Origin of the sequence: Pedobacter sp. PLR, assembly GCF_026239675.1 — a bacterium.
In the GTDB taxonomy this organism is placed as follows: Bacteria; Bacteroidota; Bacteroidia; order Sphingobacteriales; family Sphingobacteriaceae; genus Pedobacter.
The window spans coordinates 1-57,671 of record NZ_JAPIVQ010000011.1; the positions used below are offsets into that span (position 1 = coordinate 1).

A 57,671-nucleotide genomic window follows, 5' to 3' on the forward strand; every position below is an offset into this window, starting at 1 on the left:
CAAGGATTGAAAGGTGATACTGGTCCAATCGGCCCAACCGGTTTGACAGGAGCTGCTGGAACTAATGGTATTCAAGGTATTCAAGGATTGAAAGGTGATACTGGTCCAATCGGCCCAACCGGTTTGACAGGAGCTATAGGTGAAACAGGAGCTGCGGGTATACAGGGCCCTACTGGACCAAAAGGTGCCGATGGTATTGGTGGTGTAACTATAGGAAGTCCCTATATCACTGTTTCCGGGGCGGGTACTGCTGCTAGCAACTATGTCGTCACTGCAAACACGGTACACGATTTAGTCAACAATGGTACAAATACATTAACTTCTACAGTCAATGGTGTTGCAAAACCGGCTGCGATAGTAAACACTGTGGCAAACAATCTTACCGGTACTAGTTTAATTACTACAGTTAATGGGGTTCCTTCAACAGCGATTGAATTAGCAAGTTTAAAAATCGAGCCATGGCAAGTTCAGGGTGGTACAACCCCGGCTACTACTAATATTCAAAATATTTACCAAAATGGAAGTGTTGGAATTGGGCTTGCGAGCGGAGGTACCATACCAACGTTTGTTGTTGGTGGTACAACGATCAATCCAAAACTTCATGTCGAAGGTGACGTGGCAACAACGGGGAAATTCTGGACTACCAATAGTGTTTATGCAGATTATGTATTTGAGAAATACTACGATGGTACTTCAAAAATTGATGCTGATTACAAATTCAGGCCGCTATCAGAAGTGGAAGCATTTATCAAAGCGAACAAACATTTGCCTGGAGTAACAGCAATCAGTGGTACCAATAAAACCAGGAATGGTTACACTTTCGATATGACAGCATTGACTATCCAATCTTTAGAAAAACTCGAAGAACTATTCTTACATGTGATTGAACAGGAAAAGAAAATCGAGTTGAAAAACAAAGAAGTAGAAGCATTAAAACAAGATGCCAAATCAATGAAAGCCCGATTGGAAAAATTAGAGCAATTAATATTAAAGGATCATAAATAATCAGGATGCTTAGTGGTGATCATCCGCCGCTAAGCATAATTATCAATGAAAATAATCATGAAAAAGATAACTATACTTTTGGTTTTGCTCTTCAATGTTTTTGTTTTAAAGGCTCAAACAGGAGTAAATATAAAAACACCGGCTGGCTCCTCTATTCTGGAGGTAAATAGTACCAGTAAGGGAGTATTGTTTCCAAGACTGGATATCGGGAATTTAAATAATAAAGCACCGGTAACGGCGACGCCTATGGCGGATGGCTTATGGGCATATAATAGTGGGGCCAGCAATATAAACAGTCAAACCTTACATTACTGGGATATTGCAGCGAACAGTGGTAATGGTGCCTGGATCAGACACCTGTATTTTAAGGAAACACCTAAAGTTGCAACAATTGGTTTGAATAGAAATCTGGCATTTTTGAATAATAAAGTTGCTAATGACGAAGAGGCTATTGGACAGAAAACTACTAATGCTTATCAAATAGTGAACTCTGGTTATATGCCTGGTCTAAGCATTCGGTTGGGTGCTCTTAGTAGATATATAATTGCAGTTGGGCCTGGGGTCTATACCCTTGAAGCGTCCTATTTACTAAATGCTCCGCCTCCTGATCCTGGTAACGGTACAGTGATACAAAACGGATATTATAATATGGGGTATTTGAGTGACATCTGGATCAGGCCATATGATCCAAATACAAATATTTATGGTACCAATTATTTTGGTGGCCGTGTAGAGGGGGCTGTTATATCCAAGGTAGATGTAGATCACCGCATGCGTTTCCTGCACACTTTTGCTGTAACCGGTTCTAATGGGTTTGAAATCGATTTATTTTTAGGTAGAAGAGATGGAGCCACTTTTTACGACCTAGTTAATATAATTGCCAGTGGTACCATCATTAAGTTAACCAAATTGAATTAAGTCATGAAGAAATATATTATTGGGGTTTTTCTGCTGGTCTATAATGGCTATGTATATGCACAAGGTGCTGCAGGTGTAGGTAAGCTGACTGTAAATACTTCAGCAGTTTTGGATTTGTCCAATAGCACTAAAAAAGCTTTTTTGCCGGCACGTGTGCTTTTAACAGATTTGTTTAGCAACGTTACCCCTATAAGCACTCCTGCAGAAGGGCTGATTGTTTACAACACGAGTACAGTTCAACCAAAGGGATTTTATATCTGGAATAAAGGGAGCTGGAGTTTGATGGCTGCTAAAGAAAATTCGGTGACCAATGCCGTTATTCAAAATACAGCAATAGCAAGTGGTATTAATTTGCCTGTTTCCGGGACTTTTGTTCCGATTACAGGAGGAGCCCAGCTCTTTAGTAATATCCCGGCTTTTACCAGTTCCGGAGGAAATTTCACTTTGCCTCCAGGTAATTATACAGTTCAGGTAGCTTTAAATATTCAGGCACTATCAGAGGTTGCAGCGAACGGGATTGGCGCTACAGTTCGGACTAATATTCATTATTATGCTGCTAAACTGAGCAACGGGGCAAGTTCCTACGGTCAGGTGATGACCGATAATCAAACCTCTAACTCCAGCAGTACAACCAACAGCAAACAGCATGTAGCAAATTTCTCCTTCAGTTTTCAAATTACCTCATCCGCAACGATGAGCTTTAATCTGGCGCGTGTTACCGGAGGAACTTATGAAGGAAATATCGACATCTTAAATTCATTTATTCACATTCAGCGCTCGATGTTATGATCAACTATAAAAAATATTTATACCTGGTTTTCCTGTTTTTTTCCAGCCTCAGTTGGGGACAAACAGGTATCAATACCAGAACCCCGAATGCTTCTGCCGCATTGGATGTTACTGCAACAGATAGAGGCGTATTATTACCACAATATACCTTAGGCATTTTAACCGATGCTGTGAATCCAATAATAGCTCCGCTGGAGGGATCTTTAATTTACAACATAGGAGGAGTTAATCCTAAAGGATATTATTACTGGACAGGGCAACGATGGGAGAGGTTGATCGTGAACGGAGAAACAGATCAGATTCTAAACATCAGACTTGCAGGTTTTACACCTACCGGGAATGCCGTTACTTTGATTCCCGGAGGGGTAACCACCGCTAATATCGTAGGTTTTCCAGCTGCATATACCACCGTTGTAAATACGATTGTAGGAGTCAATTATAGCAATGGCGCGTCCATTAATTTGCCCATAGGAACTTACCGTGTGGATATCACTTTCGATTGTATGTCCCCTGCTGGTACAAATAATACGAATTTTGAATCTGCAGGTGATAATCAGCTTTTTGTGGTAAATGCAGGGATAGTAAATTCAGCAAATACATTGATTTCTGATCTAAAAGTATCGTCTACTATATCACAATATGGTGGGGTGAAAAGTGTGCAGGGATATAAGTTTTCTTATATCATAAAATTGGGAACTGCTCAGGATGTTAAAGTGATGTTGAACCATAATAATGGAGCCTCAGATTCGAGCTTAACAAGAGATAACCAGGCCGGCTTGATTGTTACTTTTTACAAATTTTTCGAATAATAACTTACGCCGGGAAAGACCATACAGGCTAATTAAAATACAATGAAAATACAACTACGAAATATAGTTTTACCGGCAGTCTTACTCACTGTGTTTGCGATGAAATCGTATGCGCAAACAGGAGCAGGGAGCATGACTGTGGATAATTCGACGGTAACGATTGCGGAAGGAACAACCGAAATGCGCTTTTCTGAAGGCAGCTATTTCGGCCCTACTGCCGACTGGACCATCGACGGGACTTTGGAGATTTATAGTAAAAACATATGGATTGCACCAGGCGCGACTTTCAAAGGGAAGGGGAGAGTCGTTGTCTACAACCCTGGTAGCAATCCATTTTATCCGGAAATGAAAGCTGCGGCAACCAAAATAGATGGTAATAACGGGGAATTTATTAACCTCCTGATCGAACATCGTAACAACGACAATATCATCTTAGCCGATGTAGATGATCCGGGTTATCAAACCAATAATCCACAAGGCCCCCTGGCTGCGGAATTGAATATTGGAAAAGAAATTGATCTGGCTGTAAACAATGCAGATGTGATCTTAAATGGTTACAATCTGGCCTTTAATACCAGCGGTAAAATCACCAATTATAGCGCAGACCGCATGGTGGTAACCGGCAACAGCATCGCGGGGCATATGGTCAAAGAATACGGAAGCCCTTTCGCTTTTGTGTTTCCGGTAGGGATTGCCGAACGCGATTATGCACCGGCAACATTAGCGCCTTTATCGGCAGGTATTGTATCGGTTAGCGTGCAGGATTATGGGGGCTCATCCGCTTTTACCAAGGGGATTAAATCCGAATTGGGAATGGATAGAAGCTGGCAGATCTATAGCAATAAGCCTTTAAAAGCCGATATGACCTTGCAGCACAACCAAAATACCAACGGGCAGCAATTTAAAGATGCCAGTGCCTCAATCTCGCAATATGTAAATGGTAGTAAATGGGACTTTCTAAAAACAAGCAATCCTGCTACCGGAATTCATACGAGTATAGGTCTGAATGTGCTTTCTGATATGACCGTAAACGGGGGCTGGTTTACCAAATACGCAGGCTCAGGACCAGAGCTTTTAATTCCGAATTTATTTACGCCAAATGGCGATGGAACCAATGATACATTCGAAATCAGGGGGATAGAACAGTTTGCAATAAATGATATCGTGATTGTAAACCGCTGGGGAAATGAAGTATTTAAACAAACAAATTATAGAAATACCTGGAATGGACCAGGCTTAAATGAAGGTACTTACTATTACGTATTGCGTGTAAAAGATGGTGTAGGTTCAGAATGGCGGGTATTTAAAGGTTACATCACGCTGATCAGGGCATTCGATCAATAGCGCTTAACGAAAGGAATAGAAAATGAAATATATAAAAATAGGTATTGCCGCATTACTGATGCTGTGTGTGCAAAAGATTAACGCACAGCAGGATGCGCAGTTTAGTCAGTACATGTTCAATGGTATTTATATCAACCCTGCTTATGCAGGATATAAGGAACAGTTAAACCTGCATAGTTTTTACCGGACGCAGTGGACCGGGATTACCGGAGGTCCAAAGAGTATGTCGCTGGCTGTAGATGCAATTGCCAATGATGGTAATGTAGGGCTCGCTTTGCAGGTGGCCAGTGATCGTTTAGGCGCACAAAGTAACCTGACCGCTTATGGGAATTATGCGTATCGCTTAAGGTTAAATGAAGACGGCTCTGCCCGACTTTCCCTTGGAATTGGCGTAGGTATGGTTCAGTTAGGAATTGATGGTTCTAAATTAAACCCAAATGATCCGGAAATGTATCAACCCGCAGGAATGCAAAGCAAGATTATTCCAGATGCAAGAACAGGTGTTTTTTATTCGGATAACAAATTTTATGTGGGCATATCTGCTGATAACCTGATCGCACAGGCAATTAAGGTTGAAAGTGATGGTTTTATTGCACAACCGAAACCACATTATTACTTAACAGCCGGGGTTTTGATTCCTTTGTCAGAAGGGATTCAGCTTAAACCTTCCTTCTTGTTAAAAGATGATCGGGCAGGCCCTACCAGCTTAGATGTGAATGCTTTTGTGTTGTTAAATGACATCATCTGGCTGGGTGGTTCTTATCGCACAGGTGTGAAGGTATATGACAAGTCGCACCTTCAAAAGGATTTAAGTAACCGGAATTCGGTGATTGCCGCCATGGAAATATTCCCGATTAAAAACCTGAGAATTGGCTATGGATACGATTTTTCTGTCGGCGCATTGAAAGGTTATAGTGGCGGAACTCATGAAATATCCGTTGGCTATTATATCAATAAGAAAAATACCAGAATGCTGACACCACGCTATTTTTAATCCCGCAGGTTAGCATTGAAACTTAAAATATACGCGGGTCATTCCGCTTGTCATTCCAATAGAAAATGAAAAGAACGCTGTTATTATGTCTGTTTACGCTACTCTTATACCTACCTGCCAAAGCGCAGTATGTAATGAAAGAAGCAGATGCCCAATATGATTTGTTTAATTACATCAAAGCCATTGATCTGTATGAGCAAGCTTATGCAAAGAAAAATACGTTGCATGCTGCCCAACGTTTAGCAGAAAGTTATACGTTAACACGCAATTATCCCCAGGCAGAAAGCTGGTATGCAATAGTTGCCGATATACCGGGGAGCCCGGTAGCAAATACTTTAAACTATGCCAAAGCATTGGTCAGCAATAGTAAATATGGCGAGGCGAAAGTGCAGTTTAAACGATACATCGAACAACAAAAAGAGATACCGGAGCTAAAGCAAAAAGGGGGCGTAGCGCAAAAAGAGGATGCAAAACAAAAGGAGTTTTCTTTAGCACAGCAATATCGGTGGTTAAATTCCTGTGATTCGGCCATAAAATGGATGCAGCAACCAAGGCCCGTACTATTGCAAAATGCAGCGGAACTGAATAGTCCGCAATCCGATTGGGGAGCTGTACGATCAAAAGAAGGGATTACTTTTACTTCCGACAGGGGATTAGCCTTTACTGAAAATACTAAGAAATCCAGCAAGCCATTCCTTAAATTTGATGCAGGTAAAACACCCGATAAGCAAACTTATGGTTGGACAGGCAACCGGTATCTGCGTTTATATGGATCTCAGAAATTAGATAATAAAGACAGTTTAGTGCTTTTTCCATTGGATGCAGGCACCGATTATCATGTTGGGGCCGCTAGCTTTAGCAGCGATGGAAATGATATGTACTTTACATTAACACGGATCAGCAAAGACCTGAAGTTTAGTAAAGGGCGTTTAGCAACGGTGAATGTAGAAATATACAGCAGTGGAAAAGCTGCGGATGGCAAATGGGGAAAACCTGTTCCCTTTAAATATAATAATGTGAATGCTTATTCAGTAGGAGATCCATTTATCAGTAAGGATGGTCGTACCCTATATTTTGTTTCTAATATGCCCGGTGGTAAAGGTGGGACAGATCTTTATAGCATCACTAAAAATGTTGTTGGTGAATGGCAGAATGCAGAAAATATAGCCTCCTTAAATACGGAAGGAAATGAGAGAAGCCCTTCAATTGATGAATCCGGCGACTTTTATTTTAGTACCGATGGCCTTACCGGTATGGGAGGTCTTGATATCTTTAAATCAATATATCAAGATAATACTTTTTCTAAACCGATCAATCAGGGTTATCCGGTTAATTCTCCGCAGGATGATTTTGCCTTCAATATGTATACGGCAACTGCCGGATATTTGTCTTCCAATCGCGTTGATGGTTTAGGAAGCGATGATGTTTACCGGATTACCCAACAAATTATATTGGCCTTGAAGCTGGAAGGTAAAGTGTTTAATAAAAAGACAGGTTTACCATTAACTTCCGCATCTGTCACCCTAAAAGCACAGAATGGTAATGCACTGAAAGTGATTACAGATGAAACCGGTTATTATTCCTTTAAAATTGACAAAGATATCGCTTACTATGTAAAGGCCGAAAAAACAGGTTTCAGAAGTGCGGATACGAGTTTTGTGACGCAGGTTTCTCTGGTTAAAGATTTTTATCTGATACCCATCGAAATCAATAAACCCATCCGTCTGGAGAATATCTATTACAATTTTGATAAGTCTAATATCAGGCCGGATGCCGCAATTGAGTTAGATAAATTAGTTAAAATTTTAAAGGATAATCCAACAATCTGGATCGAATTATCCTCTCATACGGATAGCAGAGGCAATGATGGTTATAACATGGCACTATCGCAACGACGTGCAGAATCTGCGGTTAGCTATATCATTTCAAAGGGTGTTGATAAAAACAGAATTACGGCCAAAGGATATGGGGAGAGTCAGTTACTCAACCGTTGTACAAATGGGGTGAATTGTTCTGTGGAAGAGCATCAGCTCAACAGAAGAACAGAGTTTAAGATTGTGAAACAATAAGGTATTATACCGAATGTTTATTTTATTGGTCATGTTTCGGGGATGGGTACTGTGAGAGGTGGGACTATCCCCACTCATGATCTTTTTTTGTAGTATTTATTTTTAAAATAGAATTTTATTTTTTTATATCCATTTAAATATGAGGTTAATGGGCCTTTTTAAAAGGATGTGTTACTTTAAATGTTCTTGTTTAACCTTAACGATTGAAATGTCACCAGGTAGCTGAATAATATGGCATGATATTCGATATAGGAGTAATAAATAGCGCTCTCATGGAATCTGTTGTCCTTAACCTTCAGTTTTCAAGCTAATTACCCCTTTTCGTATGACGCTTGAAGATGACTTTAAAGAACTTGAACCGCAGGCAATACGCCTTGCCGATGTGTCAGATTACTCCAATCTGTTTAATCGGTATTATGCAGGTTTATGCGGTTTCGCGGAAAAGATTATCGGGGATAATTATGCAGAAGACATTGTAGGTGATGTATTCCTAAAGCTTTGGGAAGGAAAATACGTGTTTTGCTCCGAACTTCATTTAAAAGCATTTCTTTATAGAGCGGTGAAAAATGGCTGTCTCAATTTAATTAAAATGACCGGTAGGGCAGAAGATCGCCACCTCTTTTATCAGGAGGAAATCGGAGGAGAGGAGAATACTTTTCTTTTAGCGGTAACGCAGGCAGAAGTGGTCAGAGAGCTCCACCTCGCGATTAATGATTTACCTCCGCAAGCAGGTAGAATTATTAAGCTGACCTACCTTGATGGTTTAAGTAATCAGGAAGCTGCTGATCACCTTGGATTATCGATTCAAACCGTGAAAAATCAAAAGTTAAGAGGTTTGGGGATTTTAAAGAAAAGGTTACCGGGGAAAACGCTGTCTCTGCTGCTCTTACTACCTTATTTCGCATGTTATAATTGATGAATGTAGTTTTTTTGCGAGTCAGAAGCTTGCTTATTCGTTGAGAATGAGGTTAAAATATTGAAAGAATAAACATTAGTTTTGAAGGGTAACGGTGAAGATTAACAAATAGAATTTACGCTTTAAATTATAGAACGTTAAACAGGTTATAATGAAGAAGGATCGACTTTTTGAAAGTTTAAATATAGCTGAATTAATGGTTCGGAAGAAAGCCAGTCGACTGACTGCTGAGGAAGAACAAGCATTAAGAGATTGGGCAGGCCTATCAGAAGAAAATACTGAATTATATTCAGAAATAACTCAAGGCAAGGAACTGGGAAAAGAGATCGATATTTTAAATAAATACAATGCAGCGGAAGCCTTCGCCAAATTTCAAAGTAAAGTTGCGGAACAGCAAGAGGGACAGCAACCTCATGATCTGCCAGAAAATCAGGAGCTAAAGCAAACTCAAAATAGACCAGGACTTCAAAATTCTAACCGCTTTTTAATAGGTATTGCCGCCTCTTTGTTCGTGTTTGTCATCGCTGGATTAGGTTATTATTTCTATGAGAAGAATAGTCCTGCGGAACTTACTGCGACTACTACTGCTTCAGATCAAATCCTACCAATTGGGAACGAGGCCGTGCTCACCCTTGCAAATGGAAAGGAGATTAAGCTATCTAATGCGAAAAATGGAGAACTGGCGGTCGAAGGCGATGTGAAAGTGCATAAAACCAAAGATGGTGAGCTGGCATACACGGTCTCAGCAAATAATAATACACTGGCATCAAATAAAATTGAAACACCAAAAGGAGGGATCTATCAGGTGAGTTTGCCAGACGGCACAAAAGTATGGCTTAACGCAGCCTCTTCTTTGAAATATCCGGTTAGTTTTAATGGCCTTAATCAGCGGCGCGTGGAATTGACCGGGGAAGCTTATTTTGAAATCTCCAAACAACAAAAACCATTCATAGTCAGTATGAAAGGGGAGGAGACAGAAGTCCTGGGGACTCATTTTAATATCAATTGTTATCCGGATGAAGCGGTAATCAGAACCACATTAATGGAGGGGAGTCTAAAGGTATCCATCCCGGGAACGCAATACTCAAAGGTGTTAAAGCCCGGTTATGAAACAGTTGTCGGGAAGTCCATCAAAGGAATTGATCTGGAAAAGGCAGATCTGGAAGCAGCCCTTGCCTGGAAAAACGGGGCCTTTATTTTTGTAGATCAAGATCTTGAAACGATCATGAGAACAATTGGTAGGTGGTATAATGTAGAGGTGGAGTTCGCCGATCCGGAAAAAAGAAAGGTAACCTTTGGCGGTTCTATGTCCAGATATAGCGAGCTTAAAAAGGTGTTAAAAAAGCTGGAACTTACCGGACTGGCAAAGTTTAAACTGGAAGGCCGTAAATTGATTGTACAATAAACACCTGACCATAGGTTAAGGAATCTTAATCTTAGTGTAATCTTTACGCTAAAACCCGCCATTTTTGCAGACCTGTTGCGTATTTGCAATAATAATCGTATGTTTGCCCGGCAAATAGTAACTCCTAAATTATTTGCTATGCAACTAGATCCCAATAAATTTATATCTGAAGGTTTAACGTACGATGACGTATTGTTAGTTCCTGCATATTCTGAAGTTCTGCCACGTGACGTGGATACCGGAAGTTTTTTAACTAAAAAAATACGTTTAAATGTGCCTGTAGTTTCTGCAGCAATGGATACCGTAACTGAATCTGGTTTGGCAATTGCCATCGCACAGGCAGGTGGTATCGGTATGCTACATAAAAACATGAGCATTGAACGTCAGGCAGAAGAAGTCAGAAAAGTAAAACGTTCAGAAAGTGGAATGATCCAGGATCCGGTTACTTTAAATGCAGATGCGAAAGTAGCTGAAGCATTCCAGATCATGAAGGACTTCAAAATAGGTGGAATTCCTGTAATTGATGCTGAAAATAAACTGGTTGGTATCATTACCAACAGAGATCTTCGTTTCCAGAAAGACATGCAACGTAAAGTATCGGAAGTTATGACCAGAGAAAATCTGATCACTGCTCCTGAAGGTACAACGCTTTTACAAGCAGAAGAAATCCTGCAAGACTATAAAATTGAAAAGTTACCGGTAATTAATGCTGAAGGGCACCTTGCAGGTTTAATCACTTTCAAAGACATTCAAAAATATAAAAACTACCCTAAAGCCTGTAAAGATGAACGCGGAAGATTACGCGTTGGTGCAGCTGTAGGTGTAGCAGCAGATAATATCGACCGTGTAGCTGCATTAGTTGCTGCTGGTGTAGATGTGGTTACTGTGGATACTGCTCATGGTCACTCTAAAGGTGTTATCGATATGGTGAAAGCCATTAAAGCACGTTTCCCTGACTTACAGGTAATCGCTGGAAATATCGCTACTGCGGACGCCGCAAGAGCATTGGCTGAAGCTGGTGCTGATGCAGTTAAAGTTGGTATCGGTCCGGGTTCAATCTGTACAACCAGAATCATCGCTGGTGTTGGTGTACCTCAATTGTACGCAGTTTTCGAATGTGCACAGGCATTAATCGGTACAGGGATCCCTGTTATCGCTGATGGTGGTATCAAACAAACTGGTGATATCGTGAAAGCGATCGCAGCAGGAGCCAGCTGTATCATGGCAGGTTCATTGTTCGCGGGAGTTGAAGAGTCTCCAGGTGAAACGATCATCTATGAAGGACGTAAATTTAAATCTTACCGTGGTATGGGTTCTGTAGAAGCTATGCAACAAGGATCTAAGGACCGTTATTTCCAGGATGAAGAAGATGTAGTAACGAAGTTAGTTCCGGAAGGAATTGTTGGCCGCGTTCCTTACAAAGGTACTTTAGCAGAAGTAATCTATCAGTATGTTGGTGGATTGAGAGCTGGAATGCACTACTGTGGAGCAGCAACCATCGATGATTTACAAAAAGCTAAATTTGTACGCATCACCGCTGCAGGTATGAGAGAAAGTCATCCACATGATGTTTCCATCACTAAAGAATCGCCAAACTATTCAAGCAGAAGCTAATTCTTTAATCCTATAGCAAAAGGGGTATCCATGATTTGGATACCCCTTTTGTGTTTTAAAAAGACAGGTTTTAAGGGTATTCTTTATAAGAATTCATCAGGACTAATTTCCCAGGTCCATGGTTTCTTAAAGCTCTGGAAGGTGCGTAAGGTACTGATCGGGAAATCCTGTGTAACCGTTTTATTGACCACCCGGCTTTGATGGCCAAGTCCGGTAGTCACCATGCGCTTCTGGTTCAGGAAATCATATTGCTTGTCGGTCAGCTCCCCGGTACTTTCATTGTAATAATAGTTGCCCGCTTTTTCTAAGGTCCAGGTTTTCTGCTGGTACCCGAATGTGTATTTCAATTTCCAACGCCATTCTCCGCCTCCCTGGAAAGATAAAGAAAGCTGGTTTTTTTCAATACCCATCGGACGTAAAGGGTCGCCCAGAGCGCCACCTTCCTGCGATCTTAAAATGAAGTTGTTATTTTGTGCAGCCAGCTGGTAACCATTTTTGTGCTTAAAGTAAATGGCCAGTATCCTTGGCTTTTGAATTTCAGTGATGAGCTCCGTGGTATTGTCGCCATAGGCTCTGCTTTCGCGGATTTCCTGATGGTATTCCAGGATAACAGCGATGTCTTTCGCGCGGTCCTGATTCAGGTCTCCGGATACAGAATCCAGTATTTTCCATTTATCAGGAATCATTTCCGATAAAGATTTACCCTGATTGGGTAGGCTCGGAAACTTGAAATTCTGCGCGTAAACCACAGTCTGACAGCTCAGAAGGAGTAAAATAATTTTTAGCTTCATACGTTTAGAATAACGACCATACCCTGGAAAAAGTGTGTTCATTGATTTGAACACCGGAATTTCTTGTAATATTGCAGCCTCATGGATAAAAAGATTAGCCTGTTCAATTGGAGTGGCGGGAAAGATAGCTGCCTCGCATTACACCATATTTTAGCAGAAGAGACTTACGACGTACGCTATTTACTGACCACTGTAAACGAAGCTTTTAACAGGGTGAGTATGCATGGGGTACGGGAAGCTTTACTGATCGCACAGGCAGAAAGTATCGGTATTCCCTTGTATCAGGTTCGTTTGTCGGAATCTCCAACTATGGAAGCGTATGAGGAAAGCATGCTGCGCCATATGGAAGCGTTCCGTTCCAAAGGAATTGAGTATTCTATTTTCGGAGATATTTTTCTGGAGGATCTAAGGGTGTACCGTGAAAAGAAGCTTGCTGAAGTAGGCTTTAAGGGCGTGTTTCCTTTATGGAAACGGGATACGAAGGAGCTGATTAATGAGTTCATCTCTCTGGGGTACCGGACAATTGTCGTTTGTGCTCAGGAAGGTCTGGAAGATTTTTGCGGTAGGGTAATTGATGAGCATTTCATTGCCGATTTGCCCCCGGGAATTGACCCTTGCGGAGAGAATGGCGAGTTCCATACTTTTGTGTTTGATGGCCCGGTTTTCAGCAGCCCGATACAGTTTAGCCTCGGGGAAAAAGTATACAAGGAGTTTCCAAAACCGAATGGGGAAGAAGGAGAAGCTTCAGGGTATTGGTACATTGATTTGCTTCCTTAAAGAACGCGCACTCTTTAAGCTATTCCCCGTCCTGATGATATGGTTTTATAATACAATCAGCTTTAAAGAATCTGCTTTAACCCTGTTTTTCAACCACAATCTTAACCGGTCCTGATCAGCGATAGGAATTGGCTTGTAAAAAGAGGCAACCACCATCGTAAGCGTATCAGACTTGTTGGTGTCTAAACGGTTAAACACCGTATTGCTGATACTGTAATCCTTTAAATCCGGGTACAGCACACGAAGTTCCGGCTTTAAATCCGGTAGCAAGAGCTGTAAGGGATCATTGGCAGTGGCTTCATTACTGGTTTTAAACACATCTTCCAGAATACTGGCTTTGATTTGAGAAAGATCAACTTCGTTTTTCGCATTTAATCCTTGCCTGATGATCAATTTTGTCCCTTTTAACTGGTAATTCGGAAGCTTCTGGTTTAAAGAATCCAGCTGTTGTGGCGATAGTTCGGCACCCAGCAGCAATAAATCTATTTCACTACCTTTTCTGTTGTATTTCAGGTTTTTGGAAATCACCTGGGTATTTGTATAATTCAATTGCTGACTGATGAATTTATTGGCGTTATTTTCAAAAATACTTTTGCCGACAATCTGATAAGTAAGGTATATACTTGGTGCAATTGTAATCATGACAACGATCCATATGTAACGACTTACTTTCTGCTCATCCTCTTTGTTTTCAAAGGTTTTCTTTTTGAATTTCAGGTAACGAACGATCAGAAAGGTAGACACACAAATGAAGACACTATTGATGAAATACAGGTAAATCGCACCCATAAAATAGTAGAGGTTTCCGGTCGCAATCCCAAAACCTGCGGTACATAATGGTGGCATTAAAGCGGTTGCGATGGCCACCCCCGGAATAACATTGCTCTTTTCTTTTCTTGTCGCTGCAACTATACCTGCTAAACCGCCTAAACAGGCAATGAAAACATCCCAGATAGAAGGGGAAGTTCTGGCCAGTAATTCCGAAGAGGCCTCATGAAGCGGGGTAAATGTGAAGTATAGCGTAGAAGCAATGATGCTGATGATGGTGGCCAGTGTTAAGTTTCTAAGGCCCTTTTTAACAAGGTCAAAGTCGTTGGTGCCAATCCCAAGTCCGATGCCTACAATAGGACCCATTAAGGGTGAGATCAGCATGGCACCGATAATCACCGCAGTAGAATTTACATTTAATCCGATACAGGCAACAAAAATCGCGAAGATTAAAGTCCATAAGTTGGCGCCTTTAAAGGCTACATTCTTCTTTATTGAAGTGATGGTTTCTTCCTGCGGGGCACTATCTTCCTGTAGGTTAAACCGGTAATTGAAAAATTTGCTGAGTACGCGGTAGAGATCGTTCATGGCCATGATTTTCAAACTCATCACAATTATTGATCCTAAAAACCAGGATTTATTCTTTAGTATTTTGTTTTATAGAATGCATAAAGAAAATGCGGCTGACTGATAAAAATAAATAGGGTTTTCTAACCATCCAATAGGTTAAAATATATAGATTCGGTTAGGAGGTTGTTCTCTCCTCATTTCCATTCAAATTATCCAATTACCCTAATCTATTTCAATTATGAAAAGAATATTCTTCTTTATGATGGCTTTGTTGTGCTGTTTTTTTTCAGCAATGCCGATGCACATTTCCTCACTATGGAAGAAATGCCTTGGGAAAGAAGGCTGCCGGCAAGTCCGGCATGGCCATTTTTCAAAATATTCGGGTAAAGATGTCCAGCTTAAAGGGAAGCTCAGTAAGCATCAGATCTTTTTCATGGACAAAGGGGGGGATTGAAAATGCAACTGGATCAGGCGCAATCGGAACGGCAGTTGATATTGATGCAGTCTTTTTTGAAAGACTATTCGTCTGGGGAAGTACTGGATGTTTTGTATCAGTTGTATAGAGGGTGGGCATACCAGGTATCCATGAAAACGGATCGGCAGGAACGACTCCGGATATTGAACTGTTATTCCGATCTGAGGGATTTGATGGAAGAAATAGGAAAATAATTGGCAGAAATTTATTGCAGTAAGTGGAACAAATGAATGCTTTATACCAAAGCCCGAAACGGACTTTTGTTTCAATCGAAAATAGATTTAACTTGCCCAAATGAATATAGAATTCAACAAAAATGAAGATTTGAATAAGCAGTCGGTTTACGAGTTGAAGACGAAGCTTAAAAAGATATATGAAGGAGGGGGAGCAAAGAATGCAGCAAAACAAAAAGATAAAGGAAAGCTTTTGGCGCGTGAGCGCATCGCTTATTTAATTGATAAGGAAAGCGAATTTCTTGAAGTAGGGGCATTTGCTGCGGATGGGATGTACGCCGAACAGGGTGGATGCCCTTCAGCAGGTGTGGTTACCGGCATTGGTTACGTTTCCGGCAGACAATGCATGATCATCGCCAATGATGCAACAGTGAAAGCTGGTGCCTGGTTTCCTATGACTGCCAAAAAGAACTTAAGGGCGCAGGAAATCGCCATGGAGAACCGTTTACCGGTCATCTATCTGGTAGACAGTGCAGGGGTATTCCTGCCAATGCAGGATGAGATATTTCCGGATAAAGAGCATTTTGGACGTATGTTCAGGAACAATGCGATCATGTCTGCAGATGGGATCGTACAGATTTCTGCGATTATGGGTTCATGCGTTGCCGGTGGTGCTTACCTGCCGATTATGAGCGATGAAGCCATGATAGTAGACGGAACAGGCTCGGTATTCCTTGCTGGTTCTTACCTGGTGAAATCAGCCATCGGAGAAGAAATTGATAATGAAACTCTTGGAGGAGCAACCACCCATTGTGAAATCTCCGGTGTAACCGATTATAAACATCCAAACGACCAGGCTTGTCTGGATAGTATCCGCAATATTATAAGCATGTTGGGTGCCCCGGAATCCGCAGGGTTTGACCGCATTAAACCGGAAATGCCAAAGCTGGATCCACAGGATATTTATGGAATCCTGCCGGAAAGCAGGGAGAAGCCTTATGATATGCTGGAAGTGATCCATCGCCTGGTGGATGGCTCCGCTTTTGAAGAGTACAAACAACTATACGGACAGAGCATCATTTGCGGATTAGGCCGGGTTGATGGCTGGGCAGTTGGTATTGTCGCCAACCAGCGTAAAGTAGTTAAGTCTAAAAAAGGAGAAATGCAGTTTGGCGGCGTGATTTATTCGGATAGTGCAGATAAGGCTGCGCGCTTCATTATGAATTGTAACCAGAAGAAAATTCCATTGGTATTCTTACAGGATGTGACCGGATTTATGGTTGGCAGCAGGTCTGAACAAGGAGGGATCATAAAAGACGGTGCAAAAATGGTGATGGCAGTAGCCAACTCTGTGGTACCTAAATTCACAATTGTGTTGGGCAACTCTTATGGCGCTGGAAACTATGCCATGTGTGGCAAATCTTATGACCCCCGACTGATTTATGCCTGGCCAAGTGCTAAAATAGCAGTTATGGGAGGCTCGCAGGCAGCAAAAGTATTGTTACAAATTCAGGAAGCCTCTTTAAAAGCGAAAGGTGAAACGATCACCCCTGAAAAAGAAGCAGAGCTACTGAAAGAAATTACAGACCGGTATAACAGTCAGACCACTCCATATTATGCAGCTTCAAGGCTTTGGGTGGATGGTGTGATCGATCCTTTAGAGACCCGCAAGGTGATTTCTATGGGGATAGAAGCCGCAAATCAATCGCCAATTAAAAAAGCTTTCAATGTAGGGATCATTCAAACCTAGTTTTCATACCGCTTATTCAGGTATTTTTTTATAATCGGGAGCTCATAATGCGGCTTTCCGGAAGGATGGTACTTGTTATGCGTTGTAGAAAAGTGTAATTTTGTAGTATAACAGAAAAAATAATATGTCACAAGAAATAGAACACGTTCAATGTTTAATTATAGGGTCAGGCCCGGCAGGATATACGGCAGCAATTTATGCCGCTCGCGCAGATCTGAAACCAGTTATGTACACCGGTATGGAACCTGGTGGACAATTGACACAAACCACTGATGTGGATAATTTTCCAGGTTATCCTGGTGGAGTAATGGGACCGGAAATGATGGAAGATTTCCGCAAGCAAGCAGAACGCTTCGGAACAGATATCCGTTTTGGTTACGTAAGTTCAGTGGATTTTTCTTCAATGCCTCATAAAGTAGTAGTAGATGATATTAAAACCATTACTGCAGATACGGTAATTATCTCAACAGGAGCAACCGCAAAATGGTTAGGCTTACCTTCTGAGCAAAAATATAATGGCTTTGGCGTTTCTGCCTGTGCAGTATGTGACGGTTTCTTCTTCAAAGGACTGGATGTTGCCATCGTTGGTGCTGGTGATACTGCTGCCGAAGAAGCAACCTACTTAGCTAAGCTTTGTAAAAAAGTATACATGCTGGTTAGAAGAGACGAATTCAGAGCTTCAAAAGCAATGGTACACAGGGTATTAAATACCCCTAATATTGAAGTGGTTTACCATACTGAAACTCAGGAAATTTTGGGTAACGGTAAAAATGTAACTGCTGTAAGAGTATTAAACAACCAGACTAATGTGGAATCTGAGATTCCTGTAGACGGTTTCTTCGTGGCTATCGGTCACAAACCTAATACAGACATCTTTAAAGGTCAGTTAGATATGGATGAAACCGGATATCTTAAAACCATTCCAGGATCAACAAAAACAAATGTAGAAGGTGTTTTTGCTGCTGGTGATGTACAGGATCATTACTACCGTCAGGCGGTAACTGCCGCAGGTTCAGGATGTATGGCTGCTTTAGATGCAGAACGTTACCTGGCTGCGAAAGAAGATGAAGTAAAAGTTATGTCTTAAACGATCATAAAACACTTTAAAAAGGCGGAATTCGAAAGAATTCCGCCTTTTTAAGTATCAAAGGTTTTTTTTATCTTGTGCGTTCAATTTAATACCAATTGGAAGGAAATCAATAATTCCTTCCGGTTTAACCAAACTAAAAAACACACAAAAACAAATGAAGAAATTATTTACAATGGTTCTGTTGGCATTTATTGCAATAGAAGCTTCTGCACAGCAGGATCAGAACATGGGCATTATTCCCGCTCCCGTATCTGTAAAGAAGTCTAATGGTAACTTTAAATTAGATAAAACGGTAGTTTTAATCTCCAATGAACCAAAAAACTCCAGAATGGCCGACTTGTTCAATGCCTTTGTGGTTACTAAAGCAGGATTTGCATTAAGACCCGCAAAAGCTGCAGCAGCAAATGGAAGAGCCATCATCCTGACTTCTGAAGGTGCAGATAAATTGCCTGCCGAAGGTTATAAAATCAATATTACCGCTAAAAATATCACTATCGTTGGTACAGATGCCGGTTTGTTTTATGGATTGAAATCAATGATGCAGTTAATGCCTGAAAAAGCAAATGACCAGGTATTGATCTCTAACGCTGAAATCAGCGATTATCCACGTTTCAAATATAGAGGAATGCACCTTGATGTGTCTCGTCACATGTATCCGGTATCGTTGGTTAAGAAATATATCGACGTAATGTCTGACTATAAAATGAACAATTTCCACTGGCATTTAACCGATGATCAGGGTTGGAGAATTGAGATCAAAAAATACCCTAGATTAACCGAAGTAGGTGGTAAAAGAAATGGAACCATTATCGGTCATCACCCTGGTGTAGCCACCGACAATAAAGAGTACAAGGGTTATTACACGCAAAACGAAGTAAAAGACGTGATCGCTTATGCTGCGGCAAGGTACATCAACGTGATTCCTGAAATTGAACTTCCTGGTCATGCATCAGCAGCAATCGCCGCTTATCCTGAGTTGAGCTGCTTCCCTGAAAGAGATACTTTTATAGATCCAAAGACCCCATGGTCTGGTAGCAGAAAAGGAAAACAAGTACAACAAACATTTGGTGTATTTGATGATGTGTTTGTACCTAACGACAATACTTTCAAATTCCTTGAAAACGTATTAGACGAGGTAATCGCTTTATTCCCTTCTAAATATATCCACGTTGGTGGTGATGAATGTCCGAAAGAATACTGGAAAGAAAGTGCCTTCTGTCAGAAAATGATTAAAGACCTGAACTTAAAAGATGAGCATGGATTGCAAAGTTATTTCATCCAGAGAATTGAGAAACATGTAAATTCAAAAGGTCGTAAGATCATTGGATGGGATGAAATCTTAGAAGGTGGATTGGCACCAAATGCAACTGTAATGTCCTGGAGAGGTACTGAAGGTGGTATTGCTGCAGCGCAACAAAGCCATGATGTGATCATGACACCTAACGGTGGTGGTTTATATTTCGACCATAAACAATCAAACTCTAAAGATGAGCCTACAAATATTGGTGGTTTATCTAACTACACTTCGGTTTATAACTATGACCCGATGCCATCAGTACTGACTCCTGCTCAGCAGAAATATGTGATCGGTGTACAGGCAAACTTATGGACTGAATATGTTCAGACTCCTGCGAAAGTAGAATACATGATCATGCCTAGAATTTTCTCTTTGGCGGAAATCGCATGGTCACAACCAGAACGTAAAGACCTGAAAAACTTCTCTGAAGAACGTCTTCCGTTACATTTGGCCAGATTAGATAAAACAGGAACAAACTACTGGGTACCTACACCGCTAGGCTTAAATGACAAGGTGATGAACGGAGAAACAATCAACATCGACATCAAGGAGCCAATGCCGGGAGCTAAGATCTATTATACTTTAGACCTGACGCGTCCCTCAACTGCGGCTGACTTATATACTAAGGGCATGACAGTGATCGTTCCTAAAGGAGAGAAACGCATCTTGAAAACAATCGTTATCACTCCATCCGGAAAACAAAGTGTAGTTACCGAAACCGTTCTGAACAATGGTGCTGCGGATGTAAAAGTGAAATAGGTTGCAAAACGAAACACACTGCAAAAACAAATATAAAAATGAAACCAGGTAAATATTTCTTAAAGCTACCCCTGTTATTTGCAGGGCTGCTTTTATTGGCTGCTTGCGGAGATAATGCTTCCGAAAAGATGGCTTCTCCATCAACCACAACTGATCCCTCAGATGCTAAAAAGGGTCAGTTTCCCTTTTACAAGGACATTGCTATACGCCCCGGTGTTAACTTTGAAGTTGTAAGTTGGGGTAAAGGAGTAGACAGTGTTGGCGGATACCTGATCCTATTGTCAGATACGCTGAGAAACAATTATAAATCTTTTTCTAATGAACGTAAGGGAGTCATTACGGATGCCTGGAATATGGACCTCGATAATGATGGGAACCCGGAGATTTATATTGAGTTACTAAGCAAGAAAAATGTGCTGGACCTGAATGTATATGAGTATGCAGGTGGAGAGTTTAGAAAAATCAGTTTCCCGCCGCTGAGCGCTTCTATCAAGAAGAATTATGCCGGAGGGGATAAATTCATCATTAAAAACGGGGATCTGTTCCGCTCTGTTCCTGTGCTGGATGATAAGGACACAACCAATAAAGCAGGTAAAGTAAAAATGTTGCAATACCGCCTAAATGGAAATAGCTTTTCAACCATTGAATTAAAAGAATAATTATACCGGTGAATCCGGTAACGATAACAGCTCAAAAAACGGCCGTATACTTTCAACAGGATACGGCCGTTTTGCGTTGTAAATGGGCGCGGTTAAACCAGTCTTTTATCTTTTGCCACCTGTATTGCTTCTGCCTTAGAATTGACATTCAGCTTCGTGTAGATATTTTTGGTATGTGTCTTTACCGTTTCTACCTCAATGAAAAGTTCCTTGGCAATTTGTCCGCGGTCTTTACCTATGGTGATCAGCTCCAGTATTTGTGTTTCTCTTTTGGTTAAGGGACTATCGGGATTCTTTTGAAGGGAAAGGATGACCGTCTTGGCTACGTCAGGGCTCATCGGGCCACCACCATTCAGCACGTCTTTGATCGCTTCAATTAATTTAGCGGTAGGTGTGTTTTTGGTGAAATATCCGGAAGCACCGTTTGCCAACGCATCAAGGATTGTTTTTTCTGTTTCATAAACAGTCAACATGATAATATAAACCTGTGGCAATAGCTTCTTCAATTGCGGAAGCGCATCAATGCCATTAGTACCCGGAAGCTGTATATCGAGAATGATCACATCAGGCTGATCCTTGCTGATCTTATGTTTTGCAGCATCAAAAGAAGGGTAGGTTGCGACTACCTGATAAGGAGAAGTATGGTTAATTAAATAAGCATAACCTTCTCTGATCGTCTGATCATCTTCGATGATCACAATTCTTGATTCTGGCTGACTATACATTTTTTAGACGCATTAAAGTGGAAAGACTAACTGCTAGCTTAATTTCCGTGCCGGAAGCGTTTGAAATGATATTTAGTTTTGCATTGATTCTTTTTGCTCTCACGTTCATATTGTTTATCCCATGACCATCCATGGATCCTATGGGATCAAGCCCTTGACCATCATCCTTTACGGAGATTTTCAAGGTTTCCCCATCTACTCTTGCTGAAAACACAACCATCCCCGGTTTTGCGTGTTTCAGCGCATTGTGAATCGCCTCCTTAAAGATCATCAGCAGGTTTCTGCTCACATCTAATGATAGTTTTCCATCGTATCCAGCCAGGTCAATATGGGATTGGAAATCGATACTGGTGTTGTTGAACATTTCCTTTCCAAATTCCTGGATATGCCCCAATAGCTCAGTTAACTTATCATTTTTCGGATTTAACGACCACAATATGTCTTTAGTACCCCTATATAATTCATTTACATTGTCGTTGATTTTCGAGATAATGCCTCTCTTTTCCGTATCATCCGGATCAATCATACTGCTCAATACTTCTGATAAGACGGAGATTCGGGTGAGTTTGTTACCGAGATCATCATGAAAATCTTCAGCCGTCTGTTTTCTTACCTTAAACTGCTCTTCCAGTTTGATCGTTAACCTTAATTTTCGCTTGCGCTCATTTAAGTTCAGAATGATGTAGACTGCCAACAGAATCAACAATACAATGAATACAAAGATAAGCAATCGGAATACACCTGTCTGGTAATATGGAGGAGTGATTTCAAAAGAAAAAGAAGCGGTTTCTACAGACGAGACCCCTGCTTTCGTAATGGCTTTTACCTGAAACGTATACTTTCCGGGAGGGATAGAAAAGAAGTTTGTGGAGGTATTTCCGGTACTTTCACTGTACTTATTGTCCAGCCCTATTAGGCGGTACTGGTAAGACAGGCCGTCAGGATTGGCTAAAAATATGCCGGTATAACTAATGTTCAGGTTGTTCTGGTGGAAGGGAAGGGTAACCATATTTCCCAGCTCATTCGCCTTGAAAATAGTCCGTTGTTTGTTTTGACGGCCTTGATTTTGCGCAAAAGCGGTCACTGAATTGATGTATACATAAGGCGGGACAGTTGGCGGTAACCAATGATTTCGGTTGTAAACAATAGCTCCTTTAGTGGTGCCTACCCAAATGTCATCATTATGCTGTAGAATGGCGTTTTGGTTACACTCTACCAATAAATTGGGCTCATTATTGTTTTGTATAACCTTGAAATCCTTCGCATTGATTTTGTTGATGCCTTTACCGGTTCCCACCCATATTACGCCTTGCTGGTCTAAGAGTAGGCTATAGATGTGGTCTGAAGCCAAACCCTGTTCCGTACTTAAGGTTTTTATTTTTCCGGTTTTTCGATCCCAGATCAGAATTCCATTGTCGGAAGTGCCAAAAAGCAAGGAATTCGGACCTGATTTTGCCATGCAGAGTATTGAAGAGCCACTGAGCTGCGGAAGGTTCAAAGGTCTGGTTTGATTTGGCGAATTGATGGCATAAACGCCGTCCTGGGTACCTACAAGGATCTCTCCTTCATTGGTTTCTAATAAAGCGCTGCCAAATTGCTTACTTACCGGTTCCAGTTGCTTTGTTTTTTTGTTCAGCAGGAAACACCCGGCATTGGTGGATACCCAAATCCGGCCTTTCGTATCTTCTAAAATAGCATTGTAGGCAATAGAATGACGATCCAAAGCCATAGGGACGATACTTTTGCCGTTGTAACACCAAAGTCCGCCGTAAACGGTGCCAATCCAGATGTTCTTCTGACGGTCGTTGTAAAGGAAGTTGATGTTCCTGGTGTCTTCCAGTTTAGAAGGGATAGGGATTTCCTTAATTTTCCCTGCCTGATATTTAAATAAACCACCATAAGTGCCGATCCATATTTCGTCATTCCCGGGGCCATCAGCAAGGCTCATTACCGTTTTACTGTTTAGACCCTGAGATTCGTCAAACAGGACATAATCACGGTCTACGTATCTAAAAAGTCCGGTTCCATCAGTAGCTAACCAGATATTGTTCTCTACATCTTTAAAAATGGCATTGACCATATTGTTGGTGAAACCATTCTTTCCGTTAAAATGAATCAGGCTGCTGCTGGTCAGGTAATAGGCCCCACTGCTGTAACCGATCCATATATTGTTTTTGGCATCCTGCTCTATGGCCGTAAATTTTCCGGATACATATTGGCGGATGTTATTTTTATCCAAAGCATAAAGACCATCGCTTGCAATCAGCCATAACTTGTCTTTTTGACGGGCGTCTGTAAAGAAGTCCGTAATCACCAGGTCTTTTAATACTTCGTTTTGTGGATGTGCGACCCAACTCCCTTTCCTGAGGTAAAAAACGCCCTTTTTGAGAATGGCTACTGCAATTTCCCCTTTGGCATCAACCTTTAAAGCAGTCACGTTTTCCTGCGGATCATTACTGATCGTTAGAAAAGTGATTTGTTTTTCATCGGTTTTGAAAAGCCGGGAAGAGGAGAGGCCATACACGGTTCCGGTAGCACTGGTGACAAGTTTGCTCACCCATTCTTTGGTTTGCGCATAATTATCGAACTGAAAACCGTTGAATTTTGAAACACCCCTTGCCGTACCCAGCCATAACTGGTCATTTTTCCCCAGACTGAGTGCAAGGACGAAATTGTTGTTCAGGCCGTTCGTTTTGGTATAGCTGTAAAACTGTTTCCCGTTAAAGGCATTGAGGCCGCCGAGGGTGCTGATCCATAAACGGCGTTTGCTGTCCTGAGTAATCGCGGTTACCTGCGATTGCGTTAAGCCATTTTCAATGTCATACTGGCGGAAGTTATAACGCTGGGCAAAACCAGATACACTGTATAAAAACAGCGAGAGGACAAGGGGGGAAATCGTTTTGTAATACACTTTTGGCGGGAATTCATGGTTTAAACCATTGTAAATATATTTATCCTGACAGACTAAAAAAATACCCCCTAAAGGGTGATTTTTTGCAATGCCATAAATATACCCCTTAAGGGGGGAATAGATGCTGATTTGCTAAGCTTAATTTTGTTAAATAAATTATTATAAAACTAACCCGCTGGTCGCTATGATGGCTGATAAGTTAAATTACCAGGTGCTGTTTGTAAAAGACACGGTTTTGCCGGCTGTTTTTTTTATAGAGGAATTGGGTCTTGAAATGGAAGAAGATCTGTTGGTTGGCGGGAAAATGTGTCCGGTATTGAGAATGTTTAATGGCCATCGTTTAATGTTGGTTAAACATGAAGAGAAAGACCCTGAGGTGATTGTAATTTATACACAAGATTGTCTGAGAGATTTTTGCAATCTCAAAAGGCAGGGTTTCCAGATGGTGTCCGCACCGGTTTACGGGAAAAAGGGATTGACATGTGAGTTTTATGACCCCTGGGGAAACCTCACCTTGTTACTGGAAGAAAGAGATTATAAAGATGCTTAATTAAAAAGGAAATGACGTTTCAGAGAACATTGGTCGATAAGAATGAAGTGATAATGGAGTCTGCCTATGAGTCTGTTCATCAGGCTACAACCGGGAAATATGCGATTCAAATGATCTTTAACGGTTCTGCGGCTTATACCATTGCCAATCGGGAACTAAACCTATATTCCGGAAATTTCATCTTTTTAAATCAGGATACTTCGTACTCCCGAAAAATTGATTCTCCTGTGAAAGTTGATTCCATGTCTGTGCTCTTCGATCCTGATTTTGTCCTGGATTTTGAGTACGCCAGAAGTGCTAAAGCGGAGCTGCTGCTAGATGAACCTCAATCTTACGAAAGAAAAATACCACTTTTTGTAGAAGCCATTTATCCCCTGGAAGGAGATATGAAGTTTAACCTGCTGCACCTGAAAAATCACCTTGATCAGGGTAGTAATGATAATTTATTGCTCAACACCTACCTTGAACACTGTCTGCTGAATTATTATGCGCTTTACGATGCAGAGGTAACCCACAGAGAAGCTTCCCTGAAGTTCTTAAGCCATACCACGAAATCGGAAATACTGAGAAGACTGAGTGTCGCGAGAGATTACATCATCAGCAACTACAATAAAAATATTTGCTTAGAGGAGATCGCCAGAATTGCCTGTCTTTCGGTAAACCATTTTCTACGAACTTTTAAGCAAGCCTACCACCAGTCGCCACATCAATTCCTGACCAGCATCAGGCTACGTCAGGCCAAATACTTTCTGCGGAATACGGATTATCCGGTCAACGAAATCGTAGATATTGTGGGATTTGAATGCCCGAGTTCCTTTATCCGTCTTTTTAGAAATTCCTTCCAGGTAACCCCTGGTCAATACCGCTGATTTTTTTCTGGTTACCTGATTGAAAAGTGTTTTTAGCATATTGACAGTCAGTTATTTGAGCGAATTTTAAATAAAAAAGAAGCTCATGAAAAAGAACTTGTTTGCGTGCTTGCTGATGCTGTGTATCAGTGGCACTCTTGGTTATAGTCGTCCGCTAAATAATGAGGAGCGCTTGCTCAGAAAAACAGTAAATAGTAAACCCCTCACCGTCGTAAATGCTTTTATTGAAGCAAGCGTGCATACCGATGCTAAGTTGTTAAACCTGGTGTTGAACGAAAATGCAAAAGTATGTGTTTGTCTCGGACAAAAAATAGGTAAACATTCTAAAGGACAGCTGGTTTCGTATTATAAAAAATTAGGAAAATCAGACCTCAACTGTGAATCAGATTATGAGATTATTTCCAGTAGTAATACGCTGGCTGTTGTACGGGTAGATCTTAAGTTCCCTTTATTTGTGCAAAGGAATTACATTACCATTGAACAGGGAGCAGAAGGTCTTTGGGAGATCACTCAGGTGAGTAGATTTAATGAAAATATTTAACTTGGTGATTTTCGCTTATCAGGTCTTTTGAAGACCACTTATATTTGTCAATAGGAAAATCCACGTATAAGTTCGGATGAATTAAATTTGGGTTAGTTAATACAAAGGAAAAGTCATCTCCAGTTTGAAGATGGCTTTTTTTGTACCCGGATTTTCCGGAACTATTATAAAACAAAAATGGAGCTATGCGAATAGCTCCATTTTTGTTTTATAATGAACAGGCAGTCTGTTATTGTTCTTTAAACTGGGATCCCAGTCGCTCGAATTTCTCAATCAATAACGATATTCTTTCCCTGTCTTTTCTGATCACTGCTTTTCTGACCAAAGTCGAGCAAAAGATCATCCACAAAGGGGTGAAGACTACGATGAGCACCTGAGCCCAGAGATCCATATAAGATAGCACCTCGATAAAGTAAAGCGCAGAACCGATACTTAATGCAGCGGTATAGATCCAGTACATTTTATGGTGGAGATTGAACCTGCTGATTTGATATTCTTTCAGGCTCGTCAAAAACTCATTTGGATGGGTCGTGAAATCATTTTTTGAAATCAGACGGTGACCTTTATATAACATGAATATAGAGGCTCCGATGGCAATGAGCACTACTGAAATACCGGCATAGGTAGTCCATGATTGAAAATGAAAAAATAAAAGGCTCGCCACTGCAAGGAAAGACAGGCCCAGACCTGCGATATTTAATATCGATCTGTTGCGCATGGAGTTCACTTCCTTTTTTGCCTGTGCCAGCATTTCATCTGCAGAGAGCTTAACGGCTACCGTATGGGATTGCCAAAGCGATTGTATGTGATCAAATTCTTGCATGCTGATTGTATAATTCGGTAAGTTTTAATTTTATGCGGTGGATTTTTACCCTCAGGTTCCCTTCGCTGATTCCTGAGATGTCCGCGATCTCATGGTAGGGCAATTCATCCAGCACCATGGTAATGATCAGACGGTCATTTTCTTCGAGTTGAGAGATCGATTTATAGAGCAAAGCGACCTGTTCGTTCTTTTCTGAGAGTTCTTCCGGTCGCGTTTCTATAATGTTTTCTGTGAGTTCGTCTTTTGCCTGACGCTTTTCGGACCTTAAATAAGTAAGGCAAGTGTTTACAGCAATTCTGTAAATCCAGGTGGAGATCAACGACTTGTTCCTGAACTTGTCCAGGTTCTGCCAAACCTTTAGAAAAGTCTCCTGAAGCAGGTCATTTGCAGCGTCTTGATCGCCCGTATAACCGTAACAAAGGTGGAATATTTTCTTAGAATTGGTGTCGAAGATTTGTTTAAATAACAGGTCTTTCTCTTTCAATATGCGGCTTTTTATTATTTGGTTAGATGAAAATATAGCTTTTTGTTACAAGTCAATTGTATAAAGTTAGTTGCTTTGGTAATAATATTTAGAGAATAAAGTAATTGTTGTAGTTTTACAAACTGTATAAATACTTTAAAAGTTAGTATGTCAAAAAATAATAAGTTAACATTTTTCATTTTTCTGGCCCTGATACTGGGTGTTGGATTAGGATATTATTTAAATGTCTCTTCATTTAAAGACTACAATGAAAACATTACAAAAACAGAGAGTCAGCTTAAAAATGTTGAAGTGCAGTTACTCAGTGTTAAAGACACTACTGTTGTGCAATATGCAGCACTGAATGCTCAGAAAGTAGTGGCTTTAAAAGCAAGAGCAGAGGCGGAAAAAGTGAGAGAGAAAGCATTAGAACCGCTAACTTTATTAAGTGATATCTTTTTGAGATTAATCAAAATGATCGTTGCCCCCCTTGTTTTTAGTACCCTGGTGGTCGGTGTAGCTAAAGTTGGCGACATCAAGGCGGTAGGCCGTATTGGTGGGAAAACCATGTTGTGGTTCATGAGTGCATCTTTATTGTCGCTGATTCTCGGAATGATCATGGTCAATATTTTTGAGCCTGGATTAGCCATGAATTTACCATTGCCCCCGGCAAATGCGGATACGGGGATTCATAAAGTAGCCCTGTCGATGAAAGACTTTATCTCGCATATCGTTCCAAAAAGTATGACAGAGGCGATGGCAACCAATGAAATCCTTCAAATTGTAGTGTTCTCCCTTTTCTTTGGAGTAGCAACTGCTGCAATCGGAGAGAAAGGCCAGATCATCATTAAGTTTTTTGATGCTGTAGCACACGTCATCCTTAAAGTAACCGGGTATGTCATGAATTTTGCACCTTTTGCTGTATTCGGTGCCATGGCTGCGATTGTGGCCAAGCAGGGTTTAAGTGTATTGTCTACCTATGCCATATTTATCGGTGAGTTCTATGGCAGTATGTTCCTCCTTTGGATAGTGTTGATTCTGATTGGATGGACCATTCTTAAAGGCCGGGTATTTAACCTGATGAACAGAATGAAAGAACCGGTATTACTTGCATTTAGTACTGCAAGTAGTGAGGCTGCTTATCCTAAAACGATGCTTCAACTGGAGCGTTTTGGTTGTAAAGATAAAATCGTAAGTTTTGTATTGCCACTGGGTTATTCCTTTAATCTGGATGGATCAATGCTATACATGACCTTTGCTTCACTGTTTATTGCACAATCTTATGGCATTCATTTGTCTTTTGAGCAACAAATTACCATGTTGTTGATCCTGATGTTGACCAGTAAAGGGATTGCGGGCGTGCCTAGAGCATCTTTAGTCGTGATCGCAGGAACAATTGCCACTTTTAACATTCCTGAAGCAGGACTAGCCTTATTGATTGGTATCGATCCATTGTTAGACATGGGTAGATCTGCAACCAACGTTGTTGGTAACAGCATCGCTACCGCAGTAGTCAGCAAATGGGAAGGGGAGCTTACCGGGCCCACCGACTAATTTTTAAACACATAAATAATTACAATAAATATAACATGAGTACAAACGCGAAGAAAATCTTCCTATTATTCACCATTGTCGTTCCCTTCCTGGCCTATTGTGTCATCTATTACACGCCAATGTTTCGCAATGCGCCTTTTAAATCTACAGAATTCGAATCTATTGAATACAAATGGGGCGTAGGAAATAATCTGGAGAATACTTATAATTCTGCAACAGGGGATTATCAGTATGTGGATGGGAGAGACTCAGTGATCAAAACAAATGTAAAGCTGCGTCATAATGATATGCTTTATTTACACAGCAAAGCTGCGGAGATTGGTTTTTGGAATTTCCCGGACGTGATTGCCAATCAGGGAACCAATCTGGATGCTAACAAGGCATTGCGTTATGAGATTACGTTCAATTACAAGAAGAAATCCAAGAAAGTGATTTTCCTGACGGATTACAATGAGATCCCTAAATTAAAGGGACTTGCAGAGCAAATGAAAACCCTTGTGTCACAGAGCATCAATGATGCTGAAGAAAGGTATGGAAAGAAAAAGTAAATCTGTTATGGATTTAAAAATATTAATTCTATATTTGCACCTCGATAAAAAAAATAAACAGTTTAAAACAATAATTATTTAACAATGTACGCAATAGTAAATATAGCAGGACAGCAATTCAAAGTTGCAAAAGACCAGCACCTTTTTGTACACCGTTTGCAAGGAGATGAAGGCGCTAGTATTGAATTTGACAATGTATTGTTGGTTGAAGAAGATGGTAAAATTCTTGTAGGAGCTCCTACATTGAAAGGTGCTACTGTTTCAGCTAAGATCGTGTCTCATTTAAAAGGTGATAAAGTAATCGTTTTCAAAAAGAAACGTAGAAAAGGTTACAAGAAGAAAAATGGTCATCGCCAGTACTTCACTAAAATCCAGATTTCTGGTATCAGTTTATAATTATTTGTTAAACAAAACGAGTTACCAGCATATCAGGTAGTTCATAAAATATAAAACATGGCACACAAAAAAGGAGCCGGTAGTTCGAGAAACGGACGTGAATCGCATAGTAAACGCCTTGGTATCAAAATCTTTGGTGGACAAGTGGCAATCTCTGGAAACATCATCGTACGCCAACGTGGTACAAAACATCATCCTGATAAAGGAGTAGGTATCGGTAAAGACCATACATTATTCGCTTTAGTTGATGGTACAGTAATCTTCAAAAAGAAACAAGACAACAAATCTTACGTTTCTATCCTTCCTTTCCCGGTAGTAATTACTGAAGAAGAAGTAGAAGCACCAGTTGCTAAAGCTAAAAAAGTAGCTACTCCTGAAACGGAAGAAGCTGCTCCAGCTAAAAAAGCACCTGCTAAGAAAGCTGCTGCTAAAGCAGAATAATTAAATAATATTTAAAAAGGGCCATGACGTAATGTTATGGCCCTTTTTCTGTTGCCGGTTATTTTAAAGCCTTTTCCTTTAACAGACCCAGTTCCTCCGCTAATTTATCAACGGTTGCACTGAACTGCTTTAAAGTGCTTTCCAGCTCCCGGATAATCTGATTTGCATTACTGAAACTTTCCTCGCTTTGTTCCTCCTCGATGCCATGAATCAACCAGTGGTAGGTCTTGCCATAATATCTGGCGAGTTTATGAAGCGTATGAAAGGAAGGATATTGATTTCCAAGTTCTATTTGAGAATAATTACTTCTTGATAATTGGAGTACCTCCGCAATCAATGACTGTGAAAGACCATTTTTAGCCCTCAAATCCTTAATCCTTTCCCCAATATCTTTCTTTGATAGAATTTCTTGCATAACTAATATATATTTCGTTGATTTGCGTTGATTACAAATGAGTTAATTGTTTGATAAATAAGGCAATTATGACTCCATAAATAGATCCTGGTATTAGTTTATCATAAACAGGATTAAATTATGTTAATTATAAGGCTAATGGGTATTGACTATTGTAAGGTCGCTTATACTCATTGTTGCTTTAAAAGACTTGAAATATGCCAATTAGAAGGATTTGCGAAGCCGCAGACTGCTCGTTTTTTACGATAGATAAAAATTACCAGTTGGTGTCTTTTAAAGTGGAGACACAAAATGACCTGGATAGCTTTCTGATTAAATCTCCCTCAATTGGGGACTTAGCTGTGGAAATCATTGCACAGAAATACAGGAAAAATTTTCAAAGTTTACTCATCAGGTGTTTCGCCGGACATAGTTTTACCATCGCACAACGGTTCGGGATTGAAAATACCAACGACCTGTTTCTCCAGATCATCTTTACCCCCTTGTTTAAAGCAGGGGTAGCAGATCAGGTCTTGTGTACGCTGGTAAACGACAGCGATCATTCCGGCTCTTTAAGAATGCTCGGAGAGTATTCACACCTGACATCACATGAATTGAGAGCTCCCATCACCAATATCCTGAGCCTGTCTACCCTGACCAATTACCAGCAGCTGGAAACTTTTGAGGTCGCCAAGATCAATCAGTTGTTAAACGATATTAACCTGCAGGCCCTGAAATTGGATGGGATCATTAAGATGCTCAACTCCATGATGCACAAGCCCGAAAATGAAGATCTTTTTGCGGATTTGAATGAAAAGACCGATACCAATCATATTGTGCTGGTAGATGATGATGTGATCACCAACAGATTGCACCAGATGCTGATCAGGAAACACCATACGGAGAAAAAAATAGCCTTGTTCAATGATGCACAAATTGCTTTAGGATATATTAAAGAGCATAAGCCGGACCTGATTCTACTCGATTTACACATGCCGGAGATTGATGGCTGGAAATTCCTGGAAATGATGGAAGAACATCAGATCTTTGTAGATGTCATTATTGTTTCTTCTTCCATAGATCCAAGAGAAAAACTGAGAGCCAAATCTTTTATGTGTGTCAAGGATTTCTTTGTGAAACCACTCACCGCAGAAAAAGTAAAGCAGCTATTAGAAGATTAATGTTTCCCCTTATAGCTGCTTTTTGTATTTTAACCTGATTTTAAGCGTCTTAGTGCTCTCTATTCATCAGTTGATTAGATAGTAGCAGTAATTCTTCTTTTCTTTCCTCAGGGACCGCTAATGCGCTCAATGCCTCAAAGGCTTTATCAGAATAGTTTCTCATTTCCAGACTCGCCAGACCTCTGATGTCGTACTTATTGTACAAAATCGTCATGTTGGAGATTTTGTCCTGGAAATCTGTGTTGGTGCTTTGTTGTTCCATTTCCAGCAGATCCGCAGGTTCAGCCAATTCTTTTAATTTCAGCAGGAGTAAGGTTTTCTTATTGGCGATAATATCACCACCTACCTGTTTTCCGAATTTCTCCGGATCTCCGTAAACGTCTAGGATATCATCCTGTAACTGGAATGCAATCCCGATGTTCTCTCCAAACTCATACAGTTGTGCAGCTTCCTCATGACTTGCTCCTGCGACCTGAGCACCTAATTTCATCGCTCCGCCTAACAAAACAGCTGTTTTTAAACGGATCATATTGATGTATTCAGAGATACCTACCAGGTCACGTTCTTCAAATTCCATGTCTAACTGCTGACCTTCACATACGCCTTGTGCAGTGGTATTAAAGGTGTCCAATGCGTCTTTAAGCACACTGCTGTCTAACATAGAGAGGTGTTTGTTGGATTCTACCATCATCACATCGCCACTAAGAATGGCATTGTTAACTCCCCACTTTTCATGAACGCTTTGCTGGCCTCTACGCAATGGCGCATTGTCCATGATATCGTCATGTATTAAAGTGAAATTATGGAAAGTCTCTATCGCTAATGCAGCAGGGATCGCTTTTTCAATACTGGCGCCAAATAAGTCGGCGGCCATTAATACTAGTGCCGGTCTGATTCTTTTACCACCAAGGCCCATGATGTAACGTATGGGTTCATAAAGTCTTGCAGGTGTTGCAGGGTATTCGATCTTATAAATAGCATTGTCTATAATTTCTTGTAATTGGGTAGGAGTATACATGTTTTTTGCAAAGGAATTTACCGAAGTATCTGTTTTATATTATTGGATTAAAGAAAAATCTATTTGTCTTTTCGAGAGGTCTACTTTTTTCACTTTTACCTGTACCTCATCGCCCAGCTGATAAGTTTTCTTTTTACGCTGACCTACGATGCAGTAGTTTTTCTCGTCAAGTACGTAGAAGTCGTCCGTTAAGTCTCTCAGGCGAATCATGCCTTCACACTTATTGGCAATGATCTCAATGTACATGCCCCATTCTGTGACGCCGGAGATGATACCAGTATAAGTGCTTCCGATATTATCTTCCAGGTATTCAGCTTGTTTGTACTTGATCGAAGCACGTTCTGCATCAGCAGCACGTTTTTCCATCGCTGAAGAGTGAGAAGCAGCAATTTCATACTCTTCCTCATTTGCAGATTTCTCATCGTTCAGATAAGCTGCCAGGAGGCGGTGCACCATCACATCAGGGTAACGTCTGATCGGAGAGGTGAAGTGGGTATAGTGATCAAATGCCAGACCGTAATGGCTGGTTTTCTTAGTCGTGTATACTGCTTTCGCCATAGAACGGATCGCCAGCTGCGTCAATACATTCTGCTCTTTTTTACCTTCCACATCTTCCATCAGGTAGTTTAGTGATTTCGCAATCTCTTTATCTGATTTCGTATTGATCTTGTAACCGAAACGCGCTGCAAAAAGTGCGAAAGTACTTAAGGTTTCAAGATTTGGAGAATCATGGGAACGGTAAATGAAAGTATATTTCTGCTTGCCTTTTCCTTTTTTAGCGATAAATTCTGCTACTTTTCTATTGGCAAGTAACATGTAATCTTCAATTAGTTTGTGGGCATCTTTACGCTCTTTTACATATACACCAACGGGCTTACCGTTCTCATCCAGCTGGAATTTAACTTCAGTGCTCTCAAAACTGATGGCACCTTCTTTAAATTTCTTCTCTCTGAGGATATAGGCAAGTTCATTTAGTTTCAGAATCTCTTCTGCATGGTCGCCTTCTTTGGTTTCAATCACTTCCTGCGCTTCTTCATAGCTAAAGCGTCTGTTGGAGTGGATCACCGTGCGGCCAAACCATTGGGTAATGATATTTGCTTTTTCATCCAGTTCGAAAACAGCTGCAAAACACAGTTTGTCTTCATTTGGACGTAAAGAACATACGCCGTTACTCAAACGCTCCGGAAGCATCGGGATCACCCTGTCTACCAGGTAAACCGAGGTTGCTCTGCCATACGCTTCTTTATCAAGTGCGGAATTAGGCCTTACATAATGCGATACATCGGCAATGTGAACGCCGATTTCGTAATGTCCATTCTCTAGTTTTTTGAAAGAAATGGCATCATCAAAATCTTTTGCATCTGCAGGGTCAATCGTGAAAGTAACCGTATCTCTGAAATCTCTGCGACCTTCGATCTCTGCTGCTGATACCTGCTCAGGAATGGAATCCGCCTCTTTTTCTACTTCCGGTGGGAAGCTCAGCGGGAAACCATACTGCGCAAGAATCGCATTCATTTCCGTATTGTTCTCTCCTTGCTCTCCAAGGATATTGCTGATTTTACCAATCGGGTTTTTAGCTCCTTCCGGCCAATCTGTGATGGTTACCTGTACTTTCTGTCCGTTTTTAGCGCCGTTAAGGTCGCTTAATGGCACGAAAATATCATGTAGCATTTTCTTGTCGTCCACGTTTACAAAAGCGAAACGGTCGGAGATCTTAATGACACCGATGAAGTCAGTTTTTAAACGTTGAATAATTTCAACCACTTCTCCTTCGTTCTTACGGCCGCTTTTCTTGGCGTAGATGTAAACTTTTACTTTGTCACCATGAAGGGCGTTGTGAAGTTTACGGGAGGATACGAATACATCTTTTTCAAACTCATCGTCAGGGACGATGAATGCATTCCCATCGGCAGTCATGTCGACTTTTCCAATGATAAAGGTTTTCAGGTCTTTTAGTCTGAACTTGCCACGTTCAGGTTCAGCGAAAACGCCTTTTTTAGCCTGTTGTTTCAATATATCGAGGATAGTTTCCTTAGCATCGGAATCTGTAATGTTTAATTTTGCAGAGACCTGTTTGTAATTCAGGGCCTCTTTGTTGCTTTTCTCCAGAACGTCGCTAATTAATTGTATTAAAACGAGTTCTAAGTGAGATGATTTATTTTTTGCCATAGTATAGATATGAATCATTCGAAGGTAACAATTTGAAGTGGAAAAGCTGCCAAATGCGCAGTTAAATGTCTTTAATCAGGCAATAGAACGGTGTAAATGAGGTTAAATCTGTGATAATGGATGGCCGATTTTTGTATCTTTGAACAAATAAGGTTTTATTAAAGAACATAGGTTTTGATAACTATAGAAGATAAAGAGAGAGAAACAGGTAAAGAATTGATCATGATTCTGATCAAGGCACTGATTTGCGCAGCCCTGATTTATTTTGCGATCAAAGTGCCTCAGCTCTATACGGAATATCCTTTTCTAGGGAAATTAAGTAAAGGCTGTATTCTGTTTTTAGGCCCGAGTTTGCTTGTTTCTATCCTGAGACTGGTCGTGATTTATTGGTATATCAAGAAACACCGACTGAAAAAGACCATTAAGGATAACTTTATTCTGGGGATCAACAGGGTGGTTTCCATCTTTAATACCGTGTTTTTTGCATTGGCATTGACCGCATTGTTCAATGTGGATCCCCGGGAACTGGTGTTTAGTGTTTCGATTGTGGCGGCTGCACTGGCGGTAACATTCAAAGATTATATTACGAGTATGATTAATGGATTGATCATCATGTTTTCAGACCGCTTATCATTAGGTGACCACATTAAGTTAGGGGAGCATGAGGGGAAAATTCTGGACATTACACTAACCAACATGATCCTTCAAAATGAAGACAGTGATATGGTGATCATCCCGAATTCAGTGGCTTTTGGTTCGGTCATCGTGAACCAGTCGAAGCAAAACACCAAGAAATTAAGTATAGAATTTGACCTTTCATTGCGGTATAGTTATACCCCTGATTTTCTGGAAGAATACCTGACGAAAGCGATAGAAAATGATTCGGATAATGTCGTAGAACGCGGTTTGTCGATAAAAACTATTGCCATCAATAAAGATGTGGCCATTTTCAAAGTGATGGTGCTTTTGAAACATTATGATAAGGTGAAGGAACGCGCGGTAAGAAGGTTGCTGAATACCGCTTTAATCAAGTTGGCCAGTGGTTCTGTAGAACCGGAAATTCATTAAACTACAAAATAGTATTGTTGGAGACAGTTTTTTAGTGGACTCATTTTTTAATTCAATGGTTTAATGGATCCGGAAATCATTAATGAATATTCGGTGAGCCGGGTATCGCTGCAATTAGTCTTTTAGTATACTCAGCTTTAGGGTGGAAGTAAATCTCTTCCGGAAAACCCAGTTCTTCTATTTTTCCTTTGTTCATCACAATGATGCGATCGGAGATGTGTTTCACCACAGAAAGATCATGCGAAATAAAGATGTAAGTCAATCCGAAATCCTGTTGCAGCTGCCTCAACAAATTAAGCACCTGCGCCTGGACGGAAACATCTAATGCCGACACGGATTCATCGCAAATGATGAATTTCGGCTGTAAGGCCAATGCTCTTGCAATTACAATCCGTTGTCTTTGTCCACCGGAAAACTCATGCGGATACTTGTTGAATGTTGCCGGATTTAAGTCTACCCGCTCCAGTAATTCCAATACATGAGCTTTTCTTTTAGTATCATTTTCGAACAGGCCGTGGACCTGTAGTGGTTCCATTAGGGCATTGCCAATGGTAAGTTTTGGGTTTAAAGAGGAATAAGGATCCTGAAAGATAATCTGTATCTCTCTTCTCATTTTCCGTAGCTCAGATTTATGGATTTTAGTGATTTCTTTTCCTTCGAAAATAAGGTTGCCCGATGTCGGGTTGATCAGCCTTAAAATACTCCTGCCTAAGGTAGTTTTACCGCAACCAGATTCTCCAACGAGGCCCAGTGTTTCTCCCGGGAATACATCAAAACTAACCTGATCTACTGCTTTTACATAATCAGTGGTTTTTCCGAAAAGGCCTTTTTTAATGGGAAACCAGGTGCAAAGGTCTTTGACTTGCAGGATGGGTTGCTGCGCATATAATTGAGCTCTCCTGTCGCTAATTTCCTGCGGCTGGTAATTATTGCTTTTTAGCAGGTGGGCTACGGCCAGATCGGGATCTCCCGCCAGGAAATCGGCAACTACAGGGAGTTTTTTCAACAGGAATTGAGGGTTTGGCCGGCAAGCCAGTAAACCTTTGGTATATGGATGTCCCGGCGATTCAAAAACCTTTTTGGTGGATCCCTGTTCTACGATCTTTCCTTTGTACATGACGGCGATCTGGTCGGCGATCTCTGCAATGACACCTAAATCATGGGAGATAAAGATCATTGCCATATCCCGTTCTTTTTTAATCCGCATTAACAGCTGAAGGATTGTCTTTTGAACGGTCACGTCTAATGCAGTGGTAGGTTCATCAGCAATTAAAAGCTCCGGATTACAACTCAGGGCCATCGCAATCATGACGCGCTGTTTTTGTCCGCCGGACAACTGATGCGGGTAACTTTCAAATATTTGCTCCGGACGGGGTAATTGCACTTCCTCAAATAAGGCAATGGTTTTTTCTTTAGCGCTTGCTTTATCGCTATGCTGATGGAGCATTATAGCCTCCTGTACCTGATAGCCACAAGTGAATACCGGATTTAAGGAGGTCATCGGTTCCTGAAAAATCATGGCAATTTTGTTACCTCTATATTTACGGATTTCCTCCGGAGAGAGGTTTAACAGGTCTACTCTGTCAAATTCTATGTCGCCCTTAACTTTTGTATTTACCGGATCATGAAGCCTCATAATAGAAAAAGAGGTGACCGATTTTCCGGATCCGGATTCTCCGACAATGCCCAGAACTTTCCCTTTATCTACACGGAAACTGATGTCACTCACCGCAGTAAGCCAGGATTTATCTGCTTTATTCAGAAATTGTATGTTGAGGTTGGTAACGTTTAGCATCTGACAACCAAGATAGTGTTTTGATCTTTAAATTTTTGATTCAAGATCGGCAATTTTATGGCCTGAATTCCGTCTTATTGTGTTATTTTTGCAGTATGGAAAGAGAAATTCTGGATACCAAGCGTAAAGCCTTGAAGATTAACTTAAACCCTAAGATTTACGGAACCTTCGCAGAAATTGGTGCGGGGCAGGAAGTGGCCCGTAACTTTTTTACTGCGGGTGCTGCCTCTGGAACAGTTGCTAAAACCATGTCGGCTTACGATATGACTTTCAGCGATGCGATTTATGGAGTAGAAGAATCAGGGAGATATGTTAGTCAATCCAGACTGTTAAAGATGTTGAGTCATGAATTTGGTCTGCTAAATGAAAGATTGAACGGTGAGAAATATGACGACCGTACTTTCTTTGCTTTTGCAGATACTGTTACGACTTTAAATTACAACAAATCAAATGATCCCCATGGCTGGATTGGAATTCGTTTTCAATCGGAACCAGGAGGAGAACCAAATGAGATCTTTTTCCATGTGAGATTGCTGGATACTGATGCTGCACTACAACAGAATGTATTGGGGATTATTGGTGTGAATCTGGTTTATGCAGCTTTCTACTATAATAATGATCCGAAAACCATGATCGAATCTTTAGCAGATAACCTGACTGTAGGTTCTGTAGAGATCGACCTGATTTCGGTGAGCGGTCCTGCTTTTGGAAAGATCAACAATATTCTTTTGAATCTTTATCTGATTGTAAAAGACTTTTCTGATGCGGCGATTTTTGATTCCCTGGGAAACCCTTGTCTGCCGAAAGACTTGCTTTATAAAAAGGATATCATGATTCTACGCACCAAATACGCGCAGAAATCCAATCCTAACTTTAGTATGTTGAACAAGGCCGTAGACCAGTTTGTCCGCTCAGAAAGCGTTAGCAAAGAGAATCTAAGTGTATTGATCGAGGTACTTTTATCTAATGTATTGAGTGCCGGTGACGATGAACCGGAAAGTTTTGACCTGGAAGCTGTTGCAAAACGTGCGGAAGATATGTGTAAAACGGGTAACCTTGTGATGGTATCTAACTTTGCCAGACACAATAAACTGGCGAAATACCTGGACCGTTGCAAACCAAAAAGTGTTGGGATTTCTACGAATATCAACAACTTGAAATTCGTGTTTAATTCCAGTAATTTCGGCGAGAATTATTCCAGCCAGTTGCTGAGTTATGTGAGTGATATGTTTAGCAAAAATGTACGCTTGTTTGCTTATCCTTTCCTGGATAAAAAGACGAATACGGTAATTACAAGCGCAAATATGCCGGTAACACCGGATGCAAAGCCATTGTTCGACTTTCTGATTCTAAACGGCTACATCGCCGATATTAAGGATTACAGCGAAGGAGATGTGAAAACGGTTTAAGTAATAAACCTTCTTTTGATTTTAAAGGGTTGTTCTTAAAAGAATGACAGCTATATCATAAGCCCGGTCTTTGAATTTATTCTTCGACGGGCTTTTTGTCTTTTATTGGACTTTACAGGTCTTTTCAATTGGCTGAGGTGCTTATTTATAAATAAGCATCTTTAATGACAACGGCCATTAAGCGGTCCGGATGGTCGATCTGTTTGAATCCAAATTGCGCATATAAGTTATGTGCATCCATTGTAGCCAGCATATATCTTCTCAATCCTTGTAAGTCCTGATGAAAAAGCATTAATGACATGAGTTTTTTTGCCAGGCCTTGTCCGCGGTAGATTTCTTCTACATATACATCCGCCAGGTAGGCAAATGTGGCTTTATCTGTAATCCATCTTGCAAAACCGATTTGCTTTCCTTCGATATAAATGCCGAAACACAGGGAGTTGGCGATCGACTTTTTTACGGTTTCCAGCGGGATATTCTGCGCCCAGTAGGACTGAGTACTTAAGTAATGATGAATGGCAATCGGATCTATTTTCTGAGGATCATCAGAAAAAACAAATCCACTATCAGTAATTTCCATCGGCTTTTGTTTTTAAAGTACCTGTTTGAAAAAAATCAAGAGAGCAATCATTTGATCACATCATTAAAAGATGTGATCAAATGAATATCAGCACCTATATGATGCAGGATTGTTAAATTCTGCAATTGAAAATAAGGTTGCAGAGGAATAAGGAATATTGCTCCTTAGTTGATCGTTGTAACTGGATTAGTTACGCATATTAATGAACTGTAATGGCTGACCGAAGTCTTCGCCTCTACAAAGTGAAATGACGCCCTGCAGGTCATCAATGCTTTTACTCTGTACTCGAACCTGGTCATCCATCATCGAAGCCTGAACTTTTAATCCACTGGCCTTTATTTTTGCAACAATTTTTTTAGCGGCTTCTTTGTCAATACCTTCCTTGATAGAAATCTCTTTTCTGATCATATTTCCGGAAGCATATTGTTCTTTTCCAAAGTCTAAACTCTTAGGATCAAGACCTTGTTTAACCATTCTGGAGATAATAGCATCCTCAATGGCTTTTAAACGCATATCATCTTCTGTTACGATCGTGATTTGGTTGGTTTTCTTGTCATGATCAATCGTACTCTTAGAGGCATTGAAATCATAACGGTTTAGGATTTCTTTTTTGGCATTGTTCATCGCGTTATCAAAAGTTTGCGCGTCAACTTTACTTACAATATCGAAAGTGGGCATGATTATAGCTTTAGAATAAAAAAAATATTAGATTTAAGTGAAATTTAACCCATTATGGGTGCTCATCACAAATATAAACATTAAACGAGGAATATGAACTGAGCAGTGTCCTATTTATCTGATCAACCTAAAAACTTATAAATAAACGAATATGAAAGGCAAAAAATCAAGAGTAGAAAAGAAAGTTGCTAAAAGTGCAGCAAAAAAACAATTGGAGAAAAGTCTAAGTGCGAAGTTTTTCGAAGTGGTAAAACATTTGGGACATGATGCAGAGAAAATCGGTGATGATATTGCAAAAGCAAGTAAAGTCGTAGCAAGAAAACTTTCTACGAAATTCCTTGAAGTGAAAGAAGCCGTAAATTCAAAATTGGAAGAAGCTGCAAAAGCGAATAAACCACTGAAAAAGAAAGCGGAGAAAAAGGCCAAAGTTTTGAAAAAAGAGGTCGAAAAAGAAGTAAAGAAAGCAAAAAAAGTAGTTAAGAAAGCAGTAGCAAAAGCTAAACCTGTTGTTCAAAGCGTAAAAGTTGCCGCGATTGCAACAGAAGAAAAAGCAGCAGATGCCTTGGCTAAGCCTTTAAAGAAAGCAACAGAAAAAGCTAAATCAGCAGCTAAAACAGCGGCAGAAAAAGTGGCTGTATTAAAGAAAGAAGTGGCTGAGGTAGTGAATGGAGCTGCTAAACCAACCGCTAAATCTAGTGGAGCGAAAACAGCGGCTAAAGCTAAGCCGGCTGCAACTAAAGCTACAACGGCTAAATCGGTTGTTGCTAAACCTGTTGCCGCTAAAACAACAGCTGCAAAACCGACAGCAACTAAACCTACAGTAGCAAAAGCTTCTGGTGTTAAAGCGAGTGTGGGCAGACCGGCTAAAAAAGCAACGGCTCCTGTGACAGCGGAAAAGGCAGCGGATTCAGGAAATACAAGTACTGAGGTGGAAACGGTTGTAGAAAAAACAACGGATTCAACGCCTGTATAGGGAATCCTAAAAAGCAAAATAGCGGGACGTTAAGTTTTAATTCTTGGAGGAGGTGATAATTAACACTGAATTAACAATAGAATTTGCAGTTTTGAGCATCCCTGTTTCTTACAGGGATTTTTTTATTTATACATGACAAGAAAAAAGGCACCATTCCTAAATAGAGAGATTAGCTGGTTGTATTTTAACGAGCGGGTGTTGCAGGAAGCGGCAGATGAAACAGTGCCCTTGATAGAAAGGATTAAATTCCTTTCTATCTTTTCTTCTAACCTGGAAGAGTTTTATAGGGTAAGGGTTGCCACCATGAGCCGTTTGGCCAATCTAAATGAAAAAGCGAAGGCCTTATTAGGATTCAATCCTAAAAAGATCTTAAATGAAATAAAGAATATCGTGGTGAAGCAGGAGCGGAAATTCGAGCTGCTGTTTCAGGCCACACTAATCAATGAACTGGCACAAAACAGGATTTTTATCCTCAATGAAACACAGTTAAATGTGGCCAGGGGAGAGTTTGTGAGGAATCATTTTAGAGATAAAATCCTTTCTAACCTGGTACCCATCATGATCGATCTGGAAAAACCATTCCCGGAATTAAAAGACAGGTTTCTTTATTTCTTTGTACGCCTTTCTAAGGCTTCTTCGAAAACCAGCGCAAGGTATGCACTCATCGAATTGCCAGCTAATCTACCCCGGTTTCTGGTATTACCGGAAACTAATGGGTTAAAGTTTATCATTTTGGCAGAGGATATTATTAAATATTGTCTGGATGATATCTTTTATGTGTTTAATTATGATGTAATTGATGCGTTTTCTATACAGCTGACTCGGGATGCAGAATTAGATATCGATAAAAGAGTTAGTGATAAGTTTATTGAAGAATTAAAGAGTAGTCTGGATAAGCGGAAAAGAGGCAAGCCCATGCGACTTTTATACGATACCGAAATGCCTTTCGAGATGTTAACGGTATTGTTGAATAAAATGAAAATTGAAGCAGAAAGCTTGATCCCCGGAAATCGATACCACCGCTTCGGTGATTTTATTGCTTTCCCGAATGTGGGTGGAAAAGAGCTTGAATATGCGCCAAATGTTCCTTTGAAAGTAGCCGGTTTACATCGTACAGAAAGCATTTTCAATAAACTGGCAGAAAAAGATTACCTCGTAAACCTGCCTTACCAATCTTATGATTACATCATTTTATTCCTGAGAGAGGCGGCAATTGATCCGAAGGTAACAGAGATTAATATTACCCTGTATCGCCTTGCAGAAAACTCAAAAGTGGTTAATGCGCTGATTAATGCCGCTAAAAACGGTAAAAAGGTGAATTGCCTGGTAGAGCTGAAAGCGAGATTCGATGAAAAGGCAAATATTTTCTGGAGTACCAGATTAAAAGAAGAAGGGGTGAATGTAAATTATGGTCTGACAGATTATAAAGTGCACTCGAAAATCTGCCTTGTCAAAAGAATGGAAAAAGGAAAGGCAGTATATTACGCCAATCTGGCCACAGGTAATTTCAATGAAAAGACGGCCGGAATCTATTGTGACCATAGCATCTTTACCGCAAAAAGAGAGATTACACAGGATCTTGTGAAACTGTTTGCGGGACTAAATAAGAAAATTGTAGTCAGTGGATTTAAACATCTGATCGTTTCGCCACTGGAAACACGTACCAAATTTTATCAATTGATTGATCGTGAAATTAAGATCGCAAACTCAGGGAAACCTGCTTATATGATCCTTAAAGTAAATAGTCTGGCGGATGAAGGCATCGTAGAAAAATTATATGAGGCCAGTAATGCAGGGGTGAAAATCAAGATGATTGTTAGAGGGATTTGTACCCTGGTACCCGGTATAGAAGGTTTCAGTGAAAATATTACCGTCATCAGTATCATTGATAAATTTTTGGAACATGCCCGGGTTTTCATTTTTGGGAACAATGGTAAAGAAGAAATGTACCTTTCCTCTGCAGATTTAATGAGCAGGAATTTCGAGCATCGTGTAGAGGTCGGCTTTCCGGTGTTGGACAAAGAGGTGAAACAAGAAATTCGTGATATTATAGAGTTCCAGCTTCAGGATAATGTCAAAGCGCGTGATATCACCAAAATGAACAACAACAAATACCATAAAAATAGAATCAATACTAAGGTTAGAGCGCAGGTTCAAACCTATAATTACTTAAAAAATAAACACCAATAAAGCCAATGCTTAGATATGCTGCTATAGATATAGGGTCCAATGCCGTGAGGTTGTTAATTGCCGACATCACGAAAACTGATGAAGGGTTTGGCTTTAAGAAAAATACATTAATCAGGGTTCCTTTACGTTTAGGGGATGACGCTTTTCTGGATCACCGCATTTCTAACAGAAAAACGGAAGATTTGCTGAAAACCATGACCGCTTTTAAAAACCTGATGGACGTTTATCACGTCACTAAATACCTGGCTTGTGCCACCTCAGCAATGCGTGAGGCAGAAAATGGGAGAGATATTATCAAACAGGTAAAGGAAGTTTGCGACCTGGACCTGGAGATTATCCAGGGACAAAGGGAAGCGAATATCATTTATGCCAATCATATTGAAGAGACGCTTGACAATAAAAAGAGCTATTTATATATCGATGTTGGTGGGGGAAGTACAGAACTTTCTGTCTTTGTGAACCGGATTCCAGTGGCTTCCAAATCTTTTGATATCGGAACGATAAGAATTCTGGACAATCAGGATAGAGAAGAGACCTGGGAAGAGATGAAACTGTGGGTAAAAGAAAATACAAAGGGCCATAAAAATCTGGCGGCGATTGGTACTGGTGGAAACATCAATAAACTGTACCGCATGTCTGATGAGAAAGAAGGGATGCCGATGTCTTTTATCAAGCTAAAAACGCTTTATAACAATCTTAACAGTCATTCTTTAAAAGAGAGAATCCAGGTTTTTGGATTAAACCCCGACCGTGCAGACGTAATTATTCCAGCTTGCGAGATTTACATCACGCTATTGAAATGGACAGGAATTAAGCAGATTTATGTGCCAAAAGTTGGACTTGCGGATGGTATTATCAATCTTTTGATTGAAGAAAACTTAATGTAGTAATGACTTAATAGATTCCTTATAGGTAATAGCAGCTGGCTTATACATAAGCCAATGCCAGGTATCGGCCATGGTGACTCACCGTGGCCGGATCCGTATTCCTATAGCTGGTGTCTGTTGGATTATACCCAGTGATTTTCACGGTAATCGCTTGCATAGGGTGTTGTTCAGTCGCAATCGTGTGGATAAATTGAGCAGTCAGCATCGTTTGACTGAAAAAGGTGTGACTTTCACATTCCACGCTACCAATTGCCAATTCTTCTTTGATTTCCAGGGTCTTGCAAATGAGTTTTAAAGGAGCGAATGCACGCCAGGTTTTCCTTCGGGAATAAATTTTATAGGCAGCTTCTTTCATACTCCATAATAACCAGACCATTTGCCCGGGGTTACTGGCCTCCAGAATCCATTGCTGCTCGTTTTTTGTAAACAGCTTGTTCAGATATCCTTTTCTGCGCCAGTTACTTTCCAGTGCTGCCTGTCGCAAATCAACGATATCATTTCCTATCATTTTGCTTTCAATTTGTCGGTGATGATTTCTATCGCAGCACTTACATTCAGCATTCTTTCCATAGCGAGATTGTCGATTTCTATGTCGAATTCTTCTTCTACATCGAGAACCACATCTACCAGATTGGCGGAATTGATTTTGAGGTCTTTAATAAAATCGGTGCTTTCACTGAGGTATTCTAAAGCATCTTTGTCGTGGCTGTAATTGGCAACAATGACCTTTAATTTGGAGAGTATTGAGGATCTGTCCATGTTTTCTTTTTGAAATGGTATGGCTATCATTTTCCAGGATTATAAGTGGTATTTCTTACAAACAGATTAGGTGCTAATATGTTTTTTAAAAATGATACAGGCGTTTACGTCTCCAAAACCGAAACTGGCTTTGGCAAGGATACGGATGGGATGCGGGCTTGCTTTTTGGGGGATGCGGGATGAAGAAATCAGTGCAGTGATTTCCGGATTCAGGTCTTCGCAATTGAGGTTTGGGGCAATAAAATCATGTTGCATTTGCAATAGGGAAGCCACACATTCGATACTGCCGGCGGCACTGAGGCAGTGGCCAACCATTGATTTTAAAGAGTTGATAAAAGGGAAGTTTTCGCCGCTTCTTTGTAAAGCTTCGCACCAGTTCTGAATTTCTAAACTGTCTTTTGAGGTAGCAGTGAGGTGTCCGTTGATGAAGTCGATATCGCTGGCCTGAATACCAGCATTTTGAATTGCAGTGCGGATACAGCGTTGAACAGCCATTGCATTTGGGGCAGTCATGGTTCCTGTGCCTCTTTGGCCGCCGGAATTCAGATTTCCACCTAATATTTCCGCGTAGATTCCTGCCCCTCTGGACAGGGCGCTTTCCAAAGATTCCAGTACAAATGCCCCTGCACCGCTTCCGGGCACAAAACCACTGGCACTGGCGCTCATTGGTCTGGAGCCTGATTCAGGAGTTTCATTGTGTTTAAACGTACAGACTTTCATAGCGTCAAATCCGGCCCAGATATAAGGCCCGCTGTCGCTGGTGCTCCCCGCAAGCATTCTTGTCGCCTGACCGGATTTAATGCGCTCATAAGCCATTAAAATGCTTTCTGTGCCCGTTGTACAAGCCGATGAATTACTGCTGACCTGGTTACCAAGTCCGAGTTTGCCGCCAATGTAGGCACTGATGCCACTGGCCATGGTTTGCGCGACCACATTGCTACCTAAACGACGGGTTTGTAAGTCGTCTATTTTGTAAATGGCCTCTCTGAATTTGTCGACTCCCGTAGTACCACTGCCAAATATCGTTCCGCTGTCCCAGTCGGGTTCTCCGGATTGTTCAATATTTAGTCCTGCGTCTTTCCAGGCGTCCATGGCGGCGATGACGCCATACATGATACCGGAACTGTTGAAGTTCCTCAGTTCCAGTTCCGAGAAATAGTTGGCAATTAATGCGTCAGAAAGAACAGGAGTACCTGCAATCTGGCAGGAAAACTGAAGTTTTTCTAATAACGGATGATGGGTGATGCCGGAACGACCGGCGCGGATAGCCTCAAGAAAAGGAGCTAAACCGACTCCATTTGGTGCGACCACACCCATACCCGTTATGACAACCCTGTTAGCCATTCATTTTATTGGTTACCATTCCTGAAATGGTTCCTTTACAAACGATTTCTCCGGCTGCATTGGTCATTTGTACATTGCAATGAAGTTTTTTGAAACGGAAATATACCTTTTCAGTCGTTACGGTTACTTTCTCTCCGGGGAAAACCGGTTTCATGAAATCGATAGCTGTGGAGGTTAACATCACGTGTCCCGGAAGACCGGAAGCTGCCGTTGCCGTCAGGTAAATACCAAGGCATACCAAACCGATTTGTGCCATAGTTTCTGTTAAAATCACACCTGGTGTTACCGGATGATCCTTGAAATGGCCCTTGTAAAAATCAAGATCTTTATCGTAAGTATAAGTCCCGACAGAACCATTCTCGTCGATAGACAATAGTTCGTCAACAAATAAAAACGGTTTGCTATAAGGTAAGTGGGTTAGGATTTCTTCTTTGTTCATGTTTATCTCAATTATCTTTATCTTAATTGTCTGGTAAAGTTACCACTTTAATAATATTCTCTGGGCAGAAAAACCAGGTCCGAAGCTGAGCATTAGCCCGAGATCTCCTTTTAAAGGTTTCTTATCCATAAAACGTTCCAGGACATATAACACCGTTGCGCTGGACATATTCCCGTATTGCCGCAGTACTTCTTTGGTATCCAGGATGTTTTTTCCGGAATTGCCGAAGAGTTCTTCTACCACCTGTATGATCTTTTTGCCACCCGGATGAAAAATCAAATGATCGATGTCTTCTAAAAGTAAATCATGTTTCTTTAGAAAAGGATGAATGATTTCTGGAAAATGGGCCGCTATGTTTTCAGGGACATCTACATCTAAGACCATTTTTAAACCTGTATTACTCAAATGAAAACCCATCAGCTGTTCGGAATTGTAAAAATGATACATTTCTTCTCCAATGATTTCAGGACCATTTTCATTTTCATCAGAAGACAATAAGACACAGGCGGCACCATCGCCGAAAATAGCGGCACTCACCATATTGGCCATGGAAAAATCATGGAGTTGAAGGGTAGATGTTGGCGATTCTACCGCAACGACTGCGGCGCGTTTTCCCGGATTTGCTTTTAAAAAGTTCTTGGCGTAAATAATGCCGGAAATCCCTGCTGCACAACCCATTTCCGTTACCGGAAGGCGCACAATGTCCTGACGAAGGTTTAAAGCATTGACCAGGTAAGCATCCAGGGAGGGAATCATGATCCCGGTACAGCTTACGGTAATGATATAGTCCAGGTCTCTGGCTTGCCAGCTGGCTTTTTCCAGGGCATCCCGCAGGCAGTTTGTGCCAAGCTTGATGCCTTCACGAATGTAAATGTCATTCCTTTCTTCAAACGAAGCATTTCCGAAAACTTCTTCCGGAGACATGATGGAATACCTTTGGTCGACCATCGCGTTTTCAAAAACTTTCTTTACTTTTCTTTGGAAACGCTCTTCCTGCCCGGACAACCAGGTGTCTAAGAATGGAATGATTTCCGCTGTGGTTCTGGAAAATTCTGGAATTGACTTGGCGACTGCTATAATTTTTACACTCATATTGTAGGAATGATCCATTGGTAGCGGAAAGCCCATTTCCATCGGATAGATGTGTTGATTAGTTTCAATTGATTGGAATATTGCTCCAGGTCTTTTCTTTTAAATCCTCTTAAAATAGAAATGAGGCCATCTTCTTTTGACATTTTATTGAGCCTGAATACGAAGCACAACGCGATAAACAGGTAGTAGGGGATGGCACTGCGTTGTAAATCATTAATGACGATGCCTAGCCTTGCTTTTTCGCGGAATATCGTAAGCAGCTGGATAATTTCGGGGTCTTTAAAATGATGTAAAGTGAGGGTGCATAAAATAATGTCATAATGCTCAGGTAGCGCGGATTCTTGAAAAACATCAACGCATTCATAGCTGATGTTTTCATAAGCAGATGATAATTGACTCGCATGTTGAACAGTAAAGGCGTTGGCATCGATTCCTTTAAGCTTGAATTTTAAATGATTGCTATTGGCGTAATCAGCCAGAACACGTAACATATCTCCGTTTCCACACCCTACATCAAGAATGCTGATTTCGGTGGTTTCTTCGGGCTTTACTTTTGCGGAATACACTGTTTTTGGAGTAGGAATTGCTTTTTTGAAAGATTCCACTTTTACAGAATCATGCAGTTTTACATAGTTCAGCAATTCTTTGACACCAACAAGTGTCACTTTATTACCCCCCAATAATTGGTTAATACCAGCTATTTTGTCAAGTGCATCTTTTAATATTTCTCCTTCCATGGAAAAGTTATCCATGATTTCCGGCAAATCGCTTCTGTAACGGGTATCTATCATTTAATTTAGATATTTCGGGCTGCTGTATGATCGTTTCTCCTGGTAATCGTTATCGGTTTTCTGTCAGTTCATTGCTAATCTCCCCGGCAATCATTATCGGTTTTCCGTGGGTTTGCTTAATCATCATTGACAATAAAAATGGATATTTTATTAATATACGCATGAATTTGCTGGTCAGTTGTTTTTTTCTCAGAATTCCTGACATTACTTTTCCAGCAGTTATGCGACTCAGAAATTGTTGATTCCACAATCTTCGGTATTGCCACTCCATTTGAGACCTCGATGAAGCTCCTTTTTCAAAATAGGCAATCACACATGATGCGCAAATTTTGGCGCTATGAATCGCAATAGCCATCCCGTTCCCGCAAAAGGGATGAATCAATCCGGCAGTATCGCCAATCATGAGGATATGATTCTCTACCAATGATTTCTTTTCAAAAGAGATCTGGCCAATGGCGATCGGTTGCTCAAACAGAGGTTTTAAACCTTCAAATATTTTCTTTAAATGAGGGTTTTGATAGAGAACCTCCAGGCGATGCTCCGGAATGCTTTTGTACTTTTTGAAAGAATTATAATCTACGAGGTAACAAATGTTAATCCTGTTATTTTCTACTTTTGAAACGCCACAATAGCCGCCATCGAAATTGTGAATTGCGACTAAATCATCAGGAAATGAACCTTCATAATGCGCTTTTACAGCCAGCCATGGAGATTTTCTTTGAATGAAATTGCGGGATAGTTTCTGATCGAGGCCATCCCGTTTACCATAAGCGCCAATCACAACTTTGGCTTTGATCAATTGCTGGCTGGCCAGTTTTACGCTGAACAAGTCATCTTCAAAACTAAGGTCTGTCACCGTATCATGAATCATTTGACAACCTCTGGCAATCGCCTCTTGAAAAAGAAAATGATCTAATGAATATCTGCTGATGCCAATGCCTCCTAAAGGTAATTCGGTTTGCAGGACTTTCCCGTCATTGCTAGAAAACTGAAATTGATGAATAGGTACAGGAGACAGGGAGCTCAAATCCAGGTCCAGCCATTCCAGATAGGGCAATACTTCATTTGATAAATATTCACCACAAACCTTATGATGCGGGTAGCTGCTTTTTTCGATCAAGGTAACCGGGAACCCTGATTTTAAAAAATGAAGTGCTGCAGTTAATCCGGACAGACCGGCACCTATAATAAGTATTTCCACTTTAGTTTCCATGAATTTTATCCCTTGTTGTTAATAACAAGGAGATTAAAGATTTGGTTTTTAACTTGTTTTATAATTTTCATCCTAATGATTTAAGAATTTCACCCCTTGATAAGCCCGTTGATTCCTACATTGTAACACCAAATATTAAATTCATGAACCGATACTTTTCGAAAAAGTATCCAGCTGTATTGGAAGTTTTTCCATACTGATCTCTTGCTGTAATATTTGAGCACCAACAAAAAAATAACGCAAATATCTTCTTTTAAAGATTGAAATCTTCTAATCTCCAGATAGGATATAAGAGGAGAAGGATGGTCATAACAAAAATGTAAGGAAGAAAAACAACAGGAAGAGTCAGCTAAAAACCAGCTGCTCTTAACCAACAACAACCAACCAAGAACAAACAATACGAATAACCAATAACCAATAACCAAAACCAAATATAATATGATGAAAAGAATCACCCTTCTTATTGCTTTTCTGCAATTCTGTTGCATGATTACATTTGCACAAACCGGACCGGTCACAGGGACGGTTAAAGATAAATCCAGCAATCCTATTCCCGGAGTTTCCGTAAAAGTTAAAAGCTCAGGAGCCGGCACTTTGACTAATGCCGAGGGTAAATTTTCTATAGCCGCTAAAACCGGCGACCTGCTTGTCTTTACCAGCATAGGTTTTATCACACAGAACTACACGGTTGCCAAAGGGCAAATAAATATAACCCTGGCAGAAGACAATACCGATTTAAATGAAATCGTAGTTGTTGGCTATGGTACCCAGAAGAAAAAAGACCTGACGGGTGCAGTTTCTTCTATTACGGCAAAAAGCCTGGAAAATGTACCGATAACCCGCGTTGATCAAATGATACAAGGTCGTGCGAGTGGGGTACAGGTGACACAAACACAAGCTCAGCCCGGAGGGACCGTAAGTTTGAGAATCCGTGGTACCAACTCCATAAATTCGAGCAATGAACCTTTATTTGTCATCGACGGATTCCCTGGAGCGGGGAATTTAAGCTCGATAAATCCAAACGATATCCAGTCCATTGACATCCTGAAAGACGCTTCTTCTATTGCAATTTATGGAAGTAGAGGGGCAAATGGTGTGGTCATTGTGACCACTAAAAAAGGTGCTGCGGGTCAGTCGTCCATTAATTTCGAAGCTTATCATGGCCTTCAAAAAGTAAGAAACCCTTACAAGATGATGGATGCTACACAATATGGGAACTACCTGAATGACGTACAAAGGCTGACGAATATTGAAACTCCGGCCTCTGCAAAAGCTTTGCCTTATACCGATGCGCAAATTGCCGCTTTAGGCAAGGGAACAGATTGGCAGGATGAAATTTTCAGAACCGCTCCAATCAGCAATTACCAGCTTAATTTTATCGGAGGAACGACGGATACTAAATACAACCTGAGCATGAACTATTTTGATCAGGAGGGGATTATCATCAATTCCGGTTATAAAAGAGCGTCTGTCCGGTTTAATCTGGATAAAAAAGTAGGGGAGAAACTAAACTTTGGGTTTACTTCACAACTTACCGCCGGCCTCGATAAACGTGCATTGGTGAATACCAGTGGTGGTTCCAATGGCGGTGTTTTACTGGAAGCCCTAAGGATCAATCCGGCAGTTCCGGTCTTCACAAACGGCGATTATACGGTTCAAAACGGCCCCACAGGTTACGTTTTTGCCATAGGAAATCCGGTTGCGTATGCTAATAAGACCACTAACCGATACAAAAACCTGCGCGGCTTAATGAATTTCTATGGAGAATATGAAATCATTAAAGGTTTAAAATGGAAATCAACTTTTGGGACGGATTTCAATCTGCAAACCAGAGATTTCTATGTGCCTTCAGACCTTTTTGTGGGTAGTAATACCCTTGGGGCAGCCAGAAAAGAATATGCAGATAATGTGAGTTGGGTAAATGAAAATACGCTGACTTACGATAAACAAATCAATAAAAACAATGCGATAAATGTGATCGGTGGATTCAGTATGCAGGAATTTTACAATAATGATTTCTTTGCGGCGAGTAATAATTTCTTCACCAATGTATTGGGCGCAGATAATATCGGAATCGGTGCAAATGTGCTGGTGCCGGGCTCCGGGAAGGTAAAAAACAATCTGGCTTCCTTTTTTGGCCGTGTCAATTACCGCTTGATGGATAAATATCTGGTTACTTTCACGATGCGTGCAGATGGTTCTTCGAAATTTGGTGCTAATAATAAATGGGGATATTTCCCTTCAGGAGCGATTGCATGGCGTGTCATTGAAGAAGATTTCATGAAAACACTGCCATTTGTGAGCGACCTGAAATTGAGAGCCAGTTATGGGGTTTCCGGCAACCAGGAGATTGATCCATATCAGTCAATTGCGCGTTACAGCGTTAATGGCGCAACATTGGGTGGCAATCGTGTGGTGGGCGTATCGCCAAATAACATCCCGAATCCTGATCTGGCCTGGGAATCTACTGCTTCATTTGATATAGGTTTAGATCTTGCTTTATTCAACAACAGGATCTCTTTAACCGCCGATTATTATAGCAAAAAAACGAAAGATCTGTTACTAAATGTGTCGATTCCAAGAACAGCTGGTTACAGCAGTATTTTGCTGAATGCCGGAGGGGTATCGAATAAAGGTTTTGAGTTAGCGATCAACACGGAGAATATCATTGGAGAAAAATTCCAGTGGAGTACCAACCTTAATTTCTCTATGAACAGAAATAAAGTGACCGACCTGGCCGGAGAAAAAGAACGTTTTGTAGGAGATGCAAGCAGCGCGCTTTTCCCTTCCGGAAATAGTGGGACCAGCATATTGAGAGTAGGGGAATCAATCGGTTCCTTCTTCGGATACCGCTTTTTGGGGATCTGGCAAACTCAGGCAGAGATCGATGCCAGCGGTATTAAAGGGGTATTACCAGGAGATCCAAGGTATGCAGACCTTACCGGTGATAACGTAATTGATGCGAAAGACCGTGAAATTATCGGCCATGCGCAACCAGATTTCATTTATGGGATTACCAATAATTTCACGTATGGCAGGTTGAATCTGAATATTTTCATACAAGGTGTGCAGGGCGATGAAGTCTTAAATCTGAACAGGTATGAGATGGAATCCGGTGATATTACGACCAATAAACTAGCCTCTGTGGTCAACAGGTGGAGTGGTCCGAATACCAGTAATACCATTCCGAAAGCCAACAGTACCTTGCGTAGAAGAACCGGCATAACCAGTGATGTAGTCGAAAACGGTAGCTTTTTAAGGCTGAAAACAGTGTCACTTGCTTACAACTTAGCCATTGGCAAAAGACTGGGTAAAACCATTAAGTCTGCCGGCATTTTCATGACGGGTACCAATCTGGTCACTTTTACCAATTATAGCGGTTATGACCCTGAGGTAAATTCTTTCGGGCTTAGCAATGGCTTAAGTTTAAACACAGATTATAACGCTTATCCCACCACAAGAACCTATACTGCCGGCATCAGACTGGGCTTTTAATTGATCACCTATTAAGAAAAGATAATGAAAAAGATAAATATATTAATCGCCGTTATGGTGCTGCTGAATATGTCGTCCTGTAAGAAATTCCTTCAGGAGGATGCTTATGATTTTATTTCTGAGGATAACTTTTATAAAACGGAAGGCGACGCTTATGCGGCTTTAAACGGTGTGACGAGCGTAATGCAGGCACAGCAATATTATGGGCGTACGGTATGGGTTTTAAATGACCTGACGGGCGATCAAATGAAAGTAGGTTTGCCTCAAACCAACAGGCCGGAGTTGTATAGTCAGACCTATACTTCCACCAACGGGGAGGTGAGCAATTGGTGGAACAACTCTTATGTGCTGATTAACCGTGCGAATGATGTGATTCAAAACGTAGAAAAGGGCCCGATTACACCTGTAATAAGAGATAACATTGCCGGGAACGCTAAGTTTTTACGTGCATTAGCGTATTTCGACCTGATCAGGAGTTATGGTGATGTGCCTTTAATCATAAAGGCAACGGAAGGTTCTGACAATTTGAAACCATCCAGAACACCTATAAAAGAAGTATACGCACAGATTATAACCGATTTGAAATTTGCTGAGGCTAACTGTCTGAAAGAAGATAAGATTCCTGCGGCAAGTAAAGGACGCGTTTCCAGTGGTGCTGCAAGTGCTTTACTGGCAAAAGTATACCTGACCAGAGCAGCTACGGCTGCGGCAGAAGCTACAGATTACCAGGATGCACTAACGGCTTGTAATAAGGTGATTGCGGTGAGTCCGGGGGTATATACTTTGCTGCCTTTCGCCGATGTCTTTAATCCTGATAAGAAAGCGACTAATAAAGAAGAAATTTTTGTCGTGCAATTTGGTCTGGCGCCAAGTACAGGGACGATTACGCCAAGGATGCATTTGCCTAAATCCGTGTTTCCTAATGATGGAAACGAGGCTTTCTACGTGGAAAATGCTTTTGCTTTATCTTATTCGAATACGGATCTGAGGAAAGCGGCAACAATTGGCGTGGTTCCTGGGACTGCTAATTTCTATTACCTAAAGTTCACTGATCCCGCCAGACAAGGGAATAGCGCGAGAAACAATTGGGTGATCCTGCGTTATGCTGACGTGTTATTGATGCAGTCGGAAGCCATGAATCAATTGAATAGTGGCGATCCTAATAAGTTCAATGGGATCAATGCGGTTAGAAACAGAGCCGGATTATTGCCATTAACTCCGATAACCACACCCGGGAAAGAGGACTTTATCAGCGCATTGGTGGACGAAAGAGGCTGGGAATTTGCTGCTGAAGGACAAAGAAGATATGATTTGTTGAGACTTGGCCGAATGAAGCAGCAACAGCTGAAAATACATAACATTACGCTGGATGATAAATACCTGCTGATGCCTGTTCCTGAAACAGAAAGGACATTAAATGAAAACTTAACGCAAAATACTGGTTTTTAATCCTAAAAAATACCTTAGGTATACAAGATTCCAATGGTATCAAAACACACATTGGCATTAAATTAACCAACAAACGAAGTCCGGCGCTTTTAATTAAGTAGCCGGATTTTTCAATTAAATGCGTTCCGGATAATTAAAAATCATAACATCTGGTTTCTCTGTTTCGTCTGTAATCTTTTCTATTCTCTTTCTTATTGATGTAAAAACCAACAGAAATCTCATGGCTCCCTGAATTATAGCTTTGCAGCTTATTGATAGAATAATCATAAGAATAACCAATTCTGATATCCGGAGTGGCAAAGATTTCAGTGATCAAGCCGATTGAATTATTAGCAGGTAAGTCCTTTTGAAGATTTTGATTGTGAATGTTAAAGGAAGATCGATAGAAACCACCCAGCCAAACTCTTTCTTTAAGCAGGAAGAAGGCATTTAGATCCAGAGAGGTTGGTCCTTGAATGTCGTCTTTTATAAGAAAGGAAGGTTTAAATCTAACATCCTCATTGATCGTAAACAATGCACCTGCTGTGAGGTAGAAATGAGGCTTCGGTACAGGAATCAGTAGTTCTCCATCTCTGCTGTTTGACATATACTTTGCAAGGATGTTTGTTGCAGAAAATCCTGCATAGTAATTGTCATTGGAAAAATAAACACCTAATCTGGCGTCCGGGAAAACTTGTGTTTGTGAGGCGTAGGGTATGGTAATATCTCCCGGGTTGATCGTCTGGAGCTGGCTGCCATCTATGCCTAATTGCATCATTCCTGCGGCCAATCCGAAGGATAGGGTAGAGGATTCATTGTCATTCAGGTTTAAGTGATAGGCGTAATTTGCAAAAGCGCTAAGGTTACTTTGTGCACCGATCTGATCATTTGAAATGATCATTCCCAGGCCGACTTTGCCTTCTTTAAAAGCATCATCTGCCGCGATAGAAAAGGTTTTAGGGGCACCTTTTATCCCTTGCCATTGAGCGCGGTAAAAAGATTGTACATAAAGGTCTCCTTTTGTACCCGCATACGCAGGGTTAATATGAAGTCCATTAAAAATGTATTGCGTGAATTGGCTATCCTGCTGTGCTTTTAACCCTATGGTGATACAGCAGGTAAGTAGTAAGAGAAAATAAAACTTCATGTTTGGAGTGTTATATTATCAACGGATTATAGTGACAAACCCCTTGTAGACTTCCCAGGTATTATTGGCCATTTTAACCTTTAGCAGGTAGAAATAAGTGCCTTCTGTAAGCTGAGAGCCATCCCAATCATTCTTGTATGGCTTTTTCTCCAGCACAGATGAGCCCCAGCGATTGAAAATACTCAGTTCATTTTCAGGATATCTTTCGAGCCCTGTAATGGTAAGCGCATCATTTTTTCCATCGCCGTTTGGTGTAAATACATTGGGAATAAATAAATCTGAGACCGATTTACGATCTGTAGAAGTGTTGTTTGCCAGATTGGGGTCGTTTTCAGTCGCTGTAACCGTGGCCGTGTTTTCCAGTATACCAGGTTGTGATGGTTTTACTTTTATTCTCAGGCTCGCTGATTCTCCGTTCTCCAGTTTCTTAATTTCCCAAAGTACAGTTCTGCTGCCCGGTGTATAATCTGCCAAACCCAGCGTCGGATTAAGGAGCTGTTCTAAAACCATGTTCTCAGGAAGGATATCCTGGACTCTGACCTGATTAGCCACTCCGGCTCCATTATTTTTTACCTGTAACTGGTATTCAAAAACGTCATTTACGGTAATTGATTTCTTTTCTGAACTTTTGGTGATCATCACATCTGCAGAGATAGTGACCCCCGGATCAATTGTGACTTTAACCGGTGTAGAAATCGATGATGCGCATCCAAGCGAGTTGAAGGCTATAACGCTATACCTTCCCTCTTCTGTAACTTTAAATTCTGATTGATTTGCATTATTAATTTCGGTTCCATTTTTTATCCATTGGTAACTCGTTGCATCATT

At 40.8% G+C, this 57,671-nt stretch carries 51 protein-coding genes and 1 pseudogene (1 of these 52 running past the window's edge); 31 read left to right on the forward strand and 21 right to left on the reverse strand.

Annotated elements, in window-relative coordinates; genetic code table 11:
* The 10 genes and pseudogenes from OQX61_RS22355 to guaB form a co-directional block, all read left to right on the forward strand.
* Window positions 1-1,005: pseudogene (locus OQX61_RS22355) on the forward strand (hypothetical protein); the annotation flags it as partial.
* A gap of 57 nt (window positions 1,006-1,062) precedes the next feature.
* Window positions 1,063-1,923, forward strand: a complete 861-nt coding sequence (locus tag OQX61_RS22360; protein WP_265844052.1) for a hypothetical protein — start codon at window positions 1,063-1,065, stop codon at window positions 1,921-1,923.
* Between the two features lie 3 nt (window positions 1,924-1,926).
* Window positions 1,927-2,712, forward strand: coding sequence for a hypothetical protein (locus OQX61_RS22365; protein ID WP_265844053.1), 786 nt, complete (start codon window positions 1,927-1,929; stop codon window positions 2,710-2,712).
* Window positions 2,709-3,521 carry a hypothetical protein gene (locus OQX61_RS22370; RefSeq protein WP_265844054.1) on the forward strand — a complete coding sequence of 271 codons (813 nt, stop codon included), beginning with the start codon at window positions 2,709-2,711 and terminating at the stop codon, window positions 3,519-3,521. The genes OQX61_RS22365 and OQX61_RS22370 overlap by 4 nt, the downstream gene beginning before the upstream one ends.
* Window positions 3,522-3,563: 42 nt before the next feature.
* Complete coding sequence (locus OQX61_RS22375; RefSeq protein WP_265844055.1) at window positions 3,564-4,865, forward strand: gliding motility-associated C-terminal domain-containing protein; 1,302 nt, start codon at window positions 3,564-3,566, stop codon at window positions 4,863-4,865.
* A 22-nt stretch (window positions 4,866-4,887) separates the two neighbouring features.
* Window positions 4,888-5,859: a type IX secretion system membrane protein PorP/SprF gene (locus OQX61_RS22380; protein WP_265844056.1), complete on the forward strand. Its 972-nt coding sequence runs from the start codon at window positions 4,888-4,890 to the stop codon at window positions 5,857-5,859.
* Window positions 5,860-5,924: 65 nt separating this feature from the next.
* Window positions 5,925-7,928, forward strand: a complete 2,004-nt coding sequence (locus OQX61_RS22385; RefSeq protein WP_265844057.1) for an OmpA family protein — start codon at window positions 5,925-5,927, stop codon at window positions 7,926-7,928.
* 325 nt (window positions 7,929-8,253) lie between these two features.
* A complete protein-coding gene (locus OQX61_RS22390) occupies window positions 8,254-8,844 on the forward strand; it encodes a sigma-70 family RNA polymerase sigma factor (protein WP_265844058.1) in 591 nt (196 codons plus the stop codon).
* Window positions 8,845-8,995: 151 nt separating this feature from the next.
* Window positions 8,996-10,249: a FecR family protein gene (locus tag OQX61_RS22395; protein WP_265844059.1), complete on the forward strand. Its 1,254-nt coding sequence runs from the start codon at window positions 8,996-8,998 to the stop codon at window positions 10,247-10,249.
* 138 nt (window positions 10,250-10,387) lie between these two features.
* The gene (gene guaB / locus OQX61_RS22400) at window positions 10,388-11,863 is read left to right on the forward strand and encodes an IMP dehydrogenase (RefSeq protein WP_265844060.1); all 1,476 of its coding nucleotides are present in this window, start codon (window positions 10,388-10,390) and stop codon (window positions 11,861-11,863) included.
* 83 nt (window positions 11,864-11,946) lie between these two features.
* Here the strand turns inward: guaB and OQX61_RS22405 are convergent, their stop codons facing one another.
* Complete coding sequence (locus tag OQX61_RS22405) at window positions 11,947-12,696, reverse strand: hypothetical protein (RefSeq protein WP_265844061.1); 750 nt, start codon at window positions 12,694-12,696, stop codon at window positions 11,947-11,949.
* A gap of 39 nt (window positions 12,697-12,735) precedes the next feature.
* Here OQX61_RS22405 and OQX61_RS22410 point away from each other — a divergent pair, with 39 nt between their 5' ends.
* Window positions 12,736-13,431 carry a diphthine--ammonia ligase gene (locus tag OQX61_RS22410; protein ID WP_265844062.1) on the forward strand — a complete coding sequence of 232 codons (696 nt, stop codon included), beginning with the start codon at window positions 12,736-12,738 and terminating at the stop codon, window positions 13,429-13,431.
* A gap of 45 nt (window positions 13,432-13,476) precedes the next feature.
* On the opposite strand, the gene OQX61_RS22415 is transcribed toward OQX61_RS22410, so the two are convergent.
* Window positions 13,477-14,808 carry a TIGR00341 family protein gene (locus OQX61_RS22415; protein WP_265844063.1) on the reverse strand — a complete coding sequence of 444 codons (1,332 nt, stop codon included), beginning with the start codon at window positions 14,806-14,808 and terminating at the stop codon, window positions 13,477-13,479.
* Window positions 14,809-15,007: 199 nt separating this feature from the next.
* Here OQX61_RS22415 and OQX61_RS22420 point away from each other — a divergent pair, with 199 nt between their 5' ends.
* From OQX61_RS22420 to OQX61_RS22440, 5 genes are all read left to right on the forward strand, one after another.
* Window positions 15,008-15,223: a hypothetical protein gene (locus OQX61_RS22420; RefSeq protein ID WP_265844064.1), complete on the forward strand. Its 216-nt coding sequence runs from the start codon at window positions 15,008-15,010 to the stop codon at window positions 15,221-15,223.
* Between the two features lie 315 nt (window positions 15,224-15,538).
* A complete protein-coding gene (locus OQX61_RS22425) occupies window positions 15,539-17,167 on the forward strand; it encodes a carboxyl transferase domain-containing protein (RefSeq protein ID WP_265844065.1) in 1,629 nt (542 codons plus the stop codon).
* A gap of 124 nt (window positions 17,168-17,291) precedes the next feature.
* Window positions 17,292-18,254: a thioredoxin-disulfide reductase gene (gene trxB, locus OQX61_RS22430; protein WP_265844066.1), complete on the forward strand. Its 963-nt coding sequence runs from the start codon at window positions 17,292-17,294 to the stop codon at window positions 18,252-18,254.
* Between the two features lie 157 nt (window positions 18,255-18,411).
* Window positions 18,412-20,313 (forward strand): family 20 glycosylhydrolase, encoded by a 1,902-nt coding sequence (locus OQX61_RS22435; RefSeq protein ID WP_265844067.1) that lies wholly within the window; start codon window positions 18,412-18,414, stop codon window positions 20,311-20,313.
* Window positions 20,314-20,351: 38 nt separating this feature from the next.
* Window positions 20,352-20,972, forward strand: coding sequence for a hypothetical protein (locus OQX61_RS22440; protein ID WP_265844068.1), 621 nt, complete (start codon window positions 20,352-20,354; stop codon window positions 20,970-20,972).
* Between the two features lie 92 nt (window positions 20,973-21,064).
* Here OQX61_RS22440 and OQX61_RS22445 read toward each other — a convergent pair whose 3' ends face one another.
* Window positions 21,065-21,697, reverse strand: a complete 633-nt coding sequence (locus tag OQX61_RS22445) for a response regulator transcription factor (RefSeq protein WP_265844069.1) — start codon at window positions 21,695-21,697, stop codon at window positions 21,065-21,067.
* Window positions 21,690-24,608 (reverse strand): sensor histidine kinase, encoded by a 2,919-nt coding sequence (locus OQX61_RS22450; RefSeq protein ID WP_265844070.1) that lies wholly within the window; start codon window positions 24,606-24,608, stop codon window positions 21,690-21,692. Before OQX61_RS22450 ends, OQX61_RS22445 begins: the two co-directional genes overlap by 8 nt.
* 184 nt (window positions 24,609-24,792) lie before the next feature.
* On the opposite strand from OQX61_RS22450, the gene OQX61_RS22455 reads away from it, so the two are divergent.
* From OQX61_RS22455 to OQX61_RS22465, 3 genes are all read left to right on the forward strand, one after another.
* Complete coding sequence (locus OQX61_RS22455; protein WP_265844071.1) at window positions 24,793-25,158, forward strand: hypothetical protein; 366 nt, start codon at window positions 24,793-24,795, stop codon at window positions 25,156-25,158.
* Window positions 25,159-25,169: 11 nt separating this feature from the next.
* Window positions 25,170-26,027 (forward strand): AraC family transcriptional regulator, encoded by an 858-nt coding sequence (locus OQX61_RS22460; RefSeq protein WP_265844072.1) that lies wholly within the window; start codon window positions 25,170-25,172, stop codon window positions 26,025-26,027.
* Window positions 26,028-26,112: 85 nt separating this feature from the next.
* Window positions 26,113-26,568, forward strand: a complete 456-nt coding sequence (locus OQX61_RS22465; protein WP_265844073.1) for a hypothetical protein — start codon at window positions 26,113-26,115, stop codon at window positions 26,566-26,568.
* Between the two features lie 229 nt (window positions 26,569-26,797).
* Here the strand turns inward: OQX61_RS22465 and OQX61_RS22470 are convergent, their stop codons facing one another.
* The gene (locus tag OQX61_RS22470) at window positions 26,798-27,391 is read right to left on the reverse strand and encodes a hypothetical protein (RefSeq protein ID WP_265844074.1); all 594 of its coding nucleotides are present in this window, start codon (window positions 27,389-27,391) and stop codon (window positions 26,798-26,800) included.
* Window positions 27,378-27,875: an RNA polymerase sigma factor gene (locus OQX61_RS22475; RefSeq protein WP_062549678.1), complete on the reverse strand. Its 498-nt coding sequence runs from the start codon at window positions 27,873-27,875 to the stop codon at window positions 27,378-27,380. Before OQX61_RS22475 ends, OQX61_RS22470 begins: the two co-directional genes overlap by 14 nt.
* Before the next feature lie 147 nt (window positions 27,876-28,022).
* Here OQX61_RS22475 and OQX61_RS22480 point away from each other — a divergent pair, with 147 nt between their 5' ends.
* The 4 genes from OQX61_RS22480 to rpmA all read left to right on the forward strand — a co-directional run bounded on the left by OQX61_RS22480 (window position 28,023) and on the right by rpmA (window position 30,793).
* A complete protein-coding gene (locus OQX61_RS22480) occupies window positions 28,023-29,408 on the forward strand; it encodes a dicarboxylate/amino acid:cation symporter (protein ID WP_265844075.1) in 1,386 nt (461 codons plus the stop codon).
* A gap of 35 nt (window positions 29,409-29,443) precedes the next feature.
* Complete coding sequence (locus OQX61_RS22485) at window positions 29,444-29,956, forward strand: hypothetical protein (RefSeq protein WP_265844076.1); 513 nt, start codon at window positions 29,444-29,446, stop codon at window positions 29,954-29,956.
* A gap of 84 nt (window positions 29,957-30,040) precedes the next feature.
* Entirely contained in the window at window positions 30,041-30,352 is a 312-nt protein-coding gene (gene rplU / locus OQX61_RS22490) for a 50S ribosomal protein L21 (protein ID WP_182960927.1), read from the forward strand.
* 57 nt (window positions 30,353-30,409) lie between these two features.
* Window positions 30,410-30,793: a 50S ribosomal protein L27 gene (gene rpmA / locus OQX61_RS22495; RefSeq protein ID WP_265844077.1), complete on the forward strand. Its 384-nt coding sequence runs from the start codon at window positions 30,410-30,412 to the stop codon at window positions 30,791-30,793.
* A 58-nt stretch (window positions 30,794-30,851) separates the two neighbouring features.
* Here rpmA and OQX61_RS22500 read toward each other — a convergent pair whose 3' ends face one another.
* Entirely contained in the window at window positions 30,852-31,208 is a 357-nt protein-coding gene (locus OQX61_RS22500; RefSeq protein ID WP_265844078.1) for a helix-turn-helix transcriptional regulator, read from the reverse strand.
* A 197-nt stretch (window positions 31,209-31,405) separates the two neighbouring features.
* Between OQX61_RS22500 and OQX61_RS22505 the strand changes: the two genes are divergently transcribed.
* Complete coding sequence (locus OQX61_RS22505; protein ID WP_265844079.1) at window positions 31,406-32,368, forward strand: response regulator; 963 nt, start codon at window positions 31,406-31,408, stop codon at window positions 32,366-32,368.
* A gap of 49 nt (window positions 32,369-32,417) precedes the next feature.
* On the opposite strand, the gene OQX61_RS22510 is transcribed toward OQX61_RS22505, so the two are convergent.
* Window positions 32,418-33,386: a polyprenyl synthetase family protein gene (locus tag OQX61_RS22510; protein ID WP_265844080.1), complete on the reverse strand. Its 969-nt coding sequence runs from the start codon at window positions 33,384-33,386 to the stop codon at window positions 32,418-32,420.
* 39 nt (window positions 33,387-33,425) lie between these two features.
* Window positions 33,426-35,555: a ribonuclease R gene (rnr, locus tag OQX61_RS22515; protein ID WP_265844081.1), complete on the reverse strand. Its 2,130-nt coding sequence runs from the start codon at window positions 35,553-35,555 to the stop codon at window positions 33,426-33,428.
* A gap of 174 nt (window positions 35,556-35,729) precedes the next feature.
* Between rnr and OQX61_RS22520 the strand changes: the two genes are divergently transcribed.
* Window positions 35,730-36,623 carry a mechanosensitive ion channel domain-containing protein gene (locus OQX61_RS22520; RefSeq protein ID WP_265844082.1) on the forward strand — a complete coding sequence of 298 codons (894 nt, stop codon included), beginning with the start codon at window positions 35,730-35,732 and terminating at the stop codon, window positions 36,621-36,623.
* Window positions 36,624-36,702: 79 nt separating this feature from the next.
* Here the strand turns inward: OQX61_RS22520 and OQX61_RS22525 are convergent, their stop codons facing one another.
* Window positions 36,703-38,418, reverse strand: coding sequence for an ABC transporter ATP-binding protein (locus tag OQX61_RS22525; protein WP_265844083.1), 1,716 nt, complete (start codon window positions 38,416-38,418; stop codon window positions 36,703-36,705).
* A 95-nt stretch (window positions 38,419-38,513) separates the two neighbouring features.
* Between OQX61_RS22525 and OQX61_RS22530 the strand changes: the two genes are divergently transcribed.
* Window positions 38,514-39,827, forward strand: coding sequence for a nicotinamide mononucleotide adenylyltransferase (locus OQX61_RS22530; RefSeq protein ID WP_182960913.1), 1,314 nt, complete (start codon window positions 38,514-38,516; stop codon window positions 39,825-39,827).
* A gap of 145 nt (window positions 39,828-39,972) precedes the next feature.
* On the opposite strand, the gene OQX61_RS22535 is transcribed toward OQX61_RS22530, so the two are convergent.
* Window positions 39,973-40,407 (reverse strand): GNAT family N-acetyltransferase, encoded by a 435-nt coding sequence (locus tag OQX61_RS22535; protein ID WP_265844084.1) that lies wholly within the window; start codon window positions 40,405-40,407, stop codon window positions 39,973-39,975.
* Between the two features lie 186 nt (window positions 40,408-40,593).
* The gene (locus OQX61_RS22540; RefSeq protein WP_265844086.1) at window positions 40,594-41,085 is read right to left on the reverse strand and encodes a YajQ family cyclic di-GMP-binding protein; all 492 of its coding nucleotides are present in this window, start codon (window positions 41,083-41,085) and stop codon (window positions 40,594-40,596) included.
* Window positions 41,086-41,236: 151 nt separating this feature from the next.
* Between OQX61_RS22540 and OQX61_RS22545 the strand changes: the two genes are divergently transcribed.
* The 3 genes from OQX61_RS22545 to OQX61_RS22555 all read left to right on the forward strand — a co-directional run bounded on the left by OQX61_RS22545 (window position 41,237) and on the right by OQX61_RS22555 (window position 45,135).
* Window positions 41,237-42,058, forward strand: a complete 822-nt coding sequence (locus OQX61_RS22545; RefSeq protein WP_265844087.1) for a hypothetical protein — start codon at window positions 41,237-41,239, stop codon at window positions 42,056-42,058.
* 132 nt (window positions 42,059-42,190) lie between these two features.
* On the forward strand, window positions 42,191-44,248 hold the full coding sequence (gene ppk1 / locus OQX61_RS22550) for a polyphosphate kinase 1 (protein ID WP_265844088.1): 2,058 nt from the start codon (window positions 42,191-42,193) through the stop codon (window positions 44,246-44,248).
* Window positions 44,249-44,253: 5 nt separating this feature from the next.
* The gene (locus tag OQX61_RS22555) at window positions 44,254-45,135 is read left to right on the forward strand and encodes an exopolyphosphatase (RefSeq protein ID WP_265844089.1); all 882 of its coding nucleotides are present in this window, start codon (window positions 44,254-44,256) and stop codon (window positions 45,133-45,135) included.
* Window positions 45,136-45,175: 40 nt separating this feature from the next.
* Here OQX61_RS22555 and OQX61_RS22560 read toward each other — a convergent pair whose 3' ends face one another.
* From OQX61_RS22560 to OQX61_RS22590, 7 genes are all read right to left on the reverse strand, one after another.
* Entirely contained in the window at window positions 45,176-45,643 is a 468-nt protein-coding gene (locus OQX61_RS22560; RefSeq protein WP_265844090.1) for a 4'-phosphopantetheinyl transferase superfamily protein, read from the reverse strand.
* On the reverse strand, window positions 45,640-45,894 hold the full coding sequence (locus tag OQX61_RS22565; protein ID WP_265844091.1) for an acyl carrier protein: 255 nt from the start codon (window positions 45,892-45,894) through the stop codon (window positions 45,640-45,642). The genes OQX61_RS22560 and OQX61_RS22565 overlap by 4 nt, the downstream gene beginning before the upstream one ends.
* 66 nt (window positions 45,895-45,960) lie before the next feature.
* Entirely contained in the window at window positions 45,961-47,238 is a 1,278-nt protein-coding gene (locus OQX61_RS22570; RefSeq protein ID WP_265844092.1) for a beta-ketoacyl-[acyl-carrier-protein] synthase family protein, read from the reverse strand.
* Window positions 47,231-47,677: a 3-hydroxyacyl-ACP dehydratase FabZ family protein gene (locus OQX61_RS22575; RefSeq protein WP_265844093.1), complete on the reverse strand. Its 447-nt coding sequence runs from the start codon at window positions 47,675-47,677 to the stop codon at window positions 47,231-47,233. The genes OQX61_RS22570 and OQX61_RS22575 overlap by 8 nt, the downstream gene beginning before the upstream one ends.
* A gap of 39 nt (window positions 47,678-47,716) precedes the next feature.
* Window positions 47,717-48,769: a type III polyketide synthase gene (locus tag OQX61_RS22580; RefSeq protein WP_265844094.1), complete on the reverse strand. Its 1,053-nt coding sequence runs from the start codon at window positions 48,767-48,769 to the stop codon at window positions 47,717-47,719.
* On the reverse strand, window positions 48,766-49,560 hold the full coding sequence (locus tag OQX61_RS22585) for a methyltransferase domain-containing protein (RefSeq protein ID WP_265844095.1): 795 nt from the start codon (window positions 49,558-49,560) through the stop codon (window positions 48,766-48,768). The genes OQX61_RS22580 and OQX61_RS22585 overlap by 4 nt, the downstream gene beginning before the upstream one ends.
* Window positions 49,561-49,609: 49 nt before the next feature.
* Window positions 49,610-50,773: an NAD(P)/FAD-dependent oxidoreductase gene (locus OQX61_RS22590; RefSeq protein ID WP_265844096.1), complete on the reverse strand. Its 1,164-nt coding sequence runs from the start codon at window positions 50,771-50,773 to the stop codon at window positions 49,610-49,612.
* A gap of 438 nt (window positions 50,774-51,211) precedes the next feature.
* Here OQX61_RS22590 and OQX61_RS22595 point away from each other — a divergent pair, with 438 nt between their 5' ends.
* Window positions 51,212-54,268, forward strand: coding sequence for a TonB-dependent receptor (locus OQX61_RS22595; protein ID WP_265844097.1), 3,057 nt, complete (start codon window positions 51,212-51,214; stop codon window positions 54,266-54,268).
* A 24-nt stretch (window positions 54,269-54,292) separates the two neighbouring features.
* Window positions 54,293-55,717, forward strand: coding sequence for a RagB/SusD family nutrient uptake outer membrane protein (locus tag OQX61_RS22600; RefSeq protein WP_265844098.1), 1,425 nt, complete (start codon window positions 54,293-54,295; stop codon window positions 55,715-55,717).
* A 133-nt stretch (window positions 55,718-55,850) separates the two neighbouring features.
* On the opposite strand, the gene OQX61_RS22605 is transcribed toward OQX61_RS22600, so the two are convergent.
* Both OQX61_RS22605 and OQX61_RS22610 read right to left on the reverse strand, forming a co-directional pair.
* Window positions 55,851-56,843, reverse strand: a complete 993-nt coding sequence (locus OQX61_RS22605) for a type IX secretion system membrane protein PorP/SprF (protein WP_265844099.1) — start codon at window positions 56,841-56,843, stop codon at window positions 55,851-55,853.
* 18 nt (window positions 56,844-56,861) lie between these two features.
* Window positions 56,862-57,671: the 3' portion of a gliding motility-associated C-terminal domain-containing protein gene (locus OQX61_RS22610; protein ID WP_265844100.1), read on the reverse strand. Its footprint extends 132 nt past the window's final position; 810 of the gene's 942 nt are visible here — the last part of the coding sequence; its start codon lies beyond the right edge, outside the window; the stop codon is at window positions 56,862-56,864.

Coding starts and splice junctions, on each gene's coding strand:
- OQX61_RS22360 (WP_265844052.1), top strand. CDS start 1,063: ATGAAAAAGATAACTATACTTTTGGTTTTGCTCTTCAATGTTTTTGTT.
- OQX61_RS22365 (WP_265844053.1), top strand. CDS start 1,927: ATGAAGAAATATATTATTGGGGTTTTTCTGCTGGTCTATAATGGCTAT.
- OQX61_RS22370 (WP_265844054.1), top strand. CDS start 2,709: ATGATCAACTATAAAAAATATTTATACCTGGTTTTCCTGTTTTTTTCC.
- OQX61_RS22375 (WP_265844055.1), top strand. CDS start 3,564: ATGAAAATACAACTACGAAATATAGTTTTACCGGCAGTCTTACTCACT.
- OQX61_RS22380 (WP_265844056.1), top strand. CDS start 4,888: ATGAAATATATAAAAATAGGTATTGCCGCATTACTGATGCTGTGTGTG.
- OQX61_RS22385 (WP_265844057.1), top strand. CDS start 5,925: ATGAAAAGAACGCTGTTATTATGTCTGTTTACGCTACTCTTATACCTA.
- OQX61_RS22390 (WP_265844058.1), top strand. CDS start 8,254: ATGACGCTTGAAGATGACTTTAAAGAACTTGAACCGCAGGCAATACGC.
- OQX61_RS22395 (WP_265844059.1), top strand. CDS start 8,996: ATGAAGAAGGATCGACTTTTTGAAAGTTTAAATATAGCTGAATTAATG.
- guaB (WP_265844060.1), top strand. CDS start 10,388: ATGCAACTAGATCCCAATAAATTTATATCTGAAGGTTTAACGTACGAT.
- OQX61_RS22405 (WP_265844061.1), bottom strand. CDS start 12,696: ATGAACACACTTTTTCCAGGGTATGGTCGTTATTCTAAACGTATGAAG.
- OQX61_RS22410 (WP_265844062.1), top strand. CDS start 12,736: ATGGATAAAAAGATTAGCCTGTTCAATTGGAGTGGCGGGAAAGATAGC.
- OQX61_RS22415 (WP_265844063.1), bottom strand. CDS start 14,808: ATGAGTTTGAAAATCATGGCCATGAACGATCTCTACCGCGTACTCAGC.
- OQX61_RS22420 (WP_265844064.1), top strand. CDS start 15,008: ATGAAAAGAATATTCTTCTTTATGATGGCTTTGTTGTGCTGTTTTTTT.
- OQX61_RS22425 (WP_265844065.1), top strand. CDS start 15,539: ATGAATATAGAATTCAACAAAAATGAAGATTTGAATAAGCAGTCGGTT.
- trxB (WP_265844066.1), top strand. CDS start 17,292: ATGTCACAAGAAATAGAACACGTTCAATGTTTAATTATAGGGTCAGGC.
- OQX61_RS22435 (WP_265844067.1), top strand. CDS start 18,412: ATGAAGAAATTATTTACAATGGTTCTGTTGGCATTTATTGCAATAGAA.
- OQX61_RS22440 (WP_265844068.1), top strand. CDS start 20,352: ATGAAACCAGGTAAATATTTCTTAAAGCTACCCCTGTTATTTGCAGGG.
- OQX61_RS22445 (WP_265844069.1), bottom strand. CDS start 21,697: ATGTATAGTCAGCCAGAATCAAGAATTGTGATCATCGAAGATGATCAG.
- OQX61_RS22455 (WP_265844071.1), top strand. CDS start 24,793: ATGATGGCTGATAAGTTAAATTACCAGGTGCTGTTTGTAAAAGACACG.
- OQX61_RS22460 (WP_265844072.1), top strand. CDS start 25,170: ATGACGTTTCAGAGAACATTGGTCGATAAGAATGAAGTGATAATGGAG.
- OQX61_RS22465 (WP_265844073.1), top strand. CDS start 26,113: ATGAAAAAGAACTTGTTTGCGTGCTTGCTGATGCTGTGTATCAGTGGC.
- OQX61_RS22470 (WP_265844074.1), bottom strand. CDS start 27,391: ATGCAAGAATTTGATCACATACAATCGCTTTGGCAATCCCATACGGTA.
- OQX61_RS22480 (WP_265844075.1), top strand. CDS start 28,023: ATGTCAAAAAATAATAAGTTAACATTTTTCATTTTTCTGGCCCTGATA.
- OQX61_RS22485 (WP_265844076.1), top strand. CDS start 29,444: ATGAGTACAAACGCGAAGAAAATCTTCCTATTATTCACCATTGTCGTT.
- rplU (WP_182960927.1), top strand. CDS start 30,041: ATGTACGCAATAGTAAATATAGCAGGACAGCAATTCAAAGTTGCAAAA.
- rpmA (WP_265844077.1), top strand. CDS start 30,410: ATGGCACACAAAAAAGGAGCCGGTAGTTCGAGAAACGGACGTGAATCG.
- OQX61_RS22500 (WP_265844078.1), bottom strand. CDS start 31,208: ATGCAAGAAATTCTATCAAAGAAAGATATTGGGGAAAGGATTAAGGAT.
- OQX61_RS22505 (WP_265844079.1), top strand. CDS start 31,406: ATGCCAATTAGAAGGATTTGCGAAGCCGCAGACTGCTCGTTTTTTACG.
- OQX61_RS22510 (WP_265844080.1), bottom strand. CDS start 33,386: ATGTATACTCCTACCCAATTACAAGAAATTATAGACAATGCTATTTAT.
- rnr (WP_265844081.1), bottom strand. CDS start 35,555: ATGGCAAAAAATAAATCATCTCACTTAGAACTCGTTTTAATACAATTA.
- OQX61_RS22525 (WP_265844083.1), bottom strand. CDS start 38,418: ATGCTAAACGTTACCAACCTCAACATACAATTTCTGAATAAAGCAGAT.
- OQX61_RS22530 (WP_182960913.1), top strand. CDS start 38,514: ATGGAAAGAGAAATTCTGGATACCAAGCGTAAAGCCTTGAAGATTAAC.
- OQX61_RS22535 (WP_265844084.1), bottom strand. CDS start 40,407: ATGGAAATTACTGATAGTGGATTTGTTTTTTCTGATGATCCTCAGAAA.
- OQX61_RS22540 (WP_265844086.1), bottom strand. CDS start 41,085: ATGCCCACTTTCGATATTGTAAGTAAAGTTGACGCGCAAACTTTTGAT.
- OQX61_RS22545 (WP_265844087.1), top strand. CDS start 41,237: ATGAAAGGCAAAAAATCAAGAGTAGAAAAGAAAGTTGCTAAAAGTGCA.
- ppk1 (WP_265844088.1), top strand. CDS start 42,191: ATGACAAGAAAAAAGGCACCATTCCTAAATAGAGAGATTAGCTGGTTG.
- OQX61_RS22555 (WP_265844089.1), top strand. CDS start 44,254: ATGCTTAGATATGCTGCTATAGATATAGGGTCCAATGCCGTGAGGTTG.
- OQX61_RS22560 (WP_265844090.1), bottom strand. CDS start 45,643: ATGATAGGAAATGATATCGTTGATTTGCGACAGGCAGCACTGGAAAGT.
- OQX61_RS22565 (WP_265844091.1), bottom strand. CDS start 45,894: ATGGACAGATCCTCAATACTCTCCAAATTAAAGGTCATTGTTGCCAAT.
- OQX61_RS22570 (WP_265844092.1), bottom strand. CDS start 47,238: ATGGCTAACAGGGTTGTCATAACGGGTATGGGTGTGGTCGCACCAAAT.
- OQX61_RS22575 (WP_265844093.1), bottom strand. CDS start 47,677: ATGAACAAAGAAGAAATCCTAACCCACTTACCTTATAGCAAACCGTTT.
- OQX61_RS22580 (WP_265844094.1), bottom strand. CDS start 48,769: ATGAGTGTAAAAATTATAGCAGTCGCCAAGTCAATTCCAGAATTTTCC.
- OQX61_RS22585 (WP_265844095.1), bottom strand. CDS start 49,560: ATGATAGATACCCGTTACAGAAGCGATTTGCCGGAAATCATGGATAAC.
- OQX61_RS22590 (WP_265844096.1), bottom strand. CDS start 50,773: ATGGAAACTAAAGTGGAAATACTTATTATAGGTGCCGGTCTGTCCGGA.
- OQX61_RS22595 (WP_265844097.1), top strand. CDS start 51,212: ATGATGAAAAGAATCACCCTTCTTATTGCTTTTCTGCAATTCTGTTGC.
- OQX61_RS22600 (WP_265844098.1), top strand. CDS start 54,293: ATGAAAAAGATAAATATATTAATCGCCGTTATGGTGCTGCTGAATATG.
- OQX61_RS22605 (WP_265844099.1), bottom strand. CDS start 56,843: ATGAAGTTTTATTTTCTCTTACTACTTACCTGCTGTATCACCATAGGG.